Origin of the sequence: Piscinibacter defluvii, assembly GCF_004011805.1 — a bacterium.
Taxonomy (GTDB): Bacteria; Pseudomonadota; Gammaproteobacteria; order Burkholderiales; family Burkholderiaceae_C; genus Piscinibacter; species Piscinibacter defluvii.
This window is the reverse complement of sequence record NZ_RCHJ01000013.1, coordinates 112,223-168,144: the sequence shown is the minus strand read 5'-3', so window position 1 is coordinate 168,144 and position 55,922 is coordinate 112,223. Positions and strand designations below refer to the sequence as shown.

Annotated in this window: 54 protein-coding genes (2 of these 54 running past the window's edge); 28 read left to right on the top strand and 26 right to left on the bottom strand. The window is 71.6% G+C overall.

The features are described from left to right. On the bottom strand, nt 1-476 hold the 5' end (the start) of the coding sequence (gene scpA, locus D9C15_RS20260) for a methylmalonyl-CoA mutase (RefSeq protein ID WP_128000276.1). Its footprint begins 1,687 nt before the window's first position; only the first 476 of its 2,163 coding nucleotides appear in the window; its start codon is at nt 474-476; its stop codon lies off the left edge, out of view. 111 nt (nt 477-587) lie between these two features. Between scpA and D9C15_RS20255 the strand changes: the two genes are divergently transcribed. The 14 genes from D9C15_RS20255 to D9C15_RS20190 all read left to right on the top strand — a co-directional run bounded on the left by D9C15_RS20255 (nt 588) and on the right by D9C15_RS20190 (nt 15,091). Beyond that, the gene (locus D9C15_RS20255; RefSeq protein WP_128000275.1) at nt 588-1,271 is read left to right on the top strand and encodes a GntR family transcriptional regulator; all 684 of its coding nucleotides are present in this window, start codon (nt 588-590) and stop codon (nt 1,269-1,271) included. Between the two features lie 32 nt (nt 1,272-1,303). After that, nucleotides 1,304-1,810, top strand: a complete 507-nt coding sequence (locus tag D9C15_RS20250) for a dihydrofolate reductase (RefSeq protein WP_128000274.1) — start codon at nt 1,304-1,306, stop codon at nt 1,808-1,810. Between the two features lie 207 nt (nt 1,811-2,017). Next, complete coding sequence (locus D9C15_RS20245; RefSeq protein WP_128000273.1) at nt 2,018-3,220, top strand: amine dehydrogenase large subunit; 1,203 nt, start codon at nt 2,018-2,020, stop codon at nt 3,218-3,220. A 10-nt stretch (nt 3,221-3,230) separates the two neighbouring features. Further along, nucleotides 3,231-3,767 carry a MauE/DoxX family redox-associated membrane protein gene (locus D9C15_RS20240; protein ID WP_128000272.1) on the top strand — a complete coding sequence of 179 codons (537 nt, stop codon included), beginning with the start codon at nt 3,231-3,233 and terminating at the stop codon, nt 3,765-3,767. A gap of 2 nt (nt 3,768-3,769) precedes the next feature. Continuing rightward, complete coding sequence (gene mauD, locus D9C15_RS20235) at nt 3,770-4,360, top strand: methylamine dehydrogenase accessory protein MauD (RefSeq protein WP_128000271.1); 591 nt, start codon at nt 3,770-3,772, stop codon at nt 4,358-4,360. Nucleotides 4,361-4,377: 17 nt separating this feature from the next. Continuing rightward, the gene (locus tag D9C15_RS20230; RefSeq protein ID WP_128000270.1) at nt 4,378-4,929 is read left to right on the top strand and encodes a methylamine dehydrogenase light chain; all 552 of its coding nucleotides are present in this window, start codon (nt 4,378-4,380) and stop codon (nt 4,927-4,929) included. Beyond that, a complete protein-coding gene (locus tag D9C15_RS20225; RefSeq protein ID WP_128000269.1) occupies nt 4,926-5,354 on the top strand; it encodes a c-type cytochrome in 429 nt (142 codons plus the stop codon). The genes D9C15_RS20230 and D9C15_RS20225 overlap by 4 nt, the downstream gene beginning before the upstream one ends. After that, entirely contained in the window at nt 5,354-5,848 is a 495-nt protein-coding gene (locus tag D9C15_RS20220) for a c-type cytochrome (protein WP_128000268.1), read from the top strand. The genes D9C15_RS20225 and D9C15_RS20220 overlap by 1 nt, the downstream gene beginning before the upstream one ends. Before the next feature lie 50 nt (nt 5,849-5,898). Next, entirely contained in the window at nt 5,899-7,197 is a 1,299-nt protein-coding gene (locus D9C15_RS20215) for a DUF1329 domain-containing protein (RefSeq protein WP_205854856.1), read from the top strand. 97 nt (nt 7,198-7,294) lie between these two features. Further along, nucleotides 7,295-9,088 carry a DUF1302 domain-containing protein gene (locus D9C15_RS20210; RefSeq protein WP_128000267.1) on the top strand — a complete coding sequence of 598 codons (1,794 nt, stop codon included), beginning with the start codon at nt 7,295-7,297 and terminating at the stop codon, nt 9,086-9,088. 7 nt (nt 9,089-9,095) lie between these two features. Continuing rightward, nucleotides 9,096-11,456, top strand: a complete 2,361-nt coding sequence (locus D9C15_RS20205; protein WP_128000266.1) for an efflux RND transporter permease subunit — start codon at nt 9,096-9,098, stop codon at nt 11,454-11,456. 1 nt (nt 11,457) lies between these two features. Then, nucleotides 11,458-12,411, top strand: a complete 954-nt coding sequence (locus D9C15_RS20200; RefSeq protein ID WP_128000265.1) for a beta propeller repeat protein — start codon at nt 11,458-11,460, stop codon at nt 12,409-12,411. A gap of 14 nt (nt 12,412-12,425) precedes the next feature. Next, a complete protein-coding gene (locus tag D9C15_RS20195) occupies nt 12,426-13,394 on the top strand; it encodes an AraC family transcriptional regulator (RefSeq protein ID WP_128000264.1) in 969 nt (322 codons plus the stop codon). Between the two features lie 11 nt (nt 13,395-13,405). Then, on the top strand, nt 13,406-15,091 hold the full coding sequence (locus D9C15_RS20190) for an AMP-binding protein (protein WP_128000263.1): 1,686 nt from the start codon (nt 13,406-13,408) through the stop codon (nt 15,089-15,091). 15 nt (nt 15,092-15,106) lie between these two features. Here D9C15_RS20190 and D9C15_RS20185 read toward each other — a convergent pair whose 3' ends face one another. Together D9C15_RS20185 and D9C15_RS20180 are read right to left on the bottom strand one after the other, a co-directional pair. After that, entirely contained in the window at nt 15,107-15,394 is a 288-nt protein-coding gene (locus D9C15_RS20185) for a copper-binding protein (protein WP_128000262.1), read from the bottom strand. Between the two features lie 18 nt (nt 15,395-15,412). Continuing rightward, nucleotides 15,413-15,871: a DUF411 domain-containing protein gene (locus tag D9C15_RS20180; RefSeq protein ID WP_128000261.1), complete on the bottom strand. Its 459-nt coding sequence runs from the start codon at nt 15,869-15,871 to the stop codon at nt 15,413-15,415. Nucleotides 15,872-16,103: 232 nt separating this feature from the next. Between D9C15_RS20180 and D9C15_RS20175 the strand changes: the two genes are divergently transcribed. The 3 genes from D9C15_RS20175 to D9C15_RS20165 all read left to right on the top strand — a co-directional run bounded on the left by D9C15_RS20175 (nt 16,104) and on the right by D9C15_RS20165 (nt 18,667). Beyond that, the gene (locus tag D9C15_RS20175) at nt 16,104-16,274 is read left to right on the top strand and encodes a DUF2256 domain-containing protein (protein ID WP_128000260.1); all 171 of its coding nucleotides are present in this window, start codon (nt 16,104-16,106) and stop codon (nt 16,272-16,274) included. After that, nucleotides 16,267-17,808 carry a cryptochrome/photolyase family protein gene (locus D9C15_RS20170; RefSeq protein WP_128000259.1) on the top strand — a complete coding sequence of 514 codons (1,542 nt, stop codon included), beginning with the start codon at nt 16,267-16,269 and terminating at the stop codon, nt 17,806-17,808. Before D9C15_RS20175 ends, D9C15_RS20170 begins: the two co-directional genes overlap by 8 nt. A 91-nt stretch (nt 17,809-17,899) precedes the next feature. Beyond that, a complete protein-coding gene (locus tag D9C15_RS20165) occupies nt 17,900-18,667 on the top strand; it encodes an exodeoxyribonuclease III (RefSeq protein ID WP_128000258.1) in 768 nt (255 codons plus the stop codon). A gap of 30 nt (nt 18,668-18,697) precedes the next feature. Here the strand turns inward: D9C15_RS20165 and D9C15_RS20160 are convergent, their stop codons facing one another. From D9C15_RS20160 to D9C15_RS20115, 10 genes are all read right to left on the bottom strand, one after another. Then, nucleotides 18,698-20,851, bottom strand: a complete 2,154-nt coding sequence (locus D9C15_RS20160) for a putative Ig domain-containing protein (protein WP_128000257.1) — start codon at nt 20,849-20,851, stop codon at nt 18,698-18,700. A 181-nt stretch (nt 20,852-21,032) separates the two neighbouring features. Continuing rightward, nucleotides 21,033-22,514, bottom strand: a complete 1,482-nt coding sequence (gene ntrC / locus D9C15_RS20155) for a nitrogen regulation protein NR(I) (protein ID WP_128000256.1) — start codon at nt 22,512-22,514, stop codon at nt 21,033-21,035. A gap of 49 nt (nt 22,515-22,563) precedes the next feature. Continuing rightward, nucleotides 22,564-23,676 carry a nitrogen regulation protein NR(II) gene (glnL, locus tag D9C15_RS20150; RefSeq protein ID WP_128000255.1) on the bottom strand — a complete coding sequence of 371 codons (1,113 nt, stop codon included), beginning with the start codon at nt 23,674-23,676 and terminating at the stop codon, nt 22,564-22,566. Further along, nucleotides 23,676-24,197: a hypothetical protein gene (locus tag D9C15_RS20145; RefSeq protein ID WP_164886793.1), complete on the bottom strand. Its 522-nt coding sequence runs from the start codon at nt 24,195-24,197 to the stop codon at nt 23,676-23,678. The genes glnL and D9C15_RS20145 overlap by 1 nt, the downstream gene beginning before the upstream one ends. Nucleotides 24,198-24,349: 152 nt before the next feature. Then, nucleotides 24,350-25,768 (bottom strand): type I glutamate--ammonia ligase, encoded by a 1,419-nt coding sequence (gene glnA, locus D9C15_RS20140; protein WP_128000254.1) that lies wholly within the window; start codon nt 25,766-25,768, stop codon nt 24,350-24,352. A 175-nt stretch (nt 25,769-25,943) separates the two neighbouring features. Continuing rightward, nucleotides 25,944-26,765: a competence/damage-inducible protein A gene (locus D9C15_RS20135; protein WP_128000253.1), complete on the bottom strand. Its 822-nt coding sequence runs from the start codon at nt 26,763-26,765 to the stop codon at nt 25,944-25,946. After that, nucleotides 26,762-27,622 (bottom strand): EI24 domain-containing protein, encoded by an 861-nt coding sequence (locus D9C15_RS20130; RefSeq protein WP_128000252.1) that lies wholly within the window; start codon nt 27,620-27,622, stop codon nt 26,762-26,764. The genes D9C15_RS20135 and D9C15_RS20130 overlap by 4 nt, the downstream gene beginning before the upstream one ends. 16 nt (nt 27,623-27,638) lie before the next feature. Further along, nucleotides 27,639-28,934 (bottom strand): YncE family protein, encoded by a 1,296-nt coding sequence (locus D9C15_RS20125; protein WP_375138810.1) that lies wholly within the window; start codon nt 28,932-28,934, stop codon nt 27,639-27,641. Between the two features lie 25 nt (nt 28,935-28,959). After that, nucleotides 28,960-29,706 carry a creatininase family protein gene (locus D9C15_RS20120; protein ID WP_240668485.1) on the bottom strand — a complete coding sequence of 249 codons (747 nt, stop codon included), beginning with the start codon at nt 29,704-29,706 and terminating at the stop codon, nt 28,960-28,962. Nucleotides 29,707-29,728: 22 nt separating this feature from the next. Continuing rightward, entirely contained in the window at nt 29,729-30,544 is an 816-nt protein-coding gene (locus D9C15_RS20115) for a TIGR00266 family protein (protein WP_128000250.1), read from the bottom strand. A gap of 78 nt (nt 30,545-30,622) precedes the next feature. On the opposite strand from D9C15_RS20115, the gene D9C15_RS20110 reads away from it, so the two are divergent. The 3 genes from D9C15_RS20110 to D9C15_RS20100 are packed head-to-tail and all read left to right on the top strand — an operon-like array spanning nt 30,623 to nt 33,960. Then, complete coding sequence (locus D9C15_RS20110; protein WP_128000249.1) at nt 30,623-31,438, top strand: IclR family transcriptional regulator; 816 nt, start codon at nt 30,623-30,625, stop codon at nt 31,436-31,438. Then, nucleotides 31,439-33,112 (top strand): Na/Pi cotransporter family protein, encoded by a 1,674-nt coding sequence (locus tag D9C15_RS20105; protein ID WP_128000248.1) that lies wholly within the window; start codon nt 31,439-31,441, stop codon nt 33,110-33,112. It abuts the gene before it with no gap. Then, nucleotides 33,109-33,960 (top strand): EamA family transporter, encoded by an 852-nt coding sequence (locus D9C15_RS20100; protein WP_128000247.1) that lies wholly within the window; start codon nt 33,109-33,111, stop codon nt 33,958-33,960. Before D9C15_RS20105 ends, D9C15_RS20100 begins: the two co-directional genes overlap by 4 nt. A 59-nt stretch (nt 33,961-34,019) precedes the next feature. Here the strand turns inward: D9C15_RS20100 and acs are convergent, their stop codons facing one another. Further along, a complete protein-coding gene (gene acs, locus D9C15_RS20095) occupies nt 34,020-35,984 on the bottom strand; it encodes an acetate--CoA ligase (RefSeq protein WP_128000246.1) in 1,965 nt (654 codons plus the stop codon). 159 nt (nt 35,985-36,143) lie between these two features. Here acs and D9C15_RS20090 point away from each other — a divergent pair, with 159 nt between their 5' ends. Then, nucleotides 36,144-36,794, top strand: a complete 651-nt coding sequence (locus D9C15_RS20090; RefSeq protein WP_128000245.1) for a YqhA family protein — start codon at nt 36,144-36,146, stop codon at nt 36,792-36,794. 13 nt (nt 36,795-36,807) lie between these two features. Here the strand turns inward: D9C15_RS20090 and D9C15_RS20085 are convergent, their stop codons facing one another. The 7 genes from D9C15_RS20085 to D9C15_RS20055 are packed head-to-tail and all read right to left on the bottom strand — an operon-like array spanning nt 36,808 to nt 43,262. Beyond that, nucleotides 36,808-37,377 (bottom strand): DUF2062 domain-containing protein, encoded by a 570-nt coding sequence (locus D9C15_RS20085; RefSeq protein ID WP_128000244.1) that lies wholly within the window; start codon nt 37,375-37,377, stop codon nt 36,808-36,810. Beyond that, a complete protein-coding gene (locus tag D9C15_RS20080) occupies nt 37,374-37,733 on the bottom strand; it encodes a Na+/H+ antiporter subunit G (RefSeq protein WP_205854855.1) in 360 nt (119 codons plus the stop codon). Before D9C15_RS20080 ends, D9C15_RS20085 begins: the two co-directional genes overlap by 4 nt. A 13-nt stretch (nt 37,734-37,746) precedes the next feature. Next, entirely contained in the window at nt 37,747-38,022 is a 276-nt protein-coding gene (locus D9C15_RS20075) for a K+/H+ antiporter subunit F (protein WP_128000243.1), read from the bottom strand. Further along, entirely contained in the window at nt 38,019-38,513 is a 495-nt protein-coding gene (locus tag D9C15_RS20070; protein WP_128000242.1) for a Na+/H+ antiporter subunit E, read from the bottom strand. The genes D9C15_RS20075 and D9C15_RS20070 overlap by 4 nt, the downstream gene beginning before the upstream one ends. Then, nucleotides 38,510-40,084 (bottom strand): monovalent cation/H+ antiporter subunit D, encoded by a 1,575-nt coding sequence (locus D9C15_RS20065; RefSeq protein WP_128000241.1) that lies wholly within the window; start codon nt 40,082-40,084, stop codon nt 38,510-38,512. The genes D9C15_RS20070 and D9C15_RS20065 overlap by 4 nt, the downstream gene beginning before the upstream one ends. After that, nucleotides 40,081-40,419 carry a Na+/H+ antiporter subunit C gene (locus D9C15_RS20060; RefSeq protein WP_205854854.1) on the bottom strand — a complete coding sequence of 113 codons (339 nt, stop codon included), beginning with the start codon at nt 40,417-40,419 and terminating at the stop codon, nt 40,081-40,083. Before D9C15_RS20060 ends, D9C15_RS20065 begins: the two co-directional genes overlap by 4 nt. A gap of 8 nt (nt 40,420-40,427) precedes the next feature. Then, entirely contained in the window at nt 40,428-43,262 is a 2,835-nt protein-coding gene (locus D9C15_RS20055) for a monovalent cation/H+ antiporter subunit A (protein WP_128000240.1), read from the bottom strand. Between the two features lie 158 nt (nt 43,263-43,420). On the opposite strand from D9C15_RS20055, the gene D9C15_RS20050 reads away from it, so the two are divergent. Next, complete coding sequence (locus D9C15_RS20050) at nt 43,421-44,947, top strand: fumarate hydratase (protein ID WP_128000239.1); 1,527 nt, start codon at nt 43,421-43,423, stop codon at nt 44,945-44,947. 102 nt (nt 44,948-45,049) lie between these two features. On the opposite strand, the gene xerD is transcribed toward D9C15_RS20050, so the two are convergent. After that, nucleotides 45,050-45,952 (bottom strand): site-specific tyrosine recombinase XerD, encoded by a 903-nt coding sequence (gene xerD / locus D9C15_RS20045; protein WP_128000238.1) that lies wholly within the window; start codon nt 45,950-45,952, stop codon nt 45,050-45,052. Between the two features lies 1 nt (nt 45,953). After that, nucleotides 45,954-46,925, bottom strand: a complete 972-nt coding sequence (locus D9C15_RS20040; protein WP_128000237.1) for a tripartite tricarboxylate transporter substrate binding protein BugE — start codon at nt 46,923-46,925, stop codon at nt 45,954-45,956. 75 nt (nt 46,926-47,000) lie between these two features. On the opposite strand from D9C15_RS20040, the gene D9C15_RS20035 reads away from it, so the two are divergent. Next, entirely contained in the window at nt 47,001-47,903 is a 903-nt protein-coding gene (locus tag D9C15_RS20035) for an AEC family transporter (RefSeq protein ID WP_128000236.1), read from the top strand. Here D9C15_RS20035 and queG read toward each other — a convergent pair. Continuing rightward, nucleotides 47,888-48,982 carry a tRNA epoxyqueuosine(34) reductase QueG gene (gene queG / locus D9C15_RS20030; protein WP_128000235.1) on the bottom strand — a complete coding sequence of 365 codons (1,095 nt, stop codon included), beginning with the start codon at nt 48,980-48,982 and terminating at the stop codon, nt 47,888-47,890. The genes D9C15_RS20035 and queG overlap by 16 nt on opposite strands. Here queG and tsaE point away from each other — a divergent pair, their 5' ends adjacent. From tsaE to lipP1, 3 genes are read left to right on the top strand one after another with little or no spacing between them, the layout of a single operon-like run. Further along, the gene (tsaE, locus tag D9C15_RS20025; RefSeq protein WP_240668484.1) at nt 48,983-49,447 is read left to right on the top strand and encodes a tRNA (adenosine(37)-N6)-threonylcarbamoyltransferase complex ATPase subunit type 1 TsaE; all 465 of its coding nucleotides are present in this window, start codon (nt 48,983-48,985) and stop codon (nt 49,445-49,447) included. Beyond that, complete coding sequence (locus D9C15_RS20020; protein WP_128000233.1) at nt 49,444-50,745, top strand: N-acetylmuramoyl-L-alanine amidase; 1,302 nt, start codon at nt 49,444-49,446, stop codon at nt 50,743-50,745. Before tsaE ends, D9C15_RS20020 begins: the two co-directional genes overlap by 4 nt. 5 nt (nt 50,746-50,750) lie before the next feature. Continuing rightward, nucleotides 50,751-51,692, top strand: a complete 942-nt coding sequence (lipP1, locus tag D9C15_RS20015; RefSeq protein ID WP_128000232.1) for a LipP1 family hormone-sensitive lipase — start codon at nt 50,751-50,753, stop codon at nt 51,690-51,692. Here lipP1 and D9C15_RS20010 read toward each other — a convergent pair. Both D9C15_RS20010 and D9C15_RS20005 read right to left on the bottom strand, forming a co-directional pair. Further along, on the bottom strand, nt 51,610-53,028 hold the full coding sequence (locus D9C15_RS20010) for an FAD-dependent oxidoreductase (RefSeq protein ID WP_128000231.1): 1,419 nt from the start codon (nt 53,026-53,028) through the stop codon (nt 51,610-51,612). The genes lipP1 and D9C15_RS20010 overlap by 83 nt on opposite strands. Nucleotides 53,029-53,108: 80 nt before the next feature. After that, nucleotides 53,109-53,753 carry a DedA family protein gene (locus D9C15_RS20005; RefSeq protein ID WP_128000230.1) on the bottom strand — a complete coding sequence of 215 codons (645 nt, stop codon included), beginning with the start codon at nt 53,751-53,753 and terminating at the stop codon, nt 53,109-53,111. A 60-nt stretch (nt 53,754-53,813) separates the two neighbouring features. Here D9C15_RS20005 and mutL point away from each other — a divergent pair, with 60 nt between their 5' ends. Both mutL and D9C15_RS19995 read left to right on the top strand, forming a co-directional pair. Then, the gene (mutL, locus tag D9C15_RS20000; protein WP_128000229.1) at nt 53,814-55,610 is read left to right on the top strand and encodes a DNA mismatch repair endonuclease MutL; all 1,797 of its coding nucleotides are present in this window, start codon (nt 53,814-53,816) and stop codon (nt 55,608-55,610) included. Between the two features lie 31 nt (nt 55,611-55,641). Continuing rightward, nucleotides 55,642-55,922, top strand: partial view of an alpha/beta hydrolase gene (locus tag D9C15_RS19995; RefSeq protein ID WP_205854853.1) — the beginning only. The gene runs 571 nt beyond the window's last position; 281 of the gene's 852 nt are visible here — the first part of the coding sequence; it begins with the start codon at nt 55,642-55,644; the stop codon falls past the right edge of the window.

Genomic DNA, 55,922 nt, shown 5'->3' with positions numbered 1-55,922 from the left:
ACCGAGACCTTGTCGAGCGGGATGCCGTCGAACAGGATCTTCATGTCCTCGACCGAATCGATCGCCACGCCGGCCTTGCCGACGTCGCCGGTCACGCGCGGGTGGTCGCTGTCGTAGCCGCGGTGGGTGGCCAGGTCGAAGGCCACGCTGACGCCCTGCGCGCCGGCCGCCAGGGCCTTGCGGTAGAAATCGTTGCTGGCCTCGGCCGTCGAGAAGCCGGCGTACTGGCGGATCGTCCACGGCCGCACCGCGTACATCGTGGCCTGCGGGCCGCGCACGAAGGGCGCGAAGCCGGGCAGCGTGTCGGTGTAGCGCAGACCCTGCAGGTCGGCGGCCGTGTAGAGCGGCTTGACGACGATGCCCTCGGGCGTGGTCCAGTTCAGCGCCTCGACCGCGCCACCCGGCGCGGACCGGGCCGCGGCCTTCTGCCAGGCGGCGAGGTCGGCGGCGTTCGGCAAGGTGTCGTCGTGGGCCATGAAAGCGTCTCCTCGGCGGGGCTGGACGGGGGATCGGGCCTCATCCATAATTCAAAATTGAATTATATGTTCCGGTAACCGGCTTTCGTCCAGCTTTCAAGCCCGTCCGTCATGGCCACCTCCTCTGCCGATGTCCGCCTCGACGCCGCCGGCCGCCCGCCGGCGCGGCTCGCCGAGCGTGCCTTGTACGAGCAGGTGGCCGACCGGCTGCGCCAGCGCATCCTGGCGCACACGCTCGCGCCGGGCAGCTGGATCGACGAGCAGGCGCTGGCCGCCGAATACGGCATCAGCCGCACGCCGTTGCGCGAGGCGCTCAAGGTGCTGGCCGCCGAGGGCCTGGTGACGATGAAGCTGCGCCGCGGCGCCTACGTCACCGAAGTGTCGGAACGCGATCTGTCCGAGGTCTTCCATCTGCTGGCCCTGCTCGAGAGCGATGCCGCTGCGGCGGCCGCCGAGCGCGCCAGCGAGGCCGAACGCGCCGAGCTGCGTGCCCTCCACGCCGAGCTGGAGGCGAGCGTGGCCGACCGCGACCGCTTCTTCGCCGCCAACGAGCGCTTCCACCTGCGCCTGCTGGAGATCGCCGACAACCGCTGGCGCATCCAGCTGGTGGGCGACCTGCGCAAGGTGATGAAGCTCAACCGCCGCCAGTCGCTGCTGCGCCAGGGCCGCATCGAGGCCTCGCTGCGCGAGCACCGGGCCGTGATGGCCGCGATCGAGCAGCGCGACGGTGCCCGTGCCCAGTCCCTGATGCGCGCCCACCTGGATGCGGGGCGCGAGGCCGCCACCCTCTCCTGAGGGCGGCTTCTGCCCGCGGCGACAATCGCCGCATGGCCCGCCCCATCCTCGCCGTGATCGCCGCCGTCGCCCGCGACGGTGGCATCGGCCGTGGCGGCGAACTGCTGTGGCAGGAGAGCGAGGACCAGAAGCACTTCCGCCGCGTCACGATGGGCTGCCCCGTCGTGATGGGCCGCAAGACCTGGGATTCGCTGCCCGAGCGTTTCCGCCCGCTGCCGGGGCGGCGCAACATCGTCGTCACGCGCCAGGCCGGCTGGCAGGCCAGCGGCGCCGAGCCGGCGGCCTCGCTGGACGACGCGCTGCGGCGCTGCCGTGCCGCCACCCGCGTGTTCGTGATCGGCGGCGGCGAGCTCTACGCGCAGGCCGTGCCGCGCGCGGACGAACTGGTGCTGACCGAGGTCGACGCCAGCTTCGACGCCGACACCTTCTTCCCCGCCTGGGACCGCGCCGCCTGGCGCCTGGTCGAGAGCGAGCCGCGCCAGACGGCTGCGGGCCTGACCTACCGCTTCAACCGCTACGAGCGTCGCCGCGCGGCGTGAGGCGCAGGCCGCGGCCGTCCGCCGCCGCCTGACCCGCCGCCCCGCGCCGCAGCACCGCGTCGACCGGTGCGGCCGGTGCGGCCGGCCGCGCGGCCGGTGAAAACCCGCCCGCGTCTTTGCCAAATCGTGATATCGGCCCCCCGGCCCGCTTTCCAGAATGCGTGCCAGACGAGGGCCCGGCCTGCCGGCCGGCATGAGGAGAACACGATGACTGCACGAGCAAGGCCTCGGCGCACGGCCCGGCCATGGGCGGCCGCGCTGCTGATGCTGGCCACCTCGGCCGGCATGGCCGCCAGCAAGGCGAAGCCGGCCGAACCGCCGCCCGAACTGCCCGCCGAAACCCTGGTCGGCTCGACGCTCGAGGGCGCCACCAGCGAGCGGGTGTATGTCGGCGACGTCGCCATCTCGCACATCGTCGACGGCCGCCTGCGGGTGTTCGACGCGCGCGCCGGCAAGCTGCTGGGCATGATCAACACCGGCTACGCGGGCAACTTCGCGCTGTCTGAAAAGGCCGACGAGGTCTATGTCGCGACCACCTACCTCAGCCGGGGCGGGCGCGGCGAACGCAGCGACATCCTGGAGGTCTGGGACACGCAGACGCTCGCCTTCAAGTACGAGGTGCTGCTGCCGCCCAAGCGCGCGCAGACGCTCAACTACCGCGGCCTGGTGCGGCCCACCGGCAACGGCCGCTTCGTGCTGGTGCAGAACGCCACGCCGGCGACCTCGCTCACGGTGGTCGACCTGGCCGAGCGCAAGGTGAGCACCGAGGTGCCCACGCCGGGCTGCTGGGGCGTGCTGCCGGCAGCCAGCCACCCGAGCCGCTTCGCGATGCTGTGCGGCGACGGCAAGCTCGCCACCGTGACGCTCGACGACAAGGGCCAGGTCGCCGACCGGCAGGTCAGCGAGAAGGTGTTCGACGCCGACAACGACGCCTGGTTTCACAGCGCCGAGCAGATCGGCGACCGCTACTGGTTCGCCAGCTTCAAGGGCACGCTGACCGAGGTCGACGTCTCCGGCGCCGTGGCGCAGGTGAAGGGCGCGCGCAGCATCGTCAACGCGGCGCAGCAGAAGCAGGGCTGGCGGCCGGGCGGCTACCAGGCCTTCGCGGTGCACCCCTCGGGCCGCTGGGCCGTGGTGTCCATGCACGACAAGGGCCGCGAGGGCTCGCACAAGACGCCGGCCAAGCAGCTCTGGGTGGTCGACCTGGAAAGCGGCAAGCGCCTGGCCACCGCGCCCGGCCAGGGCTCGGCCTCGCTGACCTTCTCGCGCAGCGGCAAGCGGCTGCAGGCGCTCGATGGCATGACCGGCGCGCTGCGCGTGTGGGACTGGAACGACAGCGGCAGGCTCAAGCCCGTGGCCACCGTGAAGGCGGCCGGCGAGGCGGCGCTGCAGCTCGAGTCGCACGACTGAGGGCGCCGCGATGTTCGCCCCCGTCGACCCCCTGCTCGCCTGGCTGGCCGCGGCCTGCCTCGCGACCCTGTTCGCGCACGCCGCCGTCGCCAAGGTCGGCGACCCGGCGCTGTTCGAGCAGCACCTGGCCGCGTTCGGCGTGCCCGACCGCCTGCTCGCCCTGCTGGCGCGTGTGCTGCCCGCGGCCGAGGCGCTGGCTGCGCTGCTGCTGCTCACGCCCTGGCGCGCCGCCGGTGCGGCGCTGGCGGCCGCGCTGCTGCTGGCCTACGCCGCCGCGATGGCGCTGCCGCTGGCGCGCGGCCGGCGGCCCGACTGCGGCTGCGGCGGCGAGCCGCTGCCGGTGTCCTGGGCGCTCGTGCTGCGCAACGGGCTGCTCGCGGCGCTGGCGCTCGTCGCCGCCGCGCCGCTGCAGCCACGCGCGATGAGCCTGGCCGACTTCCTCGTCGTGGCCGCCGCGCTGCTGCTGGCCACCCTGCTCTACGCGGCGCTGCACCAGGTGCTGCGCCACCGCGCGCCGACGCTGCGCCCGCTTTTCAGAAGGACCTGACCATGGACGTGCTGTCTGTTTCCATCGTGCTGCTGTGGACCGCGGTGATCGCGCTCGGCGTGCTGCTGTGGGCGCTGTCGCGCCAGGTGGGCGTGCTGTTCGAGCGTGTCGCGCCGATGGGTGCCCTCGTCACCGACGCCGGCCCGGAAGTCGGCGCGGCCTCGCCGAGCTTCAGCCTGCGCGGCATCCAGAGCGAGCCGGTGGTCATCGGCGGCGCGAGCACCACGCCGACGCTGATCTTCTTCCTCGCGCCCACCTGCCCGGTGTGCAAGAAGCTGATCCCGGTGCTCAAGGCGCTGGCGCGCGACGAGAAGCAGCGCCTGGCGATCGTGCTGGCCAGCGACGGCGAGCAAGCCGAACACCTGCGCTTCGTGCGCGAGCAGGGGTTGGAGGCGCTGCCCTACGTGCTCTCGACCGAACTCGGCATGAGCTACCGCGTGTCGCGCCTGCCGTATGCCGTGCTGCTCGATGCGCAGGGCACGGTGGCCTCCAAGGGCCTCGTCAACTCGCGCGAGCAGCTCGACAGCCTGCTCAACGCCCACGACATGGGCGCGCCGACCATCCAGCACTACCTCGGCGGCTCGGCCGCCTGACCCCGGAGCACTCGACCATGCGCGGACTCCTCTCCCTGATCGACCGGCTCACCGAGCGCAGCGTGCGGCGCGTGGCCCACAGCCACGGGCGGCGCAGCCTGGTCACGCGGCTCGGCGTGGCGCTGGTGGGCGGCGCGCTGCTGCCGATGCTGCCGTTCGACCGCAGCGGCCAGTTCGGCTCCGCCCATGCGGCGGGACACGGCGGCGGCAAGGGCCGCAAGCTCGCTGCCAACCAGGACCCGACCCAGTGCGAGTACTGGCGCTACTGCGCCTTCGACGGCTACCTGTGCACCTGCTGCGGCGGCTCGCTGACGCAATGCCCGCCGGGCACCGAGGCGTCCAAGGTGTCCTGGGTCGGCACCTGCATGAACCCGCAGGACGGCCGCCAGTACCTCGTGTCCTACAACGACTGCTGCGGCAAGGCCTCGTGCGGCGAATGCCTGTGCAACAACAACGAGCGCGAGCGCCCCGGCTACCGGCTCGGCGTGCACAACGACATCAACTGGTGCATGGCGAACACGAGCTCGATGTTCCATTGCACGACCTCGGTGATCGTCGGGGTGGCATGAAGGCACGGTGCGTCCTCGCCGCGCTGCTGGCCTCCGGTGCACAGGCGGCGCCGGACGGCGCGGCACTGTTCGCCCAGCATTGCGCGCCCTGTCACCAGGCCGACGGCAGCGGCACCGTGGGCCTGGCCCCGTCGCTGAAGGGCGAGCACTGGACCCGGCTCGGTGCCGAGCGCGGCTACCTGGCCGCGGTGCTGACGCATGGCCTGTCGGGCCCGATCAAGGTCAACGGCCAGCCCTTCTCCGGCAGCATGCCCGCGTTCGCGGCGCAGCTCGACGATGCGTCGCTGGCGGCCGTGGCCACCCATGTGCGCAGGCTGCAGGGTGCGGAGGCGGCCTACACCGCCGAGGAGCTGAAGGCCGCGCGCGAGAAGCCGGGCGGCCCGCCGCAGACCCGCGCGCTGCGCACGCAGCTGCTGGGGCCGTGATGCAGGCGCCGCGCGCCCTGCTCTGGCTCGCCGCGCTGGCACCGGCCGCGGCGTGTGCGCTCGGCGGCGTCAACACCACGCTCGGCCGCCAGGTGCCGGCACGCGCCGACGCGCCGGCCGTGGCCAGCGTCAGCCAGCCGCGCTCGCACTTCGTGCTGCACTGCGCCGGCTGCCACGGCGTGGACGGCTCGGGCTCGAAGCTCGGCTACGTGCCCGACATGCGCCGGCTGGGCGACTTCCTGCGCGTCGAGGGCGGCCGCGCCTTCGTGATCAGCGTGCCCGGCGTGATGGGCTCGGGCCTGAGCGACGCGCAGGTGGCCGAGGTCACGAACTGGGTGCTGGCGACGATCGCCCGCGACTCGGTGCCGCCCGAGCACCGCCCCTTCGATGCCGCCGAGGTGGCGCGCGCCCGCGCCGCACCGCTGGTGGACGTGGGCCGCGCCCGCAAGGAGATCCAGGAGCGCGCCCGAGCGCTCGGCATCACGATCGACTGAGTTCATTCACGACAAGGGACAGGCGCCGCCACGGCGCGAGGAGGGAACCGATGAATCGTTGGACACGGGGGGCCGCGGCCGTCGCGCTGCTGGCCGGGGGCGCGCTGGCTTCGACGGCGGCGCTGGGAGCCACCGAGGCCCAGGCCCAGGCGCTCGGCAAGGACCTCACGCCGATGGGCGCCGAACGCGGCGCCAACAAGGACGGCTCGATCCCCGCCTGGAACGGCGGCGACCTGAAGGCCCCGGCCGGCTGGAAACCCGGCCAGGCGCGGCCCGACCCCTACGCGGCCGACAAGCCGCTCTACAGCATCGACGCCGGCAACGCCGACAAGTACAAGGACCGGCTCAGCGACGGCCAGCTCGCGCTGCTCAAGCAGCTCAAGGGCTACCGCATGGACGTCTACCCGACGCGCCGTTCCTGCGGCTACCCGCAGCCCGTCTACGACAACACGCGCAAGAACGCCACCAGCGCCAAGCTGGCCGCCAACGGCATCGACATCGGCGGCGGCGTCACCGGCGGCGTGCCCTTCCCGATCCCGGAGAACGGCACGCAGGCGATGTGGAACTACAAGATGCGCTGGGTCGGCGAGGGCCGCAGCGAGCGCTACTCGACCGTGTTCTCCTCGCCCGGCGACGGCAAGTTCGTGCCGCTGGTGCAGGACCAGCTCACCGCCACGCCGCTGGGCAACCTGGCCGGCAAGCCGGTGAACGAGGGCGACGGCCTCGAGTGGCTGGTGCTCAACGAGGTGGTGACGCCGGCGGCGCGCACCGGCGAGATCATCCTGATCCACTACTACCAGGCCAAGGACAACGACGCCTGGCTGTACTTCCCCGGCCAGCGCCGCGTGCGCCGCGCGCCGACCTTCGCCTACGACAACCCGGTGCCCGGCTACGAGAACCTGCTCGCGGTCGACCAGTACCCGATGTTCGGCGGCCGGCTCGACCGCTACGACTGGAAGCTCGCGGGCAAGCAGGAACTGATCGTTCCCTACAACACCTTCCGCTTCAACAACCAGGACGCCAAGCTGGTCGACATCTTCGGCGCCGACTACCCGAAGCGCGAGCTGATCCGCTACGAGGCGCACCGCGTCTGGAAGATCGAGGCCACCGTCAAGGAAGGCCAGCGCCACCAGTTCCCCAAGCGCACGATCTACCTCGACGAGGACACCTGGGCGATGGTGGCCGCGGACAACTACGACGCGCAGGGCAAGGTGTGGCGCGTGCAGGAGAGCTACCCCTACGTGGCCTGGGAACTGCCGGCCTGCGTCTACCAGGGCTACATCGTCTACGACCTGAACGTCGGCCGCTACATGGCCGACAACATGCCGCAGGAGGGCAAGGTCGACTGACTCGCCGGCCGCGAGGGCCGCATCGACATGAAGCGCTTCAACCCGGACGAGCTGCGCCGGGCGGGCTCGCGCTGAACGAGGGCAGGAGGACCACGACATGAAGATGACCCCCCTGGCCCTGGCCGCCATGACCTTGCCGGCGCTGCTGGCCGCGCTGCCGGCGCAGGCGGTGCGCAGCGTCAACGAGAACGGCACCGAGCTCGACTTCAGCTCGACGCTCTCGTTCGGCCTGCAGGTGCGCACGCAGAACCGCAGCAAGCTGGCGATCGGCAACGACAACGGAGGCAACGTGCCCACCGGTGCGGCGCTCGGCTCGCAGCTCAACGGCCCCGGCAACGACGGCGCCGCCAACCCCGACTTCAACGTGCTGAACGCCGACGACGGCAACCTGAACTACGACCGCTGGGACATCGTCTCCGCGGCGCTGAAGGGCACGCACGAGTTCGGCCTGAAGACCACCGACGGCTGGCGCGCCCTGGTGCGCGGCACCTGGGTGGGAGACTTCAAGGCCGGCGACACGCGGCGCACGCCGCTGTCGGAGGAAGCCAAGAAGATCGCCACCCGCAACGTGACGCTGCTGGATGCCTGGGTGTCGAAGGACCTGAAGTTCGGCGACCGCAACGCCACGGTGCGCCTGGGCAACCAGGTGCTCTCGTGGGGCGAGGACATCTTCATCCTCGGCGGCATCAACCAGATCAATGCCTTCGACCTGCGCAAGATCCACACGCCCGGCACGCAGGTCAAGGAGATCCTGCGTCCGGCGCCGATGCTCTCGCTGAACACCGGCGTGACCGACACGATGAGCGCCGAGGCCTACTACCAGTTCCGCTGGAACGCCTTCCGCTTCGACCCGGTGGGCACCTTCTTCTCCGGCGCCGACGTGGTGGGCGCCGGGCAGCGGCCGGCCTACATCCCGAGTTCGTCGCTCACCGCCTTCGGCCTGTGCACCGCGCCCACGCCCTGCGGCGACATCGGCAGCGGCATCCAGAACGGGGTGAACGTGGTGCCGTTCGAGGACGACAAGCGCCCGCCCCGGGGCGGCCAGTTCGGCCTGGCGATGCGCTTCAAGCCGAAGAGCATCGACACCGAGTTCGCGCTGTACTACGAGCGCTACCACGACAAGCTGCCGTTCACGACGCTGTTCACCGACCCGACGTTCGCCCAGTACAACGCCGCCAACATCGGCTACTACAACGAGTACGGCAAGAAGAAGAACCTGTTCGGCGCCTCGTTCAACACCAAGCTCGGCCCGGTGGCGGTGGGCGGCGAGCTGTCGTACCGGCCGCGCGACTCGGTGGCGATCGACCCCTCGGTGCCCTTTGCCGGCGCCTACAGCATCTTCGACGCCGATACCCCCGGGCCGACCAAGACGGTCAGCGCCAGCGACCGCATCACCGTGCGCGGCTACGTCGAGGAGAAGAAGGTCCAGGCGCACCTGACGGCGCTGTACTTCACCGAGGTCAACTCGCCGCTCGGCGCACTGGTGCGCACGCTTGGCGCAGCCGAGGGCACGCTGCTGGCCGAGGTGGCGGTGACGCACTACCCCGACCTGCAACTGGGCAAGATCCCCTACCTGATCTTCCCCTCCTACGAGAGCCCGACCAAGACCTCCTGGGGCTACGCGATGGAGTTCGACCTGTCCTACCCGCGCGTCTGGGGCAGCGACTGGAACCTGGTGCAGGTGACGGTGTTCACGCACGACGTCAGCGGCATCTCGCCGAACACGCTGCCGTTCGTGAAGGGCCGCAAGTCGCTCTTCGTCGGCTTCAACTTCGACAACAGCGCGGTGTGGAAGGCGCAGGTGGGCTACACGACCTTCTTCGGCGGCGGGTTCTCGAACCTCATCCGCGACCGCGACAACCTCGCGGCGAGCGTCTCGTACAGCTTCTGACGCGCGCATGCTCGCCCGCTTCGTGCTCGCCTGCGAGCGCGTGATCTTCGGCCACCGCGCCGCGGTGCTGGCGCTGCTCGCGCTGGTCACCGCGGCGGCGGCGGTGTTCGCCGCCCGGCTGCACATGACGGCGGGCTTCGGCAAGCAGCTGCCGCTGGGCCACGAGTACACCGAGACCTTCGTCAAGTACAAGGACGTGCTGTTCGGCGCCAACCGGCTGATCGTCGTGGTGCAGGCGAAACAGGGCGACATCTGGTCGCCGGCCACGCTGAAGAAGCTCAATGAGGTCACCCAGGCGCTGATGTACCTGCCCGGCGTGGACCGGCGCTCGGTCTCGTCGCTGTGGACGCCGAACACCCGCGTGATGCAGGTCACCGAGGAGGGTTACGAGGCGCGCGACGTGATCGGCGGCGACATCACGCCCGAGAAGCTTGACGCCGCGGCCGTCGCGAAGATCCGCGACAACGTGGTCCAGGGCGGCTACGTCGGCTCGCTCGTCGCGAGCGACTTCTCCGGCGCGATGGTCACCGCCGACCTGCTCGACGCCGACCCGCGCAGCAAGCAACCCACCGACTACATCGCGCTCGGCCCCGAGATCGAGAAGGCGCTGCGCACCGCCTTCGAGGACGACGCGCACGAGATCCGCATCATCGGCTTCGCCAAGCAGATCAGCGACATCGCGCAGGGCGCGCAGGGCGTGGTGGTGTTCTTCGCGCTGGCCTTCGTGCTGACGGCGCTGGCCGTCTGGTGGTACTGCCGCTCCTGGGCCTTCACCGCGGCGGCGCTGGTGTGCTCGCTGGTCTCGCTGGTGTGGCAGTTCGCCTCGCTGCAACTGCTCGGCTACGGGCTGGACCCGCTGGCGATCCTGGTGCCCTTCCTGGTGTTCGCGATCGGCGTCAGCCACGGCGTGCAGCAGATCAACACCATCGTGCGCGAGATCGGTGCCGGCACCACGCCGTTCGACGCCGCGCGGCACAGCTTCGGCGCGCTGTTGGTGCCCGGCACGATGGCGCTGGTCACGGCCTTCGTCGGCTTCGCGACGCTGCTGCTGATCCCGATCCCGATGATCCGCGAGCTGGCGATCACGGCGTCCCTGGGCGTGGCCTACAAGATCGTCACCAACCTGGTGATGCTGCCGGTGGTGGCCTCGTACGTGCGGCTGCCGGCCGACTACGGGCAGCGCCTGCAGGGCATCCGCGAGCGGCGCTCGATGGCGGTGGTGGCTCTGGCGCGGCTGGCCGAGCCGCAGCCGGCGCGCCTCGTCGTCGCCGTGGCGGCGGTGCTGTTCGGGCTGGCCGTCTGGGGTGCGCGCGACCGCCACGTCGGCTACGTGCAGCCCGGCGCACCCGAACTGCGCGACAGCGCGCGCTACAACCGTGACGCGGTGGCGATCGCCGAGAAGTTCTCGGTCGGCCTGGACGTGCTGACCGTGGTGCACGAGACGCCGGCCGAGGCCTGCTACGACCGCACCACGATGTCCTTCATCGACGACCTCGCTTGGGAGCTGGCCAACACCGAGGGCGTGATCGGCACCGCCTCGCTGCCGGCACTGGTGAAGCTCGGCGCGGCCGGCTTCAACGAAGGCAACCCGAAGTGGGGCGACATGCCGCGCGACCGGCGCTCGATGGCCAGCTTCATCGGCCTGGTCGGCGAGGGCTCGGGCCTGTACGACCCGCGCTGCACCGTGCTGCCCGTCAACGCCTTCCTGACCGACCACAAGGCCGACACGATCAAGCGCGTGGTCGCCACGGTGAAGGAGTTCCGGGCACGGAACTCGCTCGAGGGCGTCACCGTGCGGCTGGCCAGCGGCAACGCCGGGGTGCAGGCCGCCACCAACGAGGTGCTGGAGGCGACCGAGCTGCCGATGATGCTGTACGTCTACGCGACCATCGTGGTGCTGGTGTTCCTCACCTACCGCGACTGGCGTGCCGTGGTGGCCTGCTGCCTGCCGCTGACCCTGGCCACCTTCGTCGGCTACTGGTTCATGAAGGTGCTGGACATCGGACTGACGGTCGCCACGCTGCCGGTGATGGTGCTGGCGGTGGGCATCGGCGTGGACTACGCGTTCTACATCTACAACCGGCTGCAGCTCTACCTGGCCGACGGCCTGGAGATCGTGCCGGCGTTCCGCCGTGCACTGGCCGAGACCGGCATCGCCACCGTGTTCACCGCGATCACGCTGTCGGTGGGCGTGGCCACCTGGGTGTTCTCGCCGCTCAAGTTCCAGGCCGACATGGGCCTGCTGCTGGCCTTCATGTTCATGCTCAACATGCTGATGGCGATCACCGTGCTGCCGGCGCTCGCCGTCACGCTGGACACGCTGATCCCGCGCCGCGGCCCCGTGCACCGCCCCTTCATGGCCCATTGAAATGAGCCTCACGCGACGTGCCCTCCTCCTCGCCGCCGGCGCCGCCGGCGTCGCGCAGGCCGCCCCTTACACCGCCGACGGCCCGGCCCGCCCGCGCGCCGGCGCGTTGCGCGGCACGCTGCTCGACGTCACCACCGCCGGCACGCGCCTGGTGGCCGTGGGCGAGCGCGGTCACGTGCTGCTGTCCGACGACCAGGGCCAGACCTGGCGCCAGGCCAAGGACGTGCCCACACGCACCACGCTGACCTGCGTGCACGCCGCCGACGTGAAGACGCTCTGGGCCGCCGGCCACGGCGGCCTGATCCTGCGCTCGGCCGACGCCGGCGAGACCTGGTCGGTGGCAGCCGGCCGGGCCGACGGCCCCGACGTGCTGCTGTCGATCCGCGTCGAGCCCGGCGGCCGCGGCCTGGCGGTGGGGGGCTTCGGCATCGCACTCGAGACACGCGACGGCGGCACCACCTGGGCGCCGGCCGTGCTGGTCGACGGCGAAGCCGGCGAGCGCCACCTGAACCGCATCGTCGTCTCCGCCGCCGGCACCTGGCTGATCGCCGCCGAGGGCGGCCTGGTGCTGCGCCAGGGCACGGCCGGGGAGGCCTGGCAGCCCGTCAAGACGCCCTACCACGGCTCGCTGTGGGGCGGCACCGCGCTGGGCGAGCTGCTGGTGGCCTGCGGCATGCGCGGCAACCTGGTGACCAGCCGCGACGAGGGGCGCAGCTGGGCCCACCAGGCGGTGCCCGAGGCCGGTTCGTTCACCGCCGCGGTGGCCTTGCCCGAGGGGCGTGCCGCCCTGGTGGGCGTGGACGGCACGCTCGCCGTCGCCGAGCCGGGCTTCGCGAAACTCCGCTTCCGCCGCCTGGACGACCGGGCGACACTGACCGCCGCCGCTGCCCTGCCCTCGGGCACGCTGGTGGTGGCCACCCAGGCCGGCATGCGGCTCGTCGACCCGCGCGTCTGACTCCAGGAGTACCCATGGCGCAGATCTACCGTCACGAATCCCGCGATGTCGACGACCAGGCCCAGGCCCTGAACGACTGGGAGCAGGCCTACGAGCAGCTCGGCTGCGGGCGCTTCCGCGGATCGTGCTGGCAGATGGTGATGGACCAGGGCGTGCTGCTGCGCGAATCGACCAACCGCCCGCTGGCCGAGCACATCGTCCCGCCGAAGGACCATCTCGTGATCGCCGTGCCGCTGGCCGTGGAGCCCGGCTCGGTGTTCGCCGGCCGCCCGCTGGAGCGAGAGTCGCTGCTGGTGCTGTCCGACCGCGAGCAGTACGACCTGGTGTCCGCCGGCGAACTCGACATCGTCGGGCTGTCGGTGCACCGCGATACGCTGGCCGGCACGCTGGCGCCGTCCAAGATCGAGTGGCTGGAGCAGGCCGGCCGCGAGCGCAACCTGGAGCTGACGCCGGAGGTCGCCGCGGCGATCCGCCACATGCTGCTGGCGGTGTGCGACGGCGCCGAGCGCGAGATCGACTCGCTGGCGCAGGACGCCAACGAATCCACGCTGCTGTCGGCCACGCTGACGCAGGCGGTGGTGCTGGCGATGCGCGGCGACCGCGGCGAGGCGGCCTCGTCCATCCCGCGCCGCGCCGACACGCGGCTGCGCGTGGTCAAGCGCGCGGTCGAGTTCATGCGCGCCAACCTGGCCAACGACATCGGCGTGCCCGACATCTGCAACGCCGCCTGCGCCAGCCGGCGCACGCTGCAGTACTGCTTCGAGGAGTTCATGCACACCACGCCGCAGGCCTACCTGCGGGCGCTGCGCCTGAACGAGGCACGCCGTGCGCTCAAGCTGCGCGCCGACCAGCCCATCACCGAGGTGGCCACGCTGCTGGGCTTCAGCAGCGCGAGCCACTTCACGCGCCACTACAAGCTGATGTTCGACGAGCTGCCCTCCGAGACCCTGCGCGTCAACGCGGGGGCGCCGTTCAGCCTCTGACGGAGACACCCATGACCGCGCCTTCCACCGACCGCCGTCCGATCGGCGGGCTCTCGCACGTCCGCGGTCCGGTCGACGTGCCGCTGTCCGACACCACGGTGCACGACCTGCTGGCTCAGGCGGCCGGCCGCTGGCCGGAGCGCGACGCGGCCGTGTTCGTGGCCCAGGGCGTGCGCTGGACCTGGGCGCAGCTGCGCGCCGAGGTCGAGGCCGCGGCGGCGGGGCTGGCGCGGCTCGGCGTGGCCAAGGGCGACCGGGTCGGCATCTGGTCGCCCAACCGCAGCGAGTGGCTGGTGACGCAGTTCGCCACCGCGCGGCTGGGCGCCATCCTGGTCAACATCAACCCGGCCTACCGGCTCTCGGAGCTGGAGTACGCGCTGAACAAGGCCGGCGTGAGCGTGCTGGTCAGTGCCGCCGCCTTCAAGACCAGCAACTACCTCGGCATGCTGCAGAACCTGGGCGTGGATGCGAGCGGCCGCAGCCCGCGCCTGCCCGCGCTGCGCCACGTGGTGCGCCTGGGCGAGGAGGCCACCGCGGGCATGCTGAACTGGCCCGCGCTGTGCGAGCGGCAGGCCGGCGCGGCACCGCTGCAGGTGCCGGCGCTGCACTGCCACGAGCCGATCAACATCCAGTTCACCAGCGGCACCACCGGCGCGCCCAAGGGCGCCACGCTGACGCACCACAACATCGTCAACAACGCGATCGCGGTGGCACGCTGCATGCGCCTGGGGCCGGAGGATGCGCTGTGCATCCCGGTGCCGCTGTACCACTGCTTCGGCATGGTGCTGGCGGTGCTGGCCTGCGTGTCGGCCGGCGCCCGCATGGTGTTCCCGGGCGAGGGCTTCGACGCCCGCGCCACGCTCGCGGCGGTGGAGCGCGAGCGCTGCACCGCTTTGCACGGCGTGCCGACGATGTTCATCGCCGAGCTCGACCACCCCGAGTTCCGCCTGTTCGACCTGGCCAGCCTGCGCACCGGCATCATGGCCGGCGCGCCCTGCCCGATCGAGGTGATGCGCCGCGTGCAGGCCGACATGCACATGCACGAGGTCACCATCGCCTACGGCATGACCGAGACCAGCCCGGTCTCGTTCCAGAGCGCGACCGACGACCCGCTCGAAAAGCGCGTCACCACCGTCGGCCGGGTGCTGCCGCACCTGGAGGTGAAGATCGTCGACCTCGACGGCAACACCGTGCCCGTGGGCGAGAAGGGCGAGCTGTGCACACGCGGCTACTCGGTGATGCAGGGCTACTGGGACGACCCGGAGCGCACCGCCGACGCGATCCGCGACGGCTGGATGCACACCGGCGACCTCGCCACCCTCGACGCCGAGGGCTACTGCAACATCGTCGGCCGGGTGAAGGACATGGTGATCCGCGGCGGCGAGAACGTCTACCCGCGCGAGGTGGAGGAGTTCCTGTTCCGCCACCCGAAGATCGCCGCGGTGCAGGTGTTCGGCGTGCCCGATGCGCGCTACGGCGAGGAGCTGTGCGCCTGGATCATCACGCGGCCCGACACCGCCTGCACCGAGGACGAGGTGCGCGACTTCTGCCGCGACCAGATCGCGCACTACAAAGTGCCGCGCTACATCCGCTTCGTCGACGAGCTGCCGGTCACGGTGACCGGCAAGCCGCAGAAGTTCCTGATGCGCGAGGCGATGGTGCGCGAGCTCGGGCTGAGCGCCGCGGCCACCGCCTGAGGCGGCCGGGCGGCGCTACTTCGCCGCCGGCTGCAGCTCGGTGACGATGTACTTCGAGCCGTCCTTGACGGCCTTGAAGCGGATCCTGTCGCCGGCCTTGACGCGCTCGAGCACGGTCTTGTCCTGCACGCCGAAGACCATCGTCATCGGCGGCATGTCGAGGTTGCGGATCTCGCCGTGCTCGAGCGTCAGCGTGGCGGCGGACTTGTCGACGCGGCGCACCTTGGCATCGGCGTAGTCGTCGGCGCTCCAGGCGCTCAGGCTCGCCAGCGCGAGCAGCGTGATGGACAGCAGCTTCTTCATCGGGGTTCCAGCCAAGGGTCAACGGTAGGACGCGAACACGCGGGTGCGGCCGTCGGCCTGCACCAGCAGCACGTCGTAGGGGTCGCGCTGGCCGCCGTACTCGGGGCCGTCCATGCCGGGCGAGCCGATCGGCATGCCCGGCACCGCGAGGCCGACGGCCTGCGGACGCTCCTTCAGCAGGCGCTGCACCTCGCGCGCGGGCACGTGGCCCTCGATCGCATAGCCGCCGATCAGCGCGGTGTGGCACGAGCCGAGCGGCGCCGGCATCTTCAGTCGGCCGCGGATCGCGGTGTTGCCGGTCTCGTGAACGGTCAGCGCGAAGCCCGCGGCCTGCATGTGCGCGATCCAGTCCTTGCAGCAGCCGCAGCTCGGGCTCTTCCAGATCTCGCCTTGCACGGCGGGCGCTGCCGCGGCCGGCAGCGCCAGCGCCACGCCGGCCAGCAGCAGGCTGCGGCGGGTGACGGGGGTGGTCTTCATCTCAGAAACTCCTTCATGCAATGGCCAGCTCGACCATCAGCCGGCCCGCCGGACGGCGCGGCCTCCGGTGGCATGGCCGCAATGTAGCGGAGCACCGGGGCGCCGGATTGACGCGGGACAGCCGAGAGCCGCGAAGCATCCCCCTTTCCACCATGGCAAGGTCAAGGCCCGCGTCGGCGACCCTCGTGTCGTTGTGGCCGGGAGCGACACGGCGTCGGGCTAGCATGCCGCCGTGACAGCGCCCACCCGCTCCTCGTTCCGCGGCAACAAGGCCGCCCTGCCGAGCAAGCCCTGCATGGCCTGCGGCCGCCCGATGAGCTGGCGGCGCCGCTGGGCGCGCCACTGGGACGAGGTGAAGTACTGCTCCGACGCCTGCCGGCGCGCCAGGGCGCCCCGTGGCTGAGCTGCGCCACCTGGTGCTCGTGCTGGGCGACCAGCTCGACCCGGACGCCGCCGCGTTCGACGCGTTCGACCCCGCGCAGGACGCCGTCTGGATGGCGGAGGTGGCCGAGGAATCGACCCATGTCTGGTCGAGCCAGGCGCGCATCGCGCTGTTCCTGGCCGCGATGCGGCACTTTGCGCATGCCCTGCGCGCCGCTGGCCGGCCGCTGCACCACATGCGCCTGGACGACCCGGCCAACCGCGGCAGCCTGGCCGCGCAACTGCACGCCGATCTCGAGCGGCTGCGCCCGGCCGCGCTGGTGATGACGGCGCCGGGCGACTGGCGCGTGCTGCAGGCCATCAAGGACGTCGCCACGGCCCGCGGCCTGCCGCTGGAGGTCCGCGAGGACCGCCACTTCTACGGCAGCGTGCGCGAGTTCGCCGCCCATGCCCGCGGCCGCAAGGCGCTGCGCATGGAGTACTTCTACCGCGAGATGCGGCAACGCCACCGCGTGCTGATGGACGGCGACCGGCCCGCCGGCGGGCAGTGGAACTTCGACGCCGACAACCGCGCGGCCTTCGGCGACGCCGGCCCGGGCCGCGTGCCGCCACGCACGGTGTTCGAGCCGGACGCCACCACACGCGAGGTGTTGGCGCTGGTCGCACGGCGCTTTGCCGGCCATCCCGGCCGGCTCGAGGGCTTCGGCTGGCCGGTGACGCGTGCGCAGGCCCTCGTCGCCCTGCAGCGTTTCGTCGCCGAGCGGCTGCCCCTGTTCGGCCGCTACCAGGACGCGATGTGGCCCGGCGAGCCCTGGCTCTACCACGCCCACCTGTCCGCCGCGCTCAACCTGAAGCTGCTGAACCCGCGCGAGGTGGTCGACGCCGCGGTGGCGGCCTGGCGCGCCGGCGCTGCGCCGATCGAGAGCGTCGAAGGCTTCGTGCGCCAGATCCTCGGCTGGCGCGAGTACGTGCGCGGCATCTACTGGACGCGCATGCCGGCCTACGCCGGGCTGAACGCGCTGGACGCGCAGCAGGATCTGCCCGCCTGGTACTGGAGCGGCGACACCACGATGGCCTGCCTGCGCGACGCGCTGGTGCAGACGCTCGCGCACGGCTACGCCCACCACATCCAGCGCCTGATGGTCACGGGCCTGTTCGCGCTGCTGTACGGCGTGCAGCCGCAGCAGGTGCATGCGTGGTACCTGGCGGTGTACGTCGACGCGGTCGAATGGGTCGAGCTGCCCAACACGCTGGGCATGAGCCAGTACGCCGACGACGGGCTGATGGCCAGCAAGCCCTACGCGGCCACCGGCAAGTACATCCAGCGCATGAGCCCGCACTGCCGCGGCTGCCGTTTCGACCCGGCGCAGCGCAGCGGCGCGACGGCCTGCCCGTTCACCACGCTGTACTGGGACTTCCTGCTGCGCCACGAGGCCCGGCTGGCCGCCAACCCGCGCATGGTGATGCAGGTGAGGAACGTGGCGCGGCTGGACGAGGCGCAGCGCGAGGCGGTGCGCGCGCGCGCCGCCGCCATCCGCCGCGGCGAGGTGGCCTGAGCCGGGCCACGCCGCCCACCCGTCCGGATCACGCACGACCTGCAGCTGGCATACCATGCGCGCTGCGCCCGCAGCCCGGACAGGACACCGCTTGAAGCTCGCTACCTGGAACGTCAACTCGCTCGCGGTTCGATTGCCGCAACTGCTGGACTGGCTGTCCGCCAACCCGGTGGACGCCATTGCGCTGCAGGAAACCAAGCTCACCGACGACAAGTTTCCGGCCGCCGAGCTGCAGGCGGCCGGCTACCAGGCCCAGTGCTTCGGCCAGAAGACCTACAACGGCGTGGCACTGCTCGCGCGCAGCCCGATCGAGGCCGTGGTGCGCAACATCCCCGGCTTCGCCGACGAGCAGGCCCGCGTGATCGCCGGCAGCGTGTCCGGCGTGCGCGTGATCGGCTGCTACTTCCCGAACGGACAGGCGCCCGGCAGCGACAAGTTCGCCTACAAGATGCGCTGGATGGACGCTCTGCGCGACTGGGTGCGCGCCGAGCTCGCGCAGCACCCGCGGCTGGTGCTGCTGGGCGACTACAACATCGCCCCCGAGGATCGCGACGTGTACGACCCGGTGGCCTGGGCCGGCCAGATCCATTGCACCCCCGAGGAGCGCGAGCATTTCCGCCAGCTCGTCGCGCTCGGCCTGCACGATGCGTTCCGCCTGTTCGAGCAGCCGCCCAAGAGCTGGAGCTGGTGGGACTACCGCAACCTCGCGTTCCGCAAGAACCAGGGCCTGCGCATCGACCACATCCTGGTCAGCGAGGCGCTGAAGCCGCGTGTCAGCGCCTGCACGATCGACAAGCTGCCGCGCAAGAACGAGCGGCCGAGCGACCACGCGCCGGTGGTGGTCGAGTTCGGCGACTGAGGCGGCGCGGCGACCCGGCCGCCTCGACCGTCAGGCGACGAAGACGTAGTCCGCGAGCGTCGTCGTCGTGCCGCTGACCAGCGCGAGCTGGGTCAGCTCGGCGGCCGAGACGGTCGCATCGGCGCCGGACGCGGTGAACAGGTAGAGCGCCGACTGCGTGCCGTTGTCGACCACGAACAGCCGCGTGTCGCCGGCCGCGAACGCGCTGCTGGCCGAGCCGATGGTGGCGGCCGCCTTGGCGGCGTCGATGCTGCCGACGATGTTCGTCGTGAACAGCACCAGCTCGGCGGCCTTCGCGAAGCCGGGGGTCGCGTCGACCGCGCCGCCCTCGACCAGCAGGTCGCCGTCGCCGACCTTGATGCCCGCCATGCTGATGCGGAAGGTGTCGTCGACGGCGCTGAAGTCGGTCACACGGTCGGTGCCGACCTTGCTCGTGAAGACGAACAGGTCGCGGCCCGTGCCGCCGGTCAAGGTGTCGTTGCCGACACCGCCGATCAGCTGGTCGTTGCCATCCTGGCCGCGCAGCACGTCGTTGCCCGAACCGCCGTCCAGGGTGTCGTTGCCGATGCCGCCGGACAGGGTGTCGTTGCCGCCCAGCCCGCTGAGCCGGTTGGCCGCGTTGTTGCCGGTCACGGTGTTCGCCAGGGCATTGCCGGCGCCGTTGGTCGCCGCGTTGCCCGTCAGCGTGAGGCGCTCGAGGTTGGCGCCCAGGGTCCGGCTGACGGAACTGAGCACGGTGTCGATCTCGGTGGCGAGCGTGCCGGTCTCGCTGACCACATCGCCGGCCGCGTCCACGACGTAGGTGTCGTTGCCCGAGCCTCCGACCATCGAGTCGACGCCCGTGCCGCCTTCGAGCCTGTCGCTGCCCGCGCTGCCGAACAGCGTGTCGTTGCCGGCATTGCCGAGCAGCGAGTCGTTGCCCTCGTTGCCGACGATGCGGTCGTTTCCCGCGGCGCCGTCGATCGTGTCGTTGCCGGCCAGTCCGTCGTAGACGTCGTTGCCCGACGAGCCGACCAGCGAGTCGTTGTTCGCGGTGGCCGGGGTGATCACGAAGATGTCGCTGACCTTGTGCCCGGCGACATCCGTGGCGATGACACGGACGGACAGGGGCACCAGCGCCACGCCGGCCGGGGGGGTGCCGGTGAACGTCTGGGTATGTCCGTTGAAGCTGAGCCAGCTGGGCAACGGATCACCGTTGGCCAGGGTCGCGCTCAGCAGCACCTGGTCGCCGACATCGGCGTCCACGAAGGTACCGTTGGGGACCTTGAAGTTGATCGCCACCCCTGCCCGGGCCGACAGATCGGCGATCGGGTTCGCCAGCGTGGGCGCGCTGCTGGTGCCTTGCACCACCGTCAGTGCGGTGATGTTGGTCGTGCCGACGAAGTTGTCGGCCAGCGTCAGGGCCGACGCATTGACGTTCTTCAGCAGCAGCACCGTCTTCCAGGCGTAGGTATTGCCGGCCAGCCCGTCGGCATCGACCTGCAGCGCGGTGTCGGCACCCTGCTGCACGAGGCGCAGGTGGCCCAGGCGCGGATCGAACGGGTCGTCGGTGCCCGCCAGGCCGCTCAGCCAGATGCGCACGCTGGAGAGGTCGATCACGTCGCCGCCCGCCCCCGCCTGGAAGTCGAGGGCGCGGATCAGGCTGTCGCTCCAGTTCTGGTTCGGCGGCTGGTAGGTGGCCACGTAGGTGTCGACACCCGTGCCGCCCGTCATGTTGACCACCGAGGCGTAGGCCAGCGCAATCGAGCCGAACGTGTCGTTGCCGGCACCGCCTTGGAAGGTGAAGGTACCTCGGCCGGAGGCCGTCAGCCGGTCGTTGCCCTCGCCGCCCTGGATGAGGTCGATGCCGCCGTCGTAGGTGGTGATGTTGTCGTCACCGCTGCCGCCGATCAGCGTGTCGTTGCCGGCGCTGCCGCGCAATTCGTCGTTGCCGGCCCCGCCGTCGAGGTAGTTGGCGGCCCCGACGACATCCAGGCCGGCGATGAGCCGGTCGTTGCCGTCGCCGCCGAGGATCGTGTCGTTCCCGTCGCCGCCCCACAGGTCGTCGTTGCCGGTGCCTCCGTCCAGTGTGTCGTTTCCGCCGAGGCCCTCGAGCGTGTCGTTGCCCCCCGCGCCGCTGAGGCTGTCCTCGAAGCTGCCGCCCTGGTACGAGTTGGGGTTGTCGTCGCCGACGATCGTCGCCATTCATCCACTCCTGCTGGTTCGCGTCGATGCCTGAACAAACGATATCGGGTGCGGTCGATACGCACGATGGGGGCATCGCGCAGGCGCACCACTCATTCGAGTGGGTAGCTCGGTCAGCGGTGCAGCCGGAACGGCAACGCACCGCGGCGGTGCGGTCGGCGCCGTGTCGACGGCCCGCGACTCAGTCGTCCAGCCCGAGTTCCTGGATCTTGCGCGTGATGGTGTTGCGCCCGATGCCGAGCTTCTGCGCCGCCTCGATGCGGCGGCCGCGCGTGATCTCGAGCGCGGTGTGGATCAGCTGCGCCTCGAACTTGCGCGTCAGCACGTCCCACACCTCGGGCGCCCCGGCCTGCAGCAGGCCGCGCGCCTCCTGCTCGAGGCCGCCGAGCCACCCGCTGCCCGGCGCCGGCGCCACCGCCCCGGGCATCGGCGCGGTGCTGTCGGCCGGGCCGCCCGCCGGCACCGCGGGCAGGGCCGGCATGGCCTCCGCGACTGCCGGTCGGGCCACGGCCTCGGCCATCAGCTCGGGCGGCAGGTCCTTCGGCTCGATCACTTGCGCCGGCGCCATCACCGTGAGCCAGTGGCAGATGTTCTCGAGCTGGCGCACGTTGCCGGGGAAGTCGAACTGCATCAGCCGCGCCAGCGCCGCGTCGGTGATGCGCTTGGCCTCGACACCCAGCTCGCGTGCGCTCTTCTGCAGGAAGAAACGCGCCAGCGCCGGCACGTCCTCGCGCCGCTCGCGCAGCGCCGGCAGGCGCAGCCGGATCACGTTCAGGCGGTGGAACAGGTCCTCGCGGAACACGCCCTGGCGCACCCGCTCCTCGAGGTTCTGGTGCGTGGCCGCGATCACCCGCACGTTGGCGCGCATCGGGCTGTGGCCACCGACTCGGTAGAACTGCCCATCGCTGAGCACGCGCAGCAGGCGCGTCTGCAGGTCGAAGGGCATGTCCCCGATCTCGTCGAGGAACAGCGTGCCGCCGTCGGCCTGCTCGAAGCGGCCGCGGCGCGTGGTCTGCGCGCCGGTGAAGGCGCCGCGCTCGTGGCCGAACAGTTCGCTCTCGAGCAGGTCCTTCGGGATGGCCGCGGTGTTGATCGCGACGAAGGGGCCGTTGGCTCGCGGGCTGTGCTTGTGCAGCGCCTGCGCGACGAGTTCCTTGCCGGTACCGGACTCGCCGGTGATCAGGACCGTCACCACGCTCTGGCTCAGGCGGCCGATGGCGCGGAACACGTCCTGCATGGCCGGCGCCTGGCCGAGCATCTCGGGCATCGTGGCTTGGGCCGCGTCGCGCACCTCCTCGCGCAGGCTCTCGTCGACCGCGCGGCGGATCAGCTCGACGGCCTTGGGCACGTCGAAGGGCTTGGGCAGGTACTCGAAGGCGCCGCCCTGGAAGGCGCTGACCGCGCTGTCCAGGTCGGAGTAGGCGGTCATGATGATGACCGGCAGCCCCGGGTGCAGCGCCTTGACCTTGGCCAGCAGCTCGATGCCCGAGCCGCCGGGCATGCGGATGTCGGAGACGAGCACCTGGGGCTCGTCGTCCTCCATCGCGGCGAGCACGTCGCGCGGGTTGGTGAAGCTGCGCACCGCGAGGTCCTCGCGTGCGAGGGCCTTCTCCAGCACGAAGCGGATGGATTGGTCGTCGTCAACGATCCAGATGGGTTTCATGCGCCTGCGGATGATCCCCGATGCTCCGGCCCGTGCGACGGGGCCGCTCTCAGGGAAGTGGGATCACGATCTTGAACAACGTCCTGCCCGGCTCGCTCTCGCATTCGATCGTGCCCTGGTGTTGCTGCACGAAGGTCTGCGCCAGCGTGAGCCCGAGGCCCGATCCGCCTTCGCGCCCCGAGACCAGCGGGTAGAAGATGCGATCGCGAATCGACTCAGGCACACCCGGACCGTTGTCCTCGATATGCAATTCCAGTGCCAGACGATAGCGCTGCTTGCCGATCGTCACCTGCCGCGCGATGCGCGTGCGCAGCGTGATGCGCGCGTCACCGCCGGCGATGCGCTCGGCGAGCGCCTGCGCGGCGTTGTGGGCGATGTTCAGCACCGCCTGGATCAGCTGCTCGCGGTCGCCGCGGAAGTCGGGGATCGAGACGTCGTAGTCGCGCTCGACCGCCAGCCCGCGCGGGAACTCGGCCAGGATCAGCGAGCGCACCCGCTCGCAGACCTCGTGGATGTTCACGTCGCTCACCACGTGCGGCTTGCGGTGCGGCGCGAGCAGCCGGTCGACCAGCGCCTGCAGCCGGTCGGCCTCGTGGATGATGACCTGCGTGTATTCGGTCAGCGTGCGCGAGTGGCCTTCCATCTCGAGCAGTTGCGCCGCGCCGCGGATGCCGCCCAGCGGGTTCTTGATCTCGTGCGCGAGGTTGCGGATCAGCTCCTTGGTGGCCTGCGCCTGGCCGAGCGCCCGTTCCTCGCGGTCCTGGCGCGTCTGCGCCTCGATCTCGACGAGCTCCACCAGCACGTGCGGCGTGCCGTCCATCTGGTTGATGATCGCGTGCACCGGCAGCGCGTCGCCGCCGCCCGGGCCGGGCCGGCGCAGCTGCGCCTCGAGCCGGCTGGTGGCGAATTCGTTGCGCGCCACCGCGGCGACCGTGTCGCGCAGCATGTCGGCTTCGACGAACCACTGGAACACCGTGCCGCGCTGCACGCTGCGGCGCGACAGGCCGAGCACGTTCTCGAACGAGGCATTGGCGAACACGCAGCGCCCGTCGGGCGTGACCACCGCCACCATGGTGGCGAGGTGGTCGAAGGCCGCGTAGGCGGTGGCCGGGTCGGCCGGTCGCGACCCGCCGAGTGCCGCGGGAAGCGCCGGCAGCTTCATCACGGCGCCGGCGGCAGCTTGGCCAGTTCGCGGCGCAGCGCGGCGACGTCGCTTTCCTTGCGCGCGATCGCGGCCTTCATCTCGGCCACGCGGTCGAGGTACTTCTGGTAGTTGCGCTCGTCGCCGCGGCGCTCGGGCTCGCCGTTGTTGTATTCCTTCTGCAGCGCGGCCAGCGCGTCCTCTTCCTTCTTCAGCTCGGTCTCGAGGATGCGGCGCGCATCGCCGTCGCGGGCGCGCTGGGCGGCCGGGTCGATCTTCGAATCGGCCGGGCGCGGGCCGCTGGCGGTGGGCACCGGCGTGCCCTGGCGCGGCCGGGGGCCCTGGATCACGGTGACCGGCGCCCCCTCGAGCAGCTTGCAGCCCTTCTCCTTGGCCTCGGCGGCGCTGATCGAATCGGTGTAGAGCACCGGCGGCCCGGGGCAGCGGTAGACGGCCGAGTTGGCCTGCTGCGCGGCGGCCAGCGTCGGCCACAGCGCGATGGCCGCGAGCGACGCGAGGGTCAGGGAACGCGAGAGGTGCATGAATCAGGCTCCTGGCCCGAGCAACGCCGCAGCAGCCTGCGGCGCCGACAGGGCCGGGCCGATTGTCGCCCAGCGGCCGTGCACCGATCCGCAAAGATGCACCAAGAAAAAAGGACGGCCGCAGCCGTCCTCTCCTTCCCGCGTGTGAAAGGTCACAGCGAGTAGTACATGTCGAACTCGCACGGGTGCGTCGTCATGCGGAAGCGGGTCACCTCCTGCATCTTCAGCTCGATGTAGGCGTCGATGTAGGCATCGGTGAACACGCCGCCCTTGGTCAGGAACGCGCGGCCCTTGTCGAGGTACTCGAGGGCCTGGTCCAGGCTGTGGCAGACGGTCGGGATCTTCGCGTCCTCTTCCGGCGGCAGGTGGTACAGGTCCTTGGTGGCGGCCTCGCCCGGGTGGATCTTGTTCTCGACGCCGTCCAGGCCCGCCATCAGCAGCGCGGCGAAGCCCAGGTACGGGTTGCACAGGGGATCCGGAAAACGCGCCTCGATGCGGCGGCCCTTCGGGTTGGCCACGTACGGGATGCGGATCGAGGCCGAGCGGTTCTTGGCCGAATAGGCCAGCTTCACCGGGGCTTCGAAGCCGGGCACCAGGCGCTTGTAGCTGTTCGTGCCGGGGTTGGTGATCGCGTTCAGCGCACGGGCGTGCTTGATGATGCCGCCGATGTAGTACAGCGCGAACTCGGACAGGCCGCCGTAGCCGTCGCCGGCGAACAGGTTCTTGCCGTCCTTCCACACCGACTGGTGCACGTGCATGCCGCTGCCGTTGTCACCGACGATGGGCTTGGGCATGAAGGTCGCAGTCTTGCCGTAGGCGTGCGCGACGTTGTGGATCACGTACTTCTGCAGCTGCAGCCAGTCGGCACGCTGCACCAGCGTGCTGAACTTCGTGCCCAGCTCGTTCTGGCCCGGGGCCGCCACCTCGTGGTGGTGCACCTCGACCGGGATGCCCAGCGACTCGAGGATCAGGCACATCTCGGAGCGCATGTCCTGGAAGCTGTCGACCGGCGGCACCGGGAAGTAGCCGCCCTTGACGGCCGGGCGGTGGCCCATGTTGCCGCCTTCGAAGTCTTTGCCGGTGCTCCAGGGCGCCTCTTCGGAGTCGACCTTGACGAAGCAGCCGGACATGTCCACGCCCCACTTCACCTGGTCGAAGATGAAGAACTCGGGCTCCGGGCCGAAGTAGGCCGCGTCGCCGATGCCGCTGGCCTTGAGGTAGGCCTCGGCGCGCTTGGCCAGCGAGCGCGGATCGCGCTCGTAGGGCTTGCCGTCACCCGGCTCGAGCACGTCGCAGGTCAGGATCAGCGTCGGCTCTTCGTAGAACGGGTCGATGTTGGCGGTGTTCGGGTCCGGCATCAGCAGCATGTCCGACGCCTCGATGCCCTTCCAGCCGGCGATCGACGAGCCGTCGAAGGCATGGCCCGCGGTGAACTTGTCTTCGTCGAACGCGGACACCGGCACGGACACGTGCTGTTCCTTGCCACGGGTGTCGGTGAAGCGGAAGTCGACGAACTTGACTTCGTTCTCCTTCACCATCTTCATCACGTCGGCGACGGTCTTGGCTGCCATCAAGAATTCTCCTGGCTGGGGTGCTTTTGAGAGTGGTGGGTGCGTGGGGCAATGGCCCCGGTGGGCGCGCAGGAATGTAGCAGAAAGCATGCCCGAGACCGGGGCACGGCAGGGCCTCGAAGCCTCCCTTCGTGGTGCATCTCGGCGCACCACGATCGAGCAATGCAAGGGAATATCAGCGCACCATTTCGGGGCCGAGTTCGACGTCCAGCGCGCGCAGGCCCGCCAGCAGGTCATCGAACGCGCCGGCCAGCGCCGCCTCGGCACCCTTGACGCCGAGCTCGATGTGACGACCCCATTGCGGATGGTCGACGCTCGGCAGGCTGAACACCTTGACGTCCGGGAAACGTGCCTCGATCGCCTCCATCAGCGGCGTCAGCGTGGCCTCCATGCTGCCCATCACGATCACCGAGCGCTCGCGCAGCGTCACTGCGCGGTGCTGCGCGCGGCAATGGGTGTCGAGCACCCATTCGATCATTGGCCAGGCCATCACCGGGAAACCCGGCACGAAGAACACCCCGCCGCCGCTGGCGGCATCGACGAGCGAGAAGCCGGGGATCTTGTTGTACGGGTTCGGGATGATCTGCGCGCCCTGCGGGAACACGCCCATGTTGAGGCGGTGCACGTTGTCGGCGCGGTCGGGGTCGAAGGGCTTGCCCTGCTCGGCGGCCACGTCGCGCATGCGTTCGAGGATCAGATCCTTCGCGCGCGGGTGCAGCTCGAGCGGCACGTCCAGCGCCGCGGCCGCGCATTGACGGGTGTGGTCGTCCGGCGTCGCGCCGATGCCGCCGCAGGAGAACACCACGTCGCCCCGGCGCGCGGCGGCGAAGGCGTCGCGCAGGTCGGCGGTGATGCGCTCGCGCACGTCGCCCACGTAGCGCGCCCAGGCCAGCGACAGGCCACGCGCGTTGAGCAGGTCGATCACCTTCGGCAGGTGCTTGTCCTCGCGCTTGCCCGAAAGAATCTCGTCGCCGACGATGATGAGTCCGAAGTTCATGGCGGGGGCAGCAGGGCCGCGTCCGGCACGGCCGGCAGCGGCGGGTTGACGGGCAGCGGCGCGTCGGCCGCACGGCGCACCTGCAGCGCCGCCAGGCAGTAGTGCGCGAACCAGAGCGACGCGAAGGCGAAGATCAGCGTGTAGATCCAGATCGCCACCGGCACCAGCACCGGCGCGAGGGCCACGAACATCACGCCCGAGGCCCAGACGATGCCCGGCGCCGCGCCGAGGAAGCCGGCCAGCACGCCCATGCCCAGCAGGCTCCAGCGGCGCTCGCGCACGATCGCCAGGCGCTCCTCGCGGCTGGCGTGCTCGGCCAGCACGTCGTAGCTGAGCACGCGGTAGGTCAGCCAGCCCCAGATCAGCGGCGGCAGCACCAGCGCCAGCGGCGGGATCAGCCAGAACGGCACCGACACCACCAGCGCCAGCAGCGCCACCAGGGTGGCCACGAACGCGCCCAGCGCGCCGGTCCACAGCGACCCGCCGCGCCGGCGCTCGAGCTGCGGGAAGCGCCGCTCGGCCACGAGGCTGAGCATCGCCGGCGTCATCAGCACCGAGACCACCAGCAGCGCGACGATCACGATCACCGGCGTGGCCAGGAACACCACGATCAGCGGCGCCAGCGCCGCCTTCAACCCGGCCAGGCCGAAGCGCTCCAGCCACTGGAAGAAGGCGGTCAGCAGGTCCCAGCTGTCGAGCGTCTGGTTGACGCTGTCCAGCGCCGCGTCCCAGAACAGGTACCCCAGTCCGAGCGCCGCGGTGACCATCAGCACCAGCGGCAGCAGCGACAGCGCGATCACCCGCGGGTGCAGGCAGTAGGCCGCCGCGCGCCAGAACGCGTCGAGAAGCTCCTTCATCGACGCGGATTTTCGGCTATCGCAGGTTTCCCGTGTGCCCGAGCGAATAGCGGCCCGGTTGCGGCCAGACCGTCAGGCCGTGCGGCTCGGCGCCGACCTTGACCTGCCTGACCTCGCCGCTGGCGGTGTCGAAGCGGTAGATCACGTCGTCGTAGCGCGCCGCCAGCCACAGGTGCCTGCCGTCGGCACTGACGTTGCCCATGTCCGGGCTGCCGCCGCCGGGCACGCCCCAGCGCGCCACCACCTTCTCGGTGGCGAAGTCGATCACCGAGACCGAGCCGTCGCCGTTCCTCGGCCCGTGGATCCGGTGCGAGCCGCGGTTGGCCACGTAGAGCTTCGTGCCGTCGCGGCTCGGGTACAGGCCATGCGCGCCCAGGCCGGTGGGGATGAAGCCGACCTTGGTGAACGACGCGCCGTCGACCACGTGCACGCCGTCGGCGTGCATGTCGGCGATGTAGAAGCGCCGGCCGTCGGGCGAGCTGCGGATGTCCTGCGGCATGCCGCGCTCGACCGTGCAGACCTCGGTGGGCCCCGGCTCCCAGGCCTTGCGCGGCTCGCCGCGCGGCGCCTTCACCTCCTTGAAGCGCGTGCTGGGCATCGTGAGCTTCAGGTAACCCAGCACCTTGCGCTCGACCAGGTCGATCTTCACCAGCGATCCGGTGAACTCGCAGGTGAAGATCGCGTAGCGCCCGTCGATCGCGAAGTCGGCGTGGTTCACGCCCGGGCAGTCCGGCACGTCGATCGAGTACTGCATCGCCATGGTCTTCGGGTCGCGGAAGTCGAGCCGCTTGCGCGCCTCGGCCACCACGATCGCGGACTTGCCGTCCGGCGTGAAGTACATGTTGTACGGGTCGTCGACCATCACCGCCTTGCCGGGCTTGCCGGTCTTCGGGTCGATCGGCGTCAGGCTGCCGTCGGTGCGGCCCTCGGCGTTGTTGGTCACCCACAGGGTGCGCAGGTCCCACGACGGCACGATGTGCTGCGGGCCGATGCCGACCCGGAAGCGGTCCACCACCTTCATGGCCTGCGGGTCGACGACGTAGACGTCGCCGGAGCGCAGGTTGGGCACGTAGATGCGCTCCAGGTCCCCCTTGACCACCTCGCTGAACCTGCCGGTCTCGCTGTACAGGTTGGACGCCACCGGCACCGGCGGCATGCCCGGCAGTGCCACGTTCACGGTGCGCGGCGCCGGTGCCGAGGCCGCCGTCCCCTGGGCCGCGGACGGCCCCGCCAGGACGGCCAGCACGGCCGCCAACGCCCACCCCGCCGCCGGCGGCCCCACGCGCCGCAGCGCTCCCTCACTCGTCGTCATGCCGAACCTTCTTGTCGAAAACGTCTCACTGCCCACGCAAGCGCGCGCGGATCGCCGCCACGGAGGCCGTCACGACCTGCTCGAGCCCCAGTTGCCCGAGTTCAACGCTGGAACGGCGCGGATCGCCGACAACGCCCTCGCCCGGACCGGTCTGCGCCAGGCGCTCGCTGCGCACCAGTGCCGGGTCGGCGGCCAGGGCCAGCGAGGTGTCGGCGAGACCGGCATGGCTGCCGATCTCCTCGGCACGGTAGCCGCGCGCCGCGAGCGCCGCGACGTACGCGCCCTGGGTCGCACGATAGTAGTCGAGCAGCGCGTGCACCCGGCAGCCGGCCGGCCGCCCCGGACGCGCCGCGACACGTTCGATGCTTTTCAGATACCCGCCGTGGTCCGGCAGCAACACCACGTCGCGAAAACCGGCCCGGCACAGGCTGCGTGCGCTGCCGTCGAGCAGCGCCTCGAAGGCCGGCTCGGGGATGGAGATCGTGCCGGGCCAGCGCATGTGCGCCTGCGGCGGCTCGATGCTGCCCTCGGGCACGTAGGCCAGCACCGGCGCGACGATCGCGTTGCCGAGTTCGCGCGCGATGCGACCGGCCAGCACGCGCACGCGCACGTTGTGCTTGCCCAGCACCATGTGCGGGCCGTTCTGTTCGGTGCCGCCCAGGGGCACCAGGGCCACGGTGGCGCCGCCGGCGACGCGCTCGCGCAGCTCGGTCCAGGTGAGCTGCTCGAGCTCGACCGGCGGCGCCGCGCCGGCCGAGGCGGCGGCCAGCACCAGCGCCGCGGCGGCGAGGACCTTATTCGTCGTCGCCCCCGAGCACGCCACCGAGCAGGCCGCCGCCGGCGATGCCGCCGAGCACCGAACCCTCCTCGCGGCTGCCGCCGCGCTGCGGCGCGGCCGCGAACACGCGCGAGGCCAGGCGCGAGAACGGCAGGCTCTGCAGCCACACCGTGCCCGGGCCGGTGATCTTGGCGAAGAACAGGCCCTCGCCGCCGAACAGCGCGGTCTTGATCTTGCCGACGAACTGGATCTCGAAGTTGACGCTGGGCGTGAAGGCCACCACGCAGCCGGTGTCGATCAGCAGCGTCTGGCCGGGCTGCAGGTCGCGCTTGAGCACGGTGCCGCCGGCGTGCACGAAGGCCAGGCCGTTGCCCTCGAGCTTCTGCATGATGAAGCCCTCGCCGCCGAAGAAGCCGACCGAGAGTTTCTGCTGGAAGTAGATGCCCAGCGACACCCCGCGCGCGGCGCACAGGAACGAGTCCTTCTGGCAGATCAGCGTGCCGCCGAGCTTGGACAGGTCCATCGGCAGGATCTTGCCGGGGTACGGCGCGGCGAAGGCGACACGCTGCTTGCCCGGCGCCTGGTTGGAGTAGACCGTCGTGAACAGCGACTCGCCGGTGATCAGCCGCTTGCCGGCGCCCAGCAGCTTGCCGAAGAAGCCGCCGCCCTGGTTCTGCGAGCCGTCGCCGAACACCGTGTCCATCGCGATGCCCGCATCCATGAACATCAGGCTGCCGGCCTCGCCGACGGCGGCCTCTCCGGGGTCGAGCTCGACCTCGACGAACTGCATCTCCGAGCCCTTGATCTCGAAGTCGACCACGTCCATAGCCATCCCTTGCACTCCTAGGCAGATGTGAAGCGGCCGGGATGGTACCCAAAAGCAATGCCCGCACGGCGATAGACTGATCACATGCCCGCCACCGACCTCGCGGCCCCCGACACCCCTGCCGACGACAGCCCGCGCCCCGGCGACGCCTACGTGCAGTCGTTCGCGCGCGGGCTGGCGGTGATCCGCTCGTTCTCGGCCCAGCATCCGCAGCAGACGCTGACGGAAGTGGCGCAGCGCACCGGGCTGACCCGCGCCGGCGCGCGGCGCATCCTGCTCACGCTCGAATCGCTCGGCTACGTCAGCAGCCACGGCCGCCAGTTCAGCCTGACGGCGCGCATCCTCGACCTCGGCTTCGCCTACCTGTCCTCGCTGCCGCTGTGGAACCTGGCCGAGCCGGTGATGGAGGCGCTGGTCGCCGAGCTGAAGGAGTCCTGCTCAGCCGCGGTGCTCGACGGTGCGGACATCGTCTACGTGCTGCGCGTGCCGACCCACAAGATCATGAGCATCACGCTGGGCATCGGCAGCCGGCTGCCGGCCACGGCCACGTCGATGGGCCGGGTGCTGCTGGCCGAACTGGCTCCCGAGGCCATCGACGCCCTGCTGCGCCAGCGCCCGCTGGCCGCCCACACCCCGCGCACGATCACCGACCGCGTCCGCTTCGCTCAGGAACTCGCACGCGTGCGCGAACAGGGCTGGTGCCTGGTGGACCAGGAGCTCGAGGAAGGCCTGGTCTCGCTCGCGGTGCCGATCCGCGACCGCGCCGGCCGCGTGATCGCGGCGATGAACGTCAGCGGCCAGGTGCTGCGCACGCCGCCGGCGACGATGGTGGAACGGTTCCTGCCCAGGCTGCAGGAGGCGGCCCTGCGCATCTCGCAGCTGCTGCAGATGAAGGCCTGAATGATCCACCTGCTCAACCTGCTCGCCGCGATCGCCCTGCTGGTGTGGAGCACCCACCTGGTGCGCACCGGCATGCTGCGCGCCTTCGGCGAGAACCTGCGCGGCGTGCTGCAGCGCAGCTTCCGCAACCGCTTCAGCGCACTGCTGGCCGGCCTGGGCGTGGCGGCGCTGATGCAGTCGGGCACCGCCACCTGCCTGATCGTCGCCTCCTTCGTCGGCAAGGGGCTGGTCGGCACCGCGCCGGCGCTGGCCGTGATGCTGGGTGCCGACGTCGGCACCGCGCTGATGGCGGTGGTGTTCTCGTTCGACCTGTCCTGGCTCTCGCCGCTGCTGATCTTCGCCGGCGTGGTGATGTTCACGGTGCGCCAGAACACCGTGGTCGGGCGGGTCGGCCGGGTGCTGATCGGCCTCGGGCTGATCACGCTGGCGCTGCAGCTGATCGTCGGCGCGACCAAGCCGCTGACCGAATCGCCGGCGATGCGCGCGCTGATCGTCGCGCTGCCCAACGACATCGTGCTCGACATGCTGGTCGGCGCGGTGCTGACCGTGCTGTCCTACTCCAGCCTGGCGATCGTGCTGCTGACGGCCACGCTGGCCGCCTCGGGCATGCTGCCCACCACCGTGGCGCTCGGGCTGGTGCTGGGCGCCAATCTCGGCAGCGGCGTGCTCGCGCTGCTGGCCACCGGCGGCGCCTCGCCGCAGGTGCGCCGCCTGCCGCTGGGCAACCTGATCTTCAAGATGATCGGCGCGGCGCTCGTGATCCCCTTCGTCGGCCAGATCCACGTGCTGCTGCAGGAGACCGGCGGCGCGGTGCACGAGCAGGTGGTCTGGTTCCACCTGGCGTTCAATGGTGCGCTGGCGCTGCTGCTGATCGGCACCACCGGCCCGGTCGGCCGGCTGGTCGAGAAGCTGCTGCCCGAGCCGACCATGCGCGGCGACTCCACCCGCCCGCGCCACCTCGACCCGGTGGCGCTGGCCACGCCCTCGCTGGCCATCAGCTGCGCGGCGCGCGAGGCGCTGCACCAGGCCGACGTGGTGGAGACCATGCTGCGCGGCATCCTGCCGGTCATCAAGCACAACGACCTGGTGCTCGCCGAGCAGCTGCGCAAGATGGACGACACGGTCGACGAGCTGTACTCGGCGATCAAGTTCTACCTGACGCAGATCTCGCGCGAGGCGCTGTCCGAGCGCGAGAGCCGGCGCTGGACCGACATCCTCTCCTTCACGATCAACATGGAGCAGATCGGCGACGTGATCGAGCGCGTGCTGCAGGACGTGGAGGACAAGAAGATCCGCAAGAACCGCAGCTTCTCCGACGCCGGCCTGGCCGAGATCAGCCACCTGCACGAGCGCCTGCTGGCCAACCTGCGCCTCGGGATGAGCGTGTTCCTCGACGGCCATGTGCGCGACGCCAAGAAGCTGCTCGAGGAGAAGGCGCGCTTCCGCGACCTGGAGCACGAGTACGCCGCCAGCCACATCGGCCGCCTGCGCGAGAACACCGCGCAGAGCATCGAGACCAGCTCGCTGCACCTGGACCTGATCAGCGACCTCAAGCGCATCAACTCGCACATCTGCTCGATCGCCTACCCGATCCTCGAGACCGCGGGCGTGCTCTCGCAGACGCGCATCCGCCACTCGCGCCTGGCCGCGCTGCCGGACGACACCAACACTTGAGCGCCGCGGTCGTCCTGGCGGTGCTGGCCGGCGCGCTGCTGCACGCGGCCTGGAACGCGCTGATCCGCAGCGGGCACGACAAGGCGCTGGACACCGGGCTGATCCACGCGCTCGGCCTGGTGGTCGCGCTGCCGGTGGTGGCCGTCACCGGGCTGCCGCGGGCCGAGGCCTGGCCCTGGCTGGTGGCTTCCTGGGTCATCCACGTCGGTTACTACATCGCGCTGGCCGGCGCCTACCGGCACGGCGAGCTGGGCCTGACCTACCCGGTGATGCGCGGGCTGGCCCCGCTGCTGGTGGCCGGCGCGAGCGCGCCGCTGATCGGCGAGGCGATCGCGCCGCAGGCCTGGGCCGGCATCGCCGCGGTGTGCCTGGGCGTGGTCGTGGTCGGGCTCTCGCCCGCCGCCGCCGCCGGCCACCGCGGCAAGGCGCTGCGCTACGCGCTGGCCAACGCCGGGATCATCGCGCTCTACACCGTGGTCGACGGCCGCGGCGTGCGCGCCTCGGGCGACGCGCTGTCCTACGTGGCCACGCTGTTCCTGTTCGACGGCGCGCCCTACTTCGCGCTGGTGCTGTGGCAGCGCCGGCACGAGGCGGCGCAGGTGCGTGCCTACCTGGCCGGGCGCTGGAAGCTCGCCCTGCTCGGCGCGCTGGCCTCGTTCGGCTCGTACGGCATCGCGCTGTGGGCCATGACCCGCGCGCCGGTGGCCAGCGTGGCCGCGCTGCGCGAGACCTCGGTGCTGTTCGCCGCGCTGATCGGCACGCTGTGGCTGAAGGAGCGCTTCGGGCCGCAGCGCGCGCTCGGCACGCTGCTGGTCGTGGCCGGCGTGGTGGCGCTGCGGCTCGCCTGAGCCGGCCCCAACGAAAACGCGGCGCCGAGGCGCCGCGTCGTCACCGGGGCGAGCCGCCCTCAGTTGACCTGCGAGAGCTGGTCCAGGATGGCCGGGTTCTCCAGCGTGGAGGTGTCCTGCGTGATGGCCTCGCCCTTGGCGATCGAGCGCAGCAGGCGGCGCATGATCTTGCCCGAGCGGGTCTTGGGCAGGTTGTCGCCGAAGCGGATGTCCTTGGGCTTGGCGATCGGGCCGATCTCCTTGCCGACCCAGTCACGCAGTTCCTTGGCGATGCGCTTGGCCTCGTCGCCGGTCGGGCGCGGGCGCTTCAGCACGACGAAGGCGCAGACCGCCTCGCCGGTGGTCTCGTCCGGCCGGCCCACCACGGCGGCCTCGGCCACCAGCTCGGTGTGCGACACCAGCGCCGACTCGATCTCCATCGTGCCCATGCGGTGGCCCGAGACGTTCAGCACGTCGTCGATGCGGCCGGTGATGGTGAAGTAGCCGGTCTTGGCGTCGCGGATCGCGCCGTCGCCCGCGAGGTAGTACTTGCCCTTGAAGTCCTCGGGGTAGTAGCTCTTCTTGAAGCGCTCCGGGTCGCCCCAGATGGTGCGGATCATCGACGGCCAGGGACGCTTGACGACCAGGATGCCGCCCTGCCCCCACGCGACTTCCTTGCCGGTCTCGTCGACCACCGCGGCCTGGATGCCCGGGAAGGGCAGCGTGCAGGAGCCCGGCACCAGCGTGGTGGCGCCCGGCAGCGGGGTGATCATGTGCCCGCCGGTCTCGGTCTGCCAGAAGGTGTCGACGATCGGGCAGCGGCCGCCGCCCACGTGCTGGTGGTACCACTCCCAGGCGGCCGGGTTGATCGGCTCGCCCACCGAGCCGAGGATGCGCAGGCTCTTCAGGTCGTAGCTCTTCGGGTGCACCGCGTCGTTGGCCTCGGCGGCCTTGATCAGCGAGCGGATCGCCGTGGGCGCGGTGTAGAAGATCGTGACCTTGTGGTCCTGGATCATCTTCCAGAAGCGGCCGGCGTCCGGGTAGGTGGGCACGCCCTCGAACACGATCTCGGTGCCGCCCAGCGCCAGCGGGCCGTAGGTGATGTAGGTGTGGCCGGTGACCCAGCCGATGTCGGCGGTGCACCAGAACACGTCGTCGGGCTTCAGGTCGAAGGTCCACTTCGTCGTCAGCGCCGCGTGCAGCAGGTAGCCGCCGGTGCTGTGCTGCACGCCCTTGGGCTTACCGGTCGAGCCCGAGGTGTAGAGCAGGAAGAGCGGGTGCTCCGCGCCGACCCACTCCGGCTCGCAGGTGCTGCTCTGGCCGGCCACCACGTCGTGCAGCCACTCGTCGCGGCCGGCGGTCCAGGCGATGTTGCCGCCGGTGCGCTTGTAGACGATGACGTTCTTCACCTTCTCGCAGCCGCCCAGCGCGATCGCCTCGTCGACGATGGCCTTCAGCGGCAGCTGCTTGCCGCCGCGCAGCTGCTCGTCGGCGGTGATCACGGCCACGGCGCCGGCGTCCTCGATGCGGTCGCGCAGCGATTGCGCCGAGAAGCCGCCGAACACCACCGAGTGCGTGGCGCCGATGCGCGCGCAGGCCTGCATCGCGGCCACGCCCTCGACGCTCATCGACATGTAGATGACGACGCGGTCGCCCTTCTTGATGCCGCGCGCCTTCAGCGCATTGGCCAGCTGGCTGACCTGCGCCAGCAGCTGCTTGTAGGTGACCTTGGTGACCTTGCCGTCGTCGGCCTCGAAGATGATCGCGACCTTGTCGCCGAGGCCCTTCTCGACGTTGCGGTCCAGGCAGTTGTAGGAGACGTTCAGCTCGCCGTCCTCGAACCACTTGAAGAACGGCGCGTTGCTCTCGTCCAGCGCCTTCGTGAAGGGCTTCTTCCAGGTGACGAACTCGCGCGCCAGGCGCGACCAGTAGCCTTCGTAGTCGGACTCCGCCTCGGCGCACAGCTTGTCGTAGGCCTCGCGACCGGAGATGTATGCGTTCTTGACCGCGGCGTCGGGCGGCGGATAGAGGTGGGTCTCGCTCATCGGCGTCTCCTGATGAATGAATCGGACCGGCGGCCCGGATCGGTATGGTGCGGACCTTAGGCAGATGCTCTTACGAAGGGCTGACGCCCCGCGTCGCCGACGATGCTACGCAGCCTAGAATCCCCGGCCAATACTGGGACAACCCGAGGGGGGAAACGAATGAGCAGACCGCTGGACACGCGGCCGCGCGGGAAGCTGGGCCCGCTGGAGAACCTGATCTTCCTCAGCCGCTGGCTGCAGCTGCCGCTGTACCTCGGCCTGATCGCCGCCCAGGCGGTCTACGTGTACCACTTCTGTGCCGAACTGGTACACCTCATCGAAGCCGCCTTCGGCAGCCAGCACGCGCTGACGATCCTGGTCGAGAACCTCGGCTACAAGGCCAACCCGATCCTCAACGCCGAGGGCGCCCGGGTCGGCTACGAGCAGATCAAGGGCCTGAACGAGACCATCATCATGCTCGTGCTGCTGGGCATGATCGACGTGGTGATGATCAGCAACCTGCTGATCATGGTGATCGTCGGCGGCTACGACACCTTCGTCAGCCGCATGAACCTCGAGGGCCACCCGGACGAGCCGGAGTGGCTCAGCCACGTCAACGCCTCGGTGCTGAAGGTCAAGCTGGCGATGGCGCTGATCGGCATCAGCTCGATCCACCTGCTCAAGAGCTTCATCAACGCCGACAAGCTGCCCGACCGGGTGCTGGTCGCGCAGGTCGGCATCCACCTCGCCTTCCTGCTGTCGGCGATGGCGCTGGGCTTCGCCGACCGGCTGCTCGAGCGTCACCTCCAGCCCGTGCGCAACGGACACTAGGCCTCTGGACGGCTCAGGCCCCGCCCTGTCGCCGGCGTCGGCGCCACCGCTGCAGGCGCACCTTCAGGTGCCAGGCGCCCGAGACCAGCAGGTAGCTGAGCAGCCCGCCCACCGCGGCGAAGATCGCCAGCCCGAGCAGCAGCGGCTTGCCGACCCCGCTGATGCGGCGCCAGGCGCGCTCGAACCAGGATTCGTCCGCGGCGTGCGCCGCCTCGGCCTCGGCCTCCGCGTCGGCCACCGTCGGCGCGGGCGGCTCGCCGGCCGGCCCGCCCAGGACAGCGTTGCCCACGCGCCAGGCCGCGTAGTACACCGGGCCGAAGGTGACCGGGTTGGTGACCAGCGTGCTGGCCACTGCGGTCGGCAGGTTCGCCCGCATCAGCACGGCCGCGGCCGCGGCCAGCGGGATCTGCGCGATCGGCACCAGCAGGCCGAAGAAGATGCCCAGCGCCACCCCGAGCGCGATGCCGCGCCGGCTCATGTGCCACAGCCGCGGATGGTGCAGCGCCGGGCCGATCCAGCGCAGCCAGCGGTTGCGGCTCAGGGCCTCGGGGGTGGGCAGCAGCCGACGCAGCCGGTCGTTCATGCGGGCCCGTCCGTGTTCGCGCCGGCAGCACGGCCCGGCGGCGGCCCGGCGCGCGAGGGCACGCGCAGGTGCAGCGCGGCCTGGGCCATCAGGCTGGCCGAGACCGGCGCGGTGACGAACAGGAACAGCGTGATCAGCAGCTCGGGCAGGCCGGCCCGGCCCTGAACCCAGGCCAGCGCCATGCTCGCCAGCAGCACGCCGCCCACGCCCAGCGTGGTCGCCTTGGTGGGCGCGTGCAGGCGCATCAGGAAGTCCGGGAAGCGCAGCATGCCGATCGCGCCGACCAGCGTGAACAGCCCGCCCACCACCAGCAGCGCGGCGACGGCGATCTCGATCCACAGCGGCAGGGTTTCCATCACCGGTCTCCGGTCATTCGATCACGTCACCGCGGCTCAGGTAACGCGCCAGCGCCACCGTCGAGACGAAGCCCAGCATCGCGACGATCAGCGCCGCCTCGAACAGCAGCGCGCTGCGCCAGCGCAACCCGAGCAGGATCACCAGCGCCACGGTGTTGATGTAGAGCGTGTCCAGCGCGAGCACGCGGTCCACGGCCTCCGGGCCGCGCAGCAGCCGCCAGGCGCAGGGCAGCAGGGCCAGCGCCACCGCGCCGAGGGCGAAGTCCAGGGCCAGCTCGATCAGGTTCATTCGAAGATCTCCCGCAGCGGCGCCTCGTAGCGGCGCTGGATGTCGGCCACCAGCGCGCCCGGGTCGGCGCAGTCCAGCGCGTGCACCAGGATCTCACGGCGCTCCTCGTCGACCACGCAGGAGACCGTGCCCGGCGTGGTGGTGACGATGCTGGCCAGCAGCGACACCGCGGTCGGATGGGTGAGCGTCAGCGGCACCGGCACCCAGGCCGGCCGGGGCCGCGCCGCCGGGTTCAGCACCAGGCGCGCCACCGCCAGGTTGGCCACCAGGATGTCCCACAGCACCACGCCGGCCAGACGCAGCGCCGTGCCGACGCTGCGCAGCCGGACGCCCGGGCCGAGGAGGCCATGCACCAGCCGCGGCACCAGCAGCGCGAGCAGCGCCGCCGTCAGCAGCTGCGCCGGCGCGAGGCTGCGCTGCAGCAGCAACCAGGCCGCGGCCAGCAGCAGCGACAGCACCGGGTGCGAGAACCAGCCGGCGCCGGGCTTCACCGCGGGGCTCCCGGTTCGCCGCGGTAGGGCCGCGTGGTCGTGGCGCGTTCGTCGCCCAGCACGGCGCGGGCGTAGGCGGCGCGGTCGAGCAGCTGCGCCGCGGCCGCCTCGGTGTAGCGCTGCAGCGGCGCGGCGAACGCGCTCATCAGGATGCCGGAGCCCAGCAGGGCGAGCGTCGCCGCCACCAGCCGCGGGCTGGCGCCCGCCGCGCTGCCGCTCGACTCGCTGCGCACGTGCCAGAACAGGATGCTGCCGGCCCTCGCCAGGCCGATCAGCGTCAGGAAACCGGCACCGAGGATCACCGACCAGACGGCGACCACCGCGCCATGCGGCAGCGAGGCCTCGAGGATCATCAGCTTGCCGATGAAGCCCGGCAGCGGCGGCAGCCCGGCCACCGAGGCGGCGGCCAGCAGCAGCATCAGGCCGAGCAGGGTCGGCTGCGCCACCGGCGCGGCCGGCTCGAGCCGGCCGGCGGCCTCGCCGCGCTGCGCCGCCACCAGCTCGGCGAGCAGGAACAGCCCGGCGATCACCAGCGTGCTGTTGGCCATGTAGAACAGCGCCGCCGACCAGGCCGCCGCGTTGAACAGGCCGAGCGCGGCCAGCACCGTGCCGACCGAGGCCACCGTCAGCCAGGCGACCAGGCGCGGCAGCGTGGTCGCGGCCAGTGCGCCCAGCACGCCGGTCGCCGAGGTGAGCAGCGCCAGCGGCAACAGCAGCGGCTGCACCGTGAAGGCCGAGGCGCCGGCCTCGGCCCCGAACACGACGCCGTGCACGCGCACGATCGCGTAGACGCCGACCTTGGTCATGATGGCGAACAGCGCCGCCACCGGGGCGCTGGCCGCGGCGTAGGTGGCCGGCAGCCACAGCGCCAGCGGCATCAGCGCCGCCTTGAAGCCGAACACCACCAGCAGCAGCAGCGCCGCGGCCTGCAGCAGCGCCGCCTCGGGCGCGCCGACCTGCGGCACGCGCAGCGCCAGGTCGGCGAAGTTCAGCGTGCCGGTCAGCGCGTACAGCAGCGCCACGCCGACGAGGAACAGGGCCGAGGCCGCCAGGTTCAGCACCACGTAGTGCAGCCCGACGCGCAGCCGCTCGCGGCCGCTGCCGTGCAGCATCAGCACGTAGCTGGCGATCAGCAGCACCTCGAAGAAGACGAACAGGTTGAACAGGTCGCCGGTCACGAAGGCGCCGTTCAAGCCCATCAGCTGGAACTGGAACAGCGCATGGAAGTGGCGGCCGTGCGCATCCCAGCCGCCGGCCGCGTACACCAGCACCGGCAGCGCGATGCAGCCGGTCAGCAGCAGCATCAGCGCCGCGAGCCGGTCGATCACCAGCACGATGCCGTAGGGCGCCGGCCACTCGCCGACGCGGTAGACCCGCAACACGCCCGCATCCGCCTCGACGGCCAGCCGGGCCGCCAGCAGCAGCCCGAGCAGCGCCGAGGCGACGGCCGCGCGGCGCGCCAGGCGCAGGCGCGGCGCCGCGTCACCCAGCAGCAGCAGCAGCACCGCCGTGCCGGCCGGCAGCAGCACCGGCAGGATGGGCAGATGGGTTGCGAGGAAGTCGGCAATCACCGTGCGGCCCCCTCGTCGCGCTGGCCGTCGACATGGTCGGTGCCCGATTCGTGCCGGCTGCGCAGCGCCAGCTCGACCACGAAGCCGGTGGTGGCGAAGCCGATCACGATGGCCGTCAGCACCAGCGCCTGCGGCAGCGGGTCGGCCACCTCGCCCGCGCCGCCGAGCACGGGCGCGGCGTCGTGCCACAGCCGGCCCATCGCGAAGATGAACACGTTGACCGCGTACCCGAGCAGCGACAGCCCGAGCACCACCGGGAAGCTGCGTCCGCGCAGCAGCAGGTAGAGGCCGCAGGCGGTGACCCAGCCCACGCCCGTGGCGACGAGGAACTCCATGCTCGGCATCACGCGGCCCTCACCTTGGACGTCTCCTTGCTCGCCGCGCCGAGCGCCGAGAGCATCAGCATCGTGGCGCCCACCACGGTGAGGTAGACGCCGAGGTCGAACAGCGCCGCGCTGGCCAGCGGCAGCTCGCCCAGCAGCGGCACCACCGGGTGGCCATGCGCGCTGGTCAGGAAGGGCCGGCCGAAGGCGAAGGCGCCGAGCCCGGTGAGCCCGGCGATGGCCAGCCCGGTGCCGACCCAGCGTGTGTAGCGCTGCCCGCCGCCGGCGTGCAGCAGCGCCTCGGCGCGGCCCTGCCCGCTGGCCATGTACTGCAGCAGCAGCGCGATGCCGGTCACCAGGCCGGCGACGAAGCCGCCGCCGGGCAGGTTGTGGCCGCGCCAGAAGATGTGCACGCTGGCCACCAGCGCCAGCGGCAGCACGAGGCGCGCCGCGACGCGCAGCATCAGCGGCTCGGGCTCGAAGCTCCAGGGCCGGCCCTGCGGATCGGTCGCCGGGCGCCGCACGCGCCAGCCGTCCAGCAGCGCCAGCACGCCGACCGCGGCGATGCCCAGCACGGTGATCTCGCCGAAGGTGTCGTAGCCGCGGAAGTCGACCAGGATCACGTTGACCACGTTGGTGCCGCCGCCCCGGGCGAGCGAGTTCTCCAGGAAGTACCAGGCGATCGAGTCGTGGTCGCGCGTCAGCACGATCCAGGTCAGCCAGGCGATGCCGCCGCCGCCGGCCAGCGCGAGCAGCGCGTCGCGCGTGCGCCGCGCCGGGCTCGACTCGCGCGGCGCGGTCTGCGGCAGCAGCGCCAGGCCCATCAGCAGCAGCACCGTCGACACCACCTCGACGCTGAGCTGCGTCAGCGCGAGGTCGGGCGCCGACAGCGCAACGAACGTGAGCGAGGTGACCAGCCCGACCACGCCGAGCAGCACCACGGCGCGGAAGCGCTGGTGGTGCGTGGCCACCAGCGCGGCACCGCTGGCCAGCAGCAGCGCCCACAGCACCAGCGCCAGCGGCGAGGCCGGCAGCAGCGTGCGCGTGCCGGCGCCGATCGAGCCGCCCTGCCCGCCCCACCACGGCCAGGCCGCGAGCACGATGGCGCTGCCGACCATCAGCGCGGCATAACGCTGCAGCGAGCCGTTCTCCAGCCGCTGCGTGACGCGCCCGGCCAGCGCGAACAGGCCGTCGACCGCGTGCGTGAAGAGCAGCCGGCCGGTCCAGCCGCGCGGGTGGTGCAGGTGCAGGTCGAAGCGGCGCTGCAACGCGAAGTACAGCGCCACGCCGAGCACCAGCGCGACGGCGCTCATGGCCAGCGGGGCGTTGACGCCGTGCCAGATCGCCAGGTGGTACGCGGGCGGGGGCATGCCGAGCACCGCGCTGGCCGCGACATGCACCAGCGGGCCGAAGGTCAGCGCCGGCGCGACGCCGACCACGACGCACAGCAGCACCAGCAGCGCCACCGGCGCCTTCATCATCAGCGGCGGCTCGTGCGGGTGCGGGTTCGGCAGGTCCCTCGGTTCGCCGTTGAAGAACACGTCGTGGATGAAACGCAGCGAGTAGGCCACCGAGCAGATGCCGCCGAAGGTCGCCGCGAGCGGCACCAGCACGCTCCACGCGGCGCCGTGCTGCACGCCCACCGCCTCGGCGAAGAACATCTCCTTCGAGAGGAAGCCGTTGGCCAGCGGCACGCCGGCCATCGAGGCGGCGGCGACCATCGCCAGCGTCGCCGTCCAGGGCATCAGCTTCATCAGGCCGGCAAGGCGGCGCATGTCGCGCGTGCCGGTCTCGTGGTCGATGATGCCGGCGGTCATGAACAGCGAGCACTTGAAGGTGGCGTGGTTCAGGATGTGGAACACCGCCGCCACCGCCGACAGCGGCGTGGCCAGCCCGATCAGGAAGGTGATCAGCCCGAGGTGGCTGATGGTCGAGTAGGCCAGCAGGCCCTTCAGGTCGTGCTTGAACACCGCCACGTAGGCGGCGAAGGCCATGGTGGCCAGGCCGACGGTGGCGACCACGGACTCGAACAGCCCCGGCCCGCCGAGCACCGGGTACAGCCGCGCGAGCAGGAACAGCCCGGCCTTGACCATGGTGGCCGAGTGCAGGTAGGCCGAGACCGGCGTCGGCGCGGCCATCGCCTCGGGCAGCCAGAAGTGGAACGGCCACTGCGCGCTCTTCGTGAAGCAGCCGATCAGGATCAGCACCGTGGCCAGCGGGAACAGCGGGTGCGCGCGGATCTGCGGAACGCGCTCGAACAGCACCGACAGGTCGTGGCTGCCGCCGATGTGCCCGAGCAGCACCACGCCGGCCAGCAGCACGAGGCCGCCACCGCCGGTGACCGCGAGCGCCATGCGCGCGCCGGCACGCGCCTCGGCCTTGTGGCCCCAGTAGCCCACCAGCAGGAACGAGGAGATGCTCGTCAGCTCCCAGAACACCACCAGCAGCAGCAGGTTGTCGGAGAGCACCACGCCCAGCATGGCCGCCATGAACAGCATCAGCAGGCTGTAGAACTTGCCGGCCGGGTCGCGCTCGTGCAGGTACCAGGCGGCGTACAGGATGATCAGCAGGCCGATGCCGGTGATCAGCAGCGCGAACATCAGCGCCAGGCCGTCGAGGCGGAAGTTGGCGTCCAGCCCGATCGCCGGGATCCACGCGCTGCGCGACAGCAGCACCTGGCCGTCGAACACCGCCCCGGCCAGCGCCAGCAGCAGCGCGAGCGACGCCGCGGTGACGGCCGCGGCGAGCCAGGCGGTCAGCGCGCGGCGCCCGCGCGTGGGCACCTGCCCGCTCCAGAAGCACAGGGTCGTGCCCAGGAGCAGCGGCAGCAGGACGACGAGCGGCAGCGGGTTCATGGGTCGGCGGGAGAAGCGGCGCGATTCTAGGAACGCCACGCCGCCGGCCCCGAGAAGACCTGCGGCGTCGCGGGCTTCGTGCCGGAGGTTGACAGATCAGTCCGGTGTCAGCCGCGTCGGTAAACTTTCGGTTCGCCCTCCCCGCCCTGGACAAGACCATGCCCACCGTCATCCGCCATGCCGACCTCGTCGAGAGCGTCGCCGCCGCCCTGCAGTACATCAGCTACTACCACCCGGCCGACTACATCGCCCACCTGGCGCGCGCCTACGCGAGCGAGCAGAGCCCGGCGGCCAAGGACGCGATCGCGCAGATCCTGACCAACTCCAAGTTGTGCGCCGAAGGCCGGCGCCCGATCTGCCAGGACACCGGCATCGTCAACGTGTTCCTGAAGATCGGCATGGACGTGCGCTTCGAGGGCTTCCCCGGCTCCATCGAGGACGCCGTCAACGAGGGCGTGCGGCGCGGCTACCTCGATCCGGGGAACAAGCTGCGCGCCTCGGTGCTGGCCGACCCGCTGTTCGAGCGCAAGAACACCAAGGACAACACGCCCGCCGTGGTGCACATGACGGTGGTGCCCGGCAGCACGCTCGACGTGACCGTCGCCGCCAAGGGCGGCGGCAGCGAGAACAAGAGCAAGTTCGTGATGATGAACCCGAGCGACAACCTGGTCGACTGGGTGCTCAAGACCGTGCCGACCATGGGCGCGGGCTGGTGCCCGCCGGGCATGCTGGGCATCGGCGTGGGCGGCACGGCCGAGAAGGCGATGCTGCTGGCCAAGGAGGTGCTGATGGAGCCGATCGACATGTTCGAGCTGCTGCAGCGCGGGCCGAAGGACAAGCTCGAGGAACTGCGCATCGAGCTCTACGAGAAGGTCAACGCGCTGGGCATCGGCGCGCAGGGCCTGGGCGGGCTGACCACGGTGCTGGACGTGAAGATCGCCACCTACCCGACCCATGCCGCGAGCAAGCCGGTGGCGATGATCCCCAACTGCGCCGCCACGCGCCACGCCCACGTGGTGCTCGACGGCTCGGGCCCGGCCTTCATGGAGCCGCCCAGCCTCGACCTGTGGCCCGACGTGCACTGGCAGCCCGACTACAACAAGAGCAAGAAGGTCGACCTGAACACGCTGACGAAGGAGCAGGTCGCGAGCTGGAAGCCGGGCGACACGCTGCTGCTGTCGGGCCGGATGCTGACCGGCCGCGACGCCGCGCACAAGCGCATCCAGGACATGCTGGCCAAGGGCGAGCCGCTGCCGGTGGACTTCACCAACCGGGTCATCTACTACGTCGGCCCGGTCGATCCGGTGCGCGACGAGGTGGTGGGCCCGGCCGGCCCGACCACGGCCACGCGCATGGACAAGTTCACCGAGATGATGCTGGCGCGCACCGGCCTGATCGCGATGATCGGCAAGGCCGAACGCGGTCCGGTGGCCATCGAGTCGATCCGCAAGCACAAGAGCGCCTACCTGATGGCGGTGGGCGGCGCGGCCTACCTGGTGGCCAAGGCGATCAAGGGGGCCCAGGTGGTGGGCTTCGCCGACCTCGGCATGGAGGCCATCTACGAGTTCGACGTGAAGGACATGCCGGTGACGGTGGCGGTGGACGCCAGCGGCACCAGCGTGCACGACACCGGGCCGAAGGAGTGGCAGGCGAAGATCGGGAAGATCCCGGTGGTCACGGCCTGAGCGCGGGAGCACTGCCGCGAGCTCTCCGGCCGGTGGGCCTGCAGGCCCGCCGGCGTTCGCGCCGCCCATGAGCCCGCAGGGGCTCATGGGGCCCGAGGGCGCTCACCCCCTTGGATGATGCTGCGCGTGCAGCGCGCGCAGCCGCTCGCGCGCCACATGGGTGTAGATGGTCGTGGTGGAGATGTCGGCGTGCCCCAGCAGCATCTGCACCGCGCGCAGGTCGGCGCCATGGTTCAGCAGGTGGGTCGCGAAGGCATGGCGCAGCGTGTGCGGCGACAGCGGCACCATCACGCCGCCCTTCAGCGCATGCGCCTTGATCAGCTTCCAGAACATCTGGCGCGTCATCGGCCCGCCGCGCGCGGTGACGAACAGCGCGTCGCTCGCCTGGCCGGCCAGGATCGCGCCGCGTGCCTCGCCCAGGTAGCGCTGCAGCCAGGCACGCGCCTCCTCGCCGAAGGGCACCAGGCGCTCCTTGCCGCCCTTGCCGGTGACGCGCAGGGCGCCCTCCGACATCGACAGGTGCACCGATTTCAGCGTCACCAGTTCGCTGACGCGCAGCCCGCTCGCATACATCAGCTCGAGCATGCTGCGGTCGCGCAGGCCGAGCGGCGTGGCCACGTCGGGCGCGGCCAGCAGCGCCTCGACCTGCGCCTCGCTGAGCGTCTTGGGCACACGCAGCGGCGTGCGCGCGGCGTCCAGGCGCAGCGTGGGATCGGCGGCGACGAGGTGCTCGCGCAGCGCCCAGCGGAAGTAGCGCTTGAACACCGTCAGGCGCCGGTTCGCGCTGCTCGCCTTGGTCTGCGCGTGGCGCGCCACGGCGTACGCGCGCAGGTCGGCCTCGTGCGTGTCGTCGAGCGCGCGGCCGGCCGTGCTGGCCAGCCAGCGCGCATACAGGCTCAGGTCGCGCCGGTAGGCGGCCAGCGTGTGGGCCGAGAGTCCGTCCTCGATCCAGAGCGCGTCGGCGAAGCGGTCGATCGAGGCCTCGCTGGCCCGGAGCGCGTCCAACTCACTCCAGCGTCAGCTTCTGCTGCGCGACGACCTTCTTGTACACGTCGAACTCGGCGGCGATCTGCGCCGCGAACTGCTCCGGCGTGTTGGCCACGATCAGCGAGCCGGTGTCCTCGATGCGCTTCTTGACCGCCGGGTCCTCGAGTGTCTTCTTCACCGCCGCGCTGACCTTCTCGACCACCTCCTTCGGCAGCCCCTTGGGCCCGTGGATGCCGTAGTAGGCCATGCGGTTGACGCCCTCGAGGCCGACCTCCTTGAAAGTCGGCACGTCGGGCAGCGCGGCCAGGCGCTGCGGCGCCGCGACGACGATGGCGATCAGCCGGCCGTCCTTGATGAAGGGCAGCGCCGACGGCAGGTTGTCGAAGATGATGGGCACCTGGCCGGCCACCGTGTCGTTCAGCGCCGGGCCCGCGCCGCGGTACGGGATGTGCGTCATGAAGGTGCCCGACAGGCTCTTGAACAGCTCGGTCTGCAGGTGGCCGATGCCGCCGGTGCCGGAGCTGGCGTAGCTGTACTTGCCCGGGCTCTTCTTCAGCTCGGCGAGGAAGCCCTTGTAGTCGCGCGCCGGAAAGCTCGGGTGCACCGCGATCACGTTGGGCGTGGCCGCGACGTTGATGATGGGCGTGAAGTCGGTCAGCGGGTTGTAGGGGATCTTGGCGTTGATGGCCGGGTTGGCGGCGGTGGTCGAGACCGTGGCCATGCCCAGCGTGTAGCCGTCGGGTGCCGAGCGCGCGATCTCGGTGGCACCCACCGAGCCACCGCCGCCGGCCTTGTTGTCGACGATCATCTGCTGGCCGAGCGCAGCGTTGACCTTCTCGGCCAGCACGCGCGCGACGATGTCGGTCGTGCCGCCCGGCGCGAAGGGCACGATCAGCCGCACCGGCTTGGCCGGGTAGGCCTGGGCCCAGGCGGCCGTGGTGAGCAGGGTGGACGACAGCGCGGCGAGGGCGACCAGGGTGCGGCGGTGCATGGACGGGGTCTCCTGAGTTCGGGTGAAGCCGCGAGGATAGCGGGTGGGACCCGGCGGGGCTGGCACACTCGCCCGATGCCCGACCCCTTGTTGCTGCTGCCCGACTTCATGCTGATCGTGGTCGGCTGGGCGCTGTGCCGCTTCACGCCGCTGAACCGCAGCGTCTGGGACGGCGCCGAGAAGCTCGTCTACTTCCTGCTCTTCCCGGTGCTGCTGTTCAGCTCGATCGCGCGCAACCCGCTGCAGCCCGGCGCGATGCTGCAGCTGGCCGGCAGCGGCGTGGCGGTGGTGGCGCTGGGCATCGTGCTGGCCTATGTGCTGCGCTGGGCGCCGGGCGTGGACCCGCGCCTGCACGCCTCCGGCGCGCAGGTGGCGTTCCGCTTCAACTCCTACGTGGCGCTGGCCTTGTCCGAGCGACTGGCCGGCACCGCCGGCGTGGCCTGGATCGCGCTGCTGATCGCACTGTGCGTGCCGCTGTGCAACATCGCCGCGGTGTGGCCGCTGGCGCGCCACGGTGGCCACGGCTACCTGCGCGAGCTGACCCGCAACCCGCTGATCGTCTCGACGCTGGCCGGCCTCGTGTTCAACCTGCTCGGCCTGCGCCTGCCGGAACTCGCCGCCACCACGCTCGGCCGCATCGGCGCGGCCGCGCTGCCGATCGGCCTGATGGCGGTGGGCGCGGGGCTCACCTTCGGCGGGCTGCGTGCCGCGCCGCGGCTGGCGGCCGCGCTGCTGGCGATCCGCCACGCGGTGCTGCCGCTGGCGGCGCTGCTGATCGTCACGCTGCTGGCGCTGCCGCCGGCCCAGCAGGCGGTCGTCGTGGCCTTCGCTGCGCTGCCCACCGCCTCGAGCGCCTACGTGCTGGCCGCGCGCATGGGCGGGCACGGCGGCTTCGTGGCCGGGCTGGTCACCTTGTCGACGCTGATCGGCATGGCCGGCCTGCCGCTGGCGCTGCTGGCGCTTCAGCTCTCGCGCTGAGGCGCCGCCAGCGCCCAGTCGATGTGCTCGCGCACCAGCGGGTCGGCCGCGTCGCGCGCGCCCTGCAGCGCGCAGCGAATCGCCGCGTCCTCGCCGGCGCGCAGCGCGTTGCCGAGCCCGACCGCGAGGTTGCGCCGCCAGCGCCGCCAGCCGATGCGGCGGATCGCGCTGCCCTCGGTGCGCTGCAGGAACTCGGCCCCGCTCCAGGCCCACAACGCGAGCAGCGTGGCGCCGTCCAGCGGCGCGCGGGCATCGAAGTCGGGCAGCGTGGCGCGCTGCGCGAACTTGTTCCACGGGCACACCAGCTGGCAGTCGTCGCAGCCGTAGACGCGGTTGCCGAGCGCCGGGCGCAGCTCGAGGGGGATCGGCCCGTCGTGTTCGATCGTCAGGTAGGAGATGCAGCGCCGCGCGTCGAGCCGGTACGGCGCGACGATGGCCTGCGTCGGGCAGACCGCCAGGCAGGCGCTGCACGAACCGCAATGGGCCTCGATCGGCGGCGTGAGCGGCAGCGGCAGGTCGACATAGATCTCGCCGAGGAAGAACATCGAGCCCGCCTCGCGGTGCAGCGCCAGCGTGTGCTTGCCGCGCCACGCCACGCCGCTGCGCTGTGCCAGCTCGACCTCGAGCACCGGCGCCGAGTCGGTGAACACGCGGTGGCCGAACGGGCCCACGGCCTCGGCCAGCCGGTCGGCCAGGCGCTGCAGCCGCGTGCGCAGCACCTTGTGGTAGTCGCGTCCGCGGGCGTAGAGCGAGACGGTCGCCGCCGTCGGCGTGGCCACGCGCTGCCACTCGAGCGCCTGCCAGTCCGCCGGCGTGGCGCGCGGCAGGTAGTCCATGCGCGCGCTGATCACGCGCACCGTGCCCGGAACGAGCTCGGCAGGCCGCGCGCGCTTCAGGCCATGCACGGCCATGTAGTCCATCGAGCCGTGGAAACCGTTGTGCAACCAGGCCAGCAGGCCGGCTTCGGCGGAACCGAGGTCCACGTCGGCGACTCCGATCTGTGAAAATCCCGCTGCCGCTGCCCAGTCGCGCAACTGCGCGAGCAGGGCCGGCCCGTCCAACCCGGCCAACTCGCTCATTTGACGATTCTAGGAAGCTGCACCCGGCACTGGTCCGACGAAGCCGCCTGCGCTGCCAGTGCGCAGGCGCTGGCCGCCTCGCCCGCGCTGGAGGGCGCCTATGTCGAGCTGTACGGCCCGCTCGGCGCCGGCAAGACCACCTTCGTGCGCCACCTGCTGCGAGCCCTCGGCGTGGCCGGGCGCATCAAGAGCCCGACCTACGCGCTGCTCGAGCCCTACGACACGCCGCGCGGCCCGGTCGCGCATTTCGACTTCTACCGCTTCGACGACCCCCAGGAATGGGAGGACGCCGGCCTGCGCGACGTGTTCGCCGGCCCGGGACTGAAGCTCGCCGAATGGCCCGAGAAGGCCCGCGCGCTGCTGCCGCCGGCCGACCTGCGCGTGCACATCGAGCCGCAGGACGACGAGTCGCGCCGCGTCACCTTCACCGCGCAGAGCGCGCGCGGGCTGGAGCTGCTGCCATGAAGCGGCGCCAGCTGTTCGGCACCCTCGCGCTGCTGCTCGGCCCGGCCCAGATCGTGCGCGGCGCGACGATCCTCGCGGTGCGCGTCTGGCCGGCCGAGGAGTACACGCGCGTGACGATCGAGTCCGACGCCGCGCTGGCCGAGAAGCATTTCCTGGCCGAGAACCCGTACCGCCTGGTGATCGACATCGACGGCCTCGAGCTCAGCCCGGCGCTGCGCGAGCTGGTCGGCAAGGTGCGGTCGGACGACCCGTTCATCCAGGGCGTGCGCGTGGGCCAGAACCAGCCACGTGTGGTGCGCCTGGTGATCGACCTGAAGCAGCCCACCGCGCCGCAGCTGTTCACGCTCGCGCCGGTGGCGGCCTACCAGCACCGCATGGTGTTCGACCTGTACCCGGTGCGCGAGCGCGACCCGCTGCTCGTGCTGATCCAGGAGAAGGAGCAGGCCGAGCGCCAGGCCGCCGAGGCGATGCGCGACGCGCTGGGCGAGTTCATCGGCAAGCTCGACAAGCCGCTGTCCACGCCGCCGCCGGCGCCGCCCGCCTCGGCCAGCACGCCGCGGCCGCCGGCGGTGGCCAGCGGCAAGGTGGACCGGCTGATCGTCGTCGCGCTCGACCCCGGCCACGGCGGCGAGGACCCGGGCGCGATCGGCCCGACCGGTCTGCGCGAGAAGGACGTGGTGCTCGCCATCGCGCTGCAGCTGCGCGAGAAGCTGCACGAGCGCCCCGGCATGCGCGTGATGCTGACGCGCGACGCGGACTTCTTCGTGCCGCTGCAGGAGCGGGTGCGCAAGGCGCGCCGCGTGCAGGCCGACCTGTTCGTCTCGATCCATGCCGACGCCTTCTTCAAGCCCGAGGCGCGCGGCGCCAGCGTGTTCGCACTCAGCGAGCGCGGCGCCTCCAGCAGCGCGGCGCGCTGGATGGCCGATCGCGAGAACGCGGCCGACATGGTGGGCGGCATCAACGTGAAGAACCGCCATGCCGACGTGATGCGCACCCTGCTGGACATGAGCACCGCCGCGCAAATCAAGGACAGCCTGAAGCTCGGCGGCGAGGTGCTGGGCCAGATCGGCCGCGTCGGCCGGCTGCACAAGCGCGAGGTCGAGCAGGCCGGCTTCGCGGTGCTGAAGGCCCCCGACATCCCGTCCATCCTGGTCGAGACCGCGTTCATCTCGAACCCCGACGAGGAAGCCAAGCTGCGCAGCCCGGCCTACCAGGCGCAGCTCGTCGACGCGCTGGCACGCGGCATCGGCCGCTACTTCGCGCGCAACCCGCCCCTGGCCCGCACCCGCACCCTGTGACCGCCATGCTGCACCCCGACGCCCGCGCGCTGCTGGACCTGATGGTCGAGAAGCGCATCCCGCCGGTCAACGAACTCAGCCCCGTCGACGCACGCGCCGCCTACCGCGACCGGCGCGGCTTCACCCAGCCCGACGCGCCGGCCGTGGCCGAGAGCCGCGACTGGCGCATCGACGGGCCGCACGGGCCGATCCCGCTGCGCCTGCTGCGGCCGCAGGGCAGCGTGCCGGGCGAGCTGCTGCCCGGCCTGGTGTACCTGCACGGCGGCGGCTGGACCATCGGCGACCTCGACACGCACGACGTGCTGTGCCGCGAACTGGCCAATCTCTCGGGTGCCGTGGTCGTGTCGGTCGACTACCGGCTCGGCCCCGAGGCGCCCTTCCCCGCCGCGGTGGACGATTCGCTGGCCGCCTACGAATGGGTGCGGCGCGAGGCCGCGTCGCTCGGCATCGACGCGCAGCGCCTGGCCGTGGGCGGCGACAGTGCGGGCGGCAACCTGGCCGCGGTGGTGTGCCTGGCACGGCGCGACGCCGGCCTCGCGCCGCCGGCCTTCCAGCTGCTGGTCTACCCGGCCACCGACCAGCGCCAGCAGGCGCCTTCGCATGCGGCGCTCGGCGAGGGCTACCTGCTGACCCGCGACTCGATGGACTACTACCGCCGGCACTACCTGCCCGACCCGGCCACCTGGACCGACTGGCGCGCCTCGCCGCTGCTGCATCCGGACCTGTCGCGCCTGCCGCCGGCCCTGGTGCTGACGGCCGGCTACGACCCGCTGCGCGACGAGGGCCTGGCCTACGCGCAGCGGCTCACGCAGGCCGGGTCGCGCTCGACGCACCTGTGCTTCGAGCGCCAGATCCACGGCTTCATCACCATGGGGCGGGTGATTGCCGAGGCGAACGATGCGGTGTGGCTGTGTGCGGCAGCGCTGCGCCACGCCCTGCAGCCCTGAACACGCGCCACACCAGCGCCGGGGCGAACAGCGTGCCCGGCGGTGCCAGCAGGTGGGCCACCGCGAGAAAGGCGCGCCCGACGGCCGGGTCGCGGCCGGCGGCCTGGAACAGGCGCGCCAGGTAGCCGTTGACCAGGCGCACCGGCAGCGGCCGTTCGCCCTCGACCGCCGGGATCGCCAGGTCCGCACCCGCGGCGGTGGTCCAGGGCGTGTCGATGATCTGCGCGGCGCGCCGCAGCACGCGCTGCTCCAGGCCCTCGCGCGCGCCGGCCAGCTCCTCGCGCAGCGCGAGCGCCTCGGCCGCCGCGACCGACATGCCCTGGCCGTAGATCGGGTTGAAGCTGCACAGCGCATCGCCGACGGCGAGCAGGCCGCGCGGCCAGCGTGCCAGGCGCTCGACGCGGCGGCGCTGGCTGTGCGGGAAGCGGTAGCCACGCGGCTCGTCGACGAAGCGACCCGCGCCCACCACCGCGGCGATCTCGGGCACGCTCGCCGCGGCACGCGCCGCGAAGCCGGCCCGGTCCAGCGGCGGCGCGTCGGCGCCGTAGCCGGCCAGCGTCACGACCCAGCGGTCCTGCTCCTGCCCGATCAGCACCGCCGGGCGCGGGTGGTCCGCGGTGGCGGTGCCGAGCACCACCTCGAGGCCGGGCAGTTCGTCGCTCCGGCGCTCGAAGTACGCGGTGGCGTAGCGGATGTCGGAGTGCACCCGCTCCTCGTCGGGCACCGGGAAGCCCAGGCCGGCCAGCCACTGCGGCAGGCGCGAGCCGCGCCCGGTGGCATCGACCACCAGCTCGGCCGGGATCTCGAACGCGGTGCCGCCGTCCTCCTCCGGCGCCACGCACAGCCCGCGCACGCGCCGGTCCGCCGCATCCCACAGCGGCCCGAGCACGCGCAGCGGTGCCAGCACGCGCACGCGCGGCAGTGCCAGCACGCGGCGCCGCACCGACCCTTCGATCACGACGCGGCCGACCGCGACGCCGCCGATGCCGCTGTCGCCCGGCGCGAAGCGCTGCCGGCCCGCGTAGAAGGCCACGTTGCGCTGCGCGTCGCCGCAGCGACCGCCCTGGGCCAGCCACTCCTCGGTGATGCCGGGGAACAGCTGCTCGAGCGCCTCGCGCCCGCGCGCCAGCAGGCCGTGGGCATGCCAGGTGTGCGGCGTCGCGCGGCGGTGTGCGTTGCCGGCCGGCAGCACCTCGCGGTCGACCAGCAGCACCTCGTCGAACTGCTCCGCCAGCACGCGCGCCGCCAGCAGCCCGGCGAGGCTCGCGCCCGCCACCACCGCCCGGCGCCCCGCCGGGGCGCGCTGCGCGGCGCGCCAGGTTCCGCCCTCGTCCATCACCATCGTCGTGCTCCCGTCGTGACCGTGAGGCCATCTACGGGCACGAGCCCGAGCCGGATGCGCCGTGGAAGCGCGGCTCAGGTCGTCGCGGCCCGGCGCGCCCTCCACGCGCCGATCAGCACCATCACGCCGGGCAGCAGGATGAAGCCCCAGATGATCTTGTCCAGGTGTTCCTTGACCCAGGGGATGTTGCCGAACAGCACGCCGGCGGTCGTCACGCCGCCCACCCACAGCAGGCCGCCGACCAGGTTGTAGAGCGTGAACTTGCTGCGTGTCATCTGCGCCACCCCGGCCACGAAGGGCACGAAGGTGCGCAGGAAGGGGAAGAAGCGCGCCAGGATGATGGTCACGCCGCCGTACTTCTCGTAGAAGGCATGCGCCTGGTCGAACGCGTGGCGGTTGAAGAAGCGCGTGTTCTCCCACTGGAACACCTTGGGCCCGACGTAGCGCCCGATGCTGTAGTTGCACTGGTCGCCGAGGATGGCGGCCGAGGCCAGCACCGCCAGCGCGAGCGGCAGGTCCATCAGCCCGGCGCCGCACAAGGTGCCGACCACGAACAGCAGCGAGTCGCCCGGCAGGAAGGGCATCACCACCACGCCGGTCTCGACGAACACGATCAGGAACAGCAGCGCGTAGACCCAGGGCCCGTAGGCGGCGACGAAGTTCGCCAGGTGCACGTCGACGTGCAGGATGAAGTCGATCAGGAAGGCGACGATGTCCATGGCGGCGGATTATCGAGGCGGCCTTCCTACAATCCCCCCCATGCCCTGGACCCGCCTCCCATGAACGCGGTGCTGTCGCGCCCCGCGCGCCGCCCGATCCGTGAACTGCCCGACGAGCTGGTGTCGCAGATCGCGGCCGGCGAGGTGGTCGAGCGTCCCGCCTCGGTGGTGCGCGAGCTGGTCGACAACGCGCTGGACGCCGGGGCGCGCGAGGTCGCCGTGCGCCTGACGGGCGGCGGCATCCGCTCGATCCTGGTCGAGGACGACGGGCTCGGCATCCCGGCCGCCGAGCTGCCGCTCGCGCTGCGGCGCCACGCCACCAGCAAGATCGCCTCGCTCGACGAACTCGAGAGCGTCGCGACCATGGGCTTTCGCGGCGAGGCGCTGGCGGCCATCGCCTCGGTGGCCGAGCTGACGATCGCCAGCCGCACCGCCGACGCCGCGCATGCGCAGCGCCTGGAGGCGCGCTCGGGCGAACTGGCGCCCGCGGCGCGGGCGGTGGGCACCAGCGTCGAGGTGCGCGAGCTGTTCTTCGCCACGCCGGCACGGCGCAAGTTCCTCAAGAGCGAGGCCACCGAGCTGGCCCATTGCATCGAGGCCGTGCGGCGCCACGCGCTGACGCGGCCGGACGTCGGCTTCGCCGTCTGGCACGAGGGCAAGCTGGTGCAGCAGTGGCGCCGCGCCGAGCCGGCCCAGCGCCTGCGCGACGTGCTCGACGACGAGTTCGTCGCCGGCAGCCGCGAGCTCACGCTCACCATCGGCCCGCTGCGCATCCACGGCCGCGCCGGCCTGCCCGAGACGGCGCGGGCCCGCGCCGACCAGCAGTACGTGTACGTCAACGGGCGTTACGTGCGCGACCGGCTGATCGCGCACGGCGTGCGCTCGGCCTACGAGGACGTGCTGCACGGTGCACGCCAGCCGAGCTACGTGCTGTTCATCGACATCGCGCCGGACCGTGTCGACGTCAACGTGCACCCGACCAAGATCGAGGTGCGCTTCCGCGATGCACGCGAGGTGCACCAGGCGGTGCGCCGCGCGGTCGAGTCGGCGCTCGGCGCCTCGCGCGCGGCCGAGGCCGGGGCGGAGGTGCCGGAAGTCCCGTCCGACACCCCCGGCCCGGCGGCAGCCTGGCGGCCGCCGGCGGCGCCGCAGCAGGCCTCGCTCGGCCTGGCGCAGGCGGCCCTGCTGTATGCGCAGGAGCCGCCGCCCGCCTGGGCGGGGCCTGCCGCACCTGCCGCGGCACCCGCCGCTGCGCCGGTCGCCGACCCCGGCGACTGGCCGCTCGGCCGGGCACTGGCGCAGCTCGGCGGGGTCTACATCCTGGCCGAGAACCGGCAGGGCCTGGTGATCGTGGACATGCACGCGGCGCACGAGCGCATCGTCTACGAGCGCCTGAAGGCCGCGCTGGCCGGCGGCGTGATCGAGGCGCAGCCGCTGCTGATCCCGGCCAGCTTCGCGGCCACGCCGCAGGAGATCGCCACCGCCGAGCAGAACGAGGCGACGCTGCGCGCCCTCGGGCTCGACGTGGCCCCGCTGTCGGCCGGCACCCTGGCGGTGCGCTCGCGCCCGGCCGCGCTGGCCGGCGGCGACGTGGTCGAGCTGGCGCGCGGCGTGCTCGCCGAGCTGGCGCAGTACGACGCGAGCAGCGTGATCCAGCGTGCGCAGCACGAGATCCTCGCCACCATGGCCTGCCACGGCGCGGTGCGCGCGAACCGGCAGCTGACACAGGCCGAGATGAATGCGCTGCTGCGCGACATGGAGGCCACCGACCGCGCCGATCAGTGCAACCACGGCCGGCCGACCTGGCGCCAACTGACGATGAAGGATCTGGACACGCTGTTCTGGCGTGGCCGCTGAACTTTCGCGGCCGGCGCCGCTCAGTGTTCCGATGCCCCGCCTGCGCTCCTGGTTCCTCGCCCCCGCCGCCGCCGTGCTCCTGGCGGCCACCCTGGCCGGCTGTTCGACGCTCGAGCTCAAGCAGCGCGAGTGGATCATCCAGCCCAACCCGGTCACCGACACCCGCAGCGGCAGCGCCGAGGGCATGCAGGACGTCTGGATCGAGCACGACTCGGCGGTCAGCGGCCAGCGCGTGAAGCTGCACGGGCTGTGGCTGCCGCAGCCGCGTGCCGACGCGCCCGTGCTGCTGTACCTGCACGGCGCGCGGCGCAA

Coding starts and splice junctions, on each gene's coding strand:
- D9C15_RS20240 (WP_128000272.1), top strand. CDS start 3,231: ATGTTCGCCCCCGTCGACCCCCTGCTCGCCTGGCTGGCCGCGGCCTGC.
- D9C15_RS20075 (WP_128000243.1), bottom strand. CDS start 38,022: ATGAACCTGATCGAGCTGGCCCTGGACTTCGCCCTCGGCGCGGTGGCG.
- D9C15_RS20055 (WP_128000240.1), bottom strand. CDS start 43,262: ATGAACCCGCTGCCGCTCGTCGTCCTGCTGCCGCTGCTCCTGGGCACG.
- D9C15_RS20040 (WP_128000237.1), bottom strand. CDS start 46,925: ATGCACCGCCGCACCCTGGTCGCCCTCGCCGCGCTGTCGTCCACCCTG.
- D9C15_RS20225 (WP_128000269.1), top strand. CDS start 4,926: ATGAAGGCACGGTGCGTCCTCGCCGCGCTGCTGGCCTCCGGTGCACAG.
- D9C15_RS20145 (WP_164886793.1), bottom strand. CDS start 24,197: ATGCACCTCTCGCGTTCCCTGACCCTCGCGTCGCTCGCGGCCATCGCG.
- D9C15_RS20035 (WP_128000236.1), top strand. CDS start 47,001: ATGCCCGACCCCTTGTTGCTGCTGCCCGACTTCATGCTGATCGTGGTC.
- D9C15_RS20245 (WP_128000273.1), top strand. CDS start 2,018: ATGACTGCACGAGCAAGGCCTCGGCGCACGGCCCGGCCATGGGCGGCC.
- D9C15_RS20085 (WP_128000244.1), bottom strand. CDS start 37,377: ATGAACGACCGGCTGCGTCGGCTGCTGCCCACCCCCGAGGCCCTGAGC.
- glnL (WP_128000255.1), bottom strand. CDS start 23,676: ATGAAGCTGCCGGCGCTTCCCGCGGCACTCGGCGGGTCGCGACCGGCC.
- D9C15_RS20215 (WP_205854856.1), top strand. CDS start 5,899: ATGAATCGTTGGACACGGGGGGCCGCGGCCGTCGCGCTGCTGGCCGGG.
- queG (WP_128000235.1), bottom strand. CDS start 48,982: ATGAGCGAGTTGGCCGGGTTGGACGGGCCGGCCCTGCTCGCGCAGTTG.
- D9C15_RS20180 (WP_128000261.1), bottom strand. CDS start 15,871: ATGAAGACCACCCCCGTCACCCGCCGCAGCCTGCTGCTGGCCGGCGTG.
- mauD (WP_128000271.1), top strand. CDS start 3,770: ATGGACGTGCTGTCTGTTTCCATCGTGCTGCTGTGGACCGCGGTGATC.
- glnA (WP_128000254.1), bottom strand. CDS start 25,768: ATGGCAGCCAAGACCGTCGCCGACGTGATGAAGATGGTGAAGGAGAAC.
- D9C15_RS20080 (WP_205854855.1), bottom strand. CDS start 37,733: ATGGAAACCCTGCCGCTGTGGATCGAGATCGCCGTCGCCGCGCTGCTG.
- D9C15_RS20115 (WP_128000250.1), bottom strand. CDS start 30,544: ATGGCTATGGACGTGGTCGACTTCGAGATCAAGGGCTCGGAGATGCAG.
- D9C15_RS20020 (WP_128000233.1), top strand. CDS start 49,444: ATGAAGCGGCGCCAGCTGTTCGGCACCCTCGCGCTGCTGCTCGGCCCG.
- D9C15_RS20200 (WP_128000265.1), top strand. CDS start 11,458: ATGAGCCTCACGCGACGTGCCCTCCTCCTCGCCGCCGGCGCCGCCGGC.
- D9C15_RS20220 (WP_128000268.1), top strand. CDS start 5,354: ATGCAGGCGCCGCGCGCCCTGCTCTGGCTCGCCGCGCTGGCACCGGCC.
- D9C15_RS20185 (WP_128000262.1), bottom strand. CDS start 15,394: ATGAAGAAGCTGCTGTCCATCACGCTGCTCGCGCTGGCGAGCCTGAGC.
- lipP1 (WP_128000232.1), top strand. CDS start 50,751: ATGCTGCACCCCGACGCCCGCGCGCTGCTGGACCTGATGGTCGAGAAG.
- D9C15_RS20195 (WP_128000264.1), top strand. CDS start 12,426: ATGGCGCAGATCTACCGTCACGAATCCCGCGATGTCGACGACCAGGCC.
- D9C15_RS20205 (WP_128000266.1), top strand. CDS start 9,096: ATGCTCGCCCGCTTCGTGCTCGCCTGCGAGCGCGTGATCTTCGGCCAC.
- D9C15_RS20050 (WP_128000239.1), top strand. CDS start 43,421: ATGCCCACCGTCATCCGCCATGCCGACCTCGTCGAGAGCGTCGCCGCC.
- D9C15_RS20135 (WP_128000253.1), bottom strand. CDS start 26,765: ATGAACTTCGGACTCATCATCGTCGGCGACGAGATTCTTTCGGGCAAG.
- D9C15_RS20160 (WP_128000257.1), bottom strand. CDS start 20,851: ATGGCGACGATCGTCGGCGACGACAACCCCAACTCGTACCAGGGCGGC.
- D9C15_RS20130 (WP_128000252.1), bottom strand. CDS start 27,622: ATGAAGGAGCTTCTCGACGCGTTCTGGCGCGCGGCGGCCTACTGCCTG.
- D9C15_RS20105 (WP_128000248.1), top strand. CDS start 31,439: ATGATCCACCTGCTCAACCTGCTCGCCGCGATCGCCCTGCTGGTGTGG.
- ntrC (WP_128000256.1), bottom strand. CDS start 22,514: ATGAAACCCATCTGGATCGTTGACGACGACCAATCCATCCGCTTCGTG.
- D9C15_RS20210 (WP_128000267.1), top strand. CDS start 7,295: ATGAAGATGACCCCCCTGGCCCTGGCCGCCATGACCTTGCCGGCGCTG.
- D9C15_RS20255 (WP_128000275.1), top strand. CDS start 588: ATGGCCACCTCCTCTGCCGATGTCCGCCTCGACGCCGCCGGCCGCCCG.
- D9C15_RS20190 (WP_128000263.1), top strand. CDS start 13,406: ATGACCGCGCCTTCCACCGACCGCCGTCCGATCGGCGGGCTCTCGCAC.
- D9C15_RS20060 (WP_205854854.1), bottom strand. CDS start 40,419: ATGGAGTTCCTCGTCGCCACGGGCGTGGGCTGGGTCACCGCCTGCGGC.
- D9C15_RS20110 (WP_128000249.1), top strand. CDS start 30,623: ATGCCCGCCACCGACCTCGCGGCCCCCGACACCCCTGCCGACGACAGC.
- D9C15_RS20125 (WP_375138810.1), bottom strand. CDS start 28,934: ATGACGACGAGTGAGGGAGCGCTGCGGCGCGTGGGGCCGCCGGCGGCG.
- D9C15_RS20250 (WP_128000274.1), top strand. CDS start 1,304: ATGGCCCGCCCCATCCTCGCCGTGATCGCCGCCGTCGCCCGCGACGGT.
- mutL (WP_128000229.1), top strand. CDS start 53,814: ATGAACGCGGTGCTGTCGCGCCCCGCGCGCCGCCCGATCCGTGAACTG.
- D9C15_RS20005 (WP_128000230.1), bottom strand. CDS start 53,753: ATGGACATCGTCGCCTTCCTGATCGACTTCATCCTGCACGTCGACGTG.
- D9C15_RS20230 (WP_128000270.1), top strand. CDS start 4,378: ATGCGCGGACTCCTCTCCCTGATCGACCGGCTCACCGAGCGCAGCGTG.
- D9C15_RS20090 (WP_128000245.1), top strand. CDS start 36,144: ATGAGCAGACCGCTGGACACGCGGCCGCGCGGGAAGCTGGGCCCGCTG.
- acs (WP_128000246.1), bottom strand. CDS start 35,984: ATGAGCGAGACCCACCTCTATCCGCCGCCCGACGCCGCGGTCAAGAAC.
- D9C15_RS20010 (WP_128000231.1), bottom strand. CDS start 53,028: ATGGACGAGGGCGGAACCTGGCGCGCCGCGCAGCGCGCCCCGGCGGGG.